Source organism: Paraburkholderia sp. BR14374 (genome assembly GCF_040948685.1).
Lineage (GTDB): Bacteria > Pseudomonadota > Gammaproteobacteria > Burkholderiales > Burkholderiaceae > Paraburkholderia > Paraburkholderia youngii.
This window is the reverse complement of the sequence record NZ_JBFPKF010000005.1, coordinates 57672-113874: the sequence shown is the minus strand read 5'-3', so window position 1 is coordinate 113874 and position 56203 is coordinate 57672. Positions and strand designations below refer to the sequence as shown.

At 65.5% G+C, this 56203-nt stretch carries 55 protein-coding genes and 1 pseudogene (1 of these 56 running past the window's edge); 20 read left to right on the top strand and 36 right to left on the bottom strand.

Features of this window, described 5'->3' with window-relative positions:
• Positions 1-421, top strand: partial view of a MurR/RpiR family transcriptional regulator gene (locus AB3X86_RS13640; RefSeq protein WP_176380899.1) — the final stretch only. 425 nt of this gene lie to the left of the window's left edge; only the last 421 of its 846 coding nucleotides appear in the window; its start codon lies off the left edge, out of view; the stop codon is at positions 419-421.
• Positions 422-533: 112 nt separating this feature from the next.
• Here AB3X86_RS13640 and AB3X86_RS13635 read toward each other — a convergent pair whose 3' ends face one another.
• From AB3X86_RS13635 to bamE, 9 genes are all read right to left on the bottom strand, one after another.
• Positions 534-950 carry a CopD family protein gene (locus AB3X86_RS13635; RefSeq protein WP_176121830.1) on the bottom strand — a complete coding sequence of 139 codons (417 nt, stop codon included), beginning with the start codon at positions 948-950 and terminating at the stop codon, positions 534-536.
• Between the two features lie 60 nt (positions 951-1010).
• Complete coding sequence (locus AB3X86_RS13630; protein ID WP_368596390.1) at positions 1011-2282, bottom strand: glutamate-5-semialdehyde dehydrogenase; 1272 nt, start codon at positions 2280-2282, stop codon at positions 1011-1013.
• A 248-nt stretch (positions 2283-2530) separates the two neighbouring features.
• A complete protein-coding gene (gene holA, locus AB3X86_RS13625; RefSeq protein WP_176121832.1) occupies positions 2531-3658 on the bottom strand; it encodes a DNA polymerase III subunit delta in 1128 nt (375 codons plus the stop codon).
• Positions 3659-3712: 54 nt separating this feature from the next.
• Positions 3713-4264: an LPS assembly lipoprotein LptE gene (gene lptE, locus AB3X86_RS13620; RefSeq protein WP_368596389.1), complete on the bottom strand. Its 552-nt coding sequence runs from the start codon at positions 4262-4264 to the stop codon at positions 3713-3715.
• 88 nt (positions 4265-4352) lie between these two features.
• Positions 4353-6944, bottom strand: a complete 2592-nt coding sequence (gene leuS, locus AB3X86_RS13615) for a leucine--tRNA ligase (RefSeq protein WP_368596388.1) — start codon at positions 6942-6944, stop codon at positions 4353-4355.
• 199 nt (positions 6945-7143) lie between these two features.
• On the bottom strand, positions 7144-7575 hold the full coding sequence (locus tag AB3X86_RS13610; protein ID WP_368596387.1) for an ExbD/TolR family protein: 432 nt from the start codon (positions 7573-7575) through the stop codon (positions 7144-7146).
• Positions 7576-7623: 48 nt separating this feature from the next.
• Positions 7624-8340: a MotA/TolQ/ExbB proton channel family protein gene (locus AB3X86_RS13605; protein WP_176121835.1), complete on the bottom strand. Its 717-nt coding sequence runs from the start codon at positions 8338-8340 to the stop codon at positions 7624-7626.
• Between the two features lie 78 nt (positions 8341-8418).
• Positions 8419-9216 carry a 4-hydroxy-tetrahydrodipicolinate reductase gene (gene dapB / locus AB3X86_RS13600; protein WP_176121836.1) on the bottom strand — a complete coding sequence of 266 codons (798 nt, stop codon included), beginning with the start codon at positions 9214-9216 and terminating at the stop codon, positions 8419-8421.
• Between the two features lie 368 nt (positions 9217-9584).
• Positions 9585-10418 carry an outer membrane protein assembly factor BamE gene (gene bamE / locus AB3X86_RS13595; RefSeq protein WP_176121837.1) on the bottom strand — a complete coding sequence of 278 codons (834 nt, stop codon included), beginning with the start codon at positions 10416-10418 and terminating at the stop codon, positions 9585-9587.
• A gap of 152 nt (positions 10419-10570) precedes the next feature.
• Between bamE and fur the strand changes: the two genes are divergently transcribed.
• On the top strand, positions 10571-10999 hold the full coding sequence (gene fur / locus AB3X86_RS13590) for a ferric iron uptake transcriptional regulator (RefSeq protein WP_027198845.1): 429 nt from the start codon (positions 10571-10573) through the stop codon (positions 10997-10999).
• A 103-nt stretch (positions 11000-11102) separates the two neighbouring features.
• Here the strand turns inward: fur and AB3X86_RS13585 are convergent, their stop codons facing one another.
• The 3 genes from AB3X86_RS13585 to AB3X86_RS13575 form a co-directional block, all read right to left on the bottom strand.
• On the bottom strand, positions 11103-11615 hold the full coding sequence (locus AB3X86_RS13585; protein ID WP_368596386.1) for an ureidoglycolate lyase: 513 nt from the start codon (positions 11613-11615) through the stop codon (positions 11103-11105).
• Positions 11616-11642: 27 nt separating this feature from the next.
• Positions 11643-12653: an allantoicase gene (gene alc, locus AB3X86_RS13580; RefSeq protein ID WP_368596385.1), complete on the bottom strand. Its 1011-nt coding sequence runs from the start codon at positions 12651-12653 to the stop codon at positions 11643-11645.
• A 123-nt stretch (positions 12654-12776) separates the two neighbouring features.
• Positions 12777-14105: a C4-dicarboxylate transporter DctA gene (locus tag AB3X86_RS13575; protein ID WP_368596384.1), complete on the bottom strand. Its 1329-nt coding sequence runs from the start codon at positions 14103-14105 to the stop codon at positions 12777-12779.
• Positions 14106-14338: 233 nt separating this feature from the next.
• On the opposite strand from AB3X86_RS13575, the gene AB3X86_RS13570 reads away from it, so the two are divergent.
• A complete protein-coding gene (locus AB3X86_RS13570; protein WP_368596383.1) occupies positions 14339-15025 on the top strand; it encodes a FadR/GntR family transcriptional regulator in 687 nt (228 codons plus the stop codon).
• Positions 15026-15095: 70 nt separating this feature from the next.
• Here AB3X86_RS13570 and gap read toward each other — a convergent pair whose 3' ends face one another.
• A complete protein-coding gene (gene gap, locus AB3X86_RS13565; protein WP_176121843.1) occupies positions 15096-16106 on the bottom strand; it encodes a type I glyceraldehyde-3-phosphate dehydrogenase in 1011 nt (336 codons plus the stop codon).
• A gap of 112 nt (positions 16107-16218) precedes the next feature.
• Positions 16219-18240: a transketolase gene (gene tkt / locus AB3X86_RS13560; protein ID WP_368596382.1), complete on the bottom strand. Its 2022-nt coding sequence runs from the start codon at positions 18238-18240 to the stop codon at positions 16219-16221.
• A gap of 324 nt (positions 18241-18564) precedes the next feature.
• Here tkt and AB3X86_RS13555 point away from each other — a divergent pair, with 324 nt between their 5' ends.
• From AB3X86_RS13555 to AB3X86_RS13545, 3 genes are all read left to right on the top strand, one after another.
• Positions 18565-18765: a hypothetical protein gene (locus AB3X86_RS13555; RefSeq protein WP_368596381.1), complete on the top strand. Its 201-nt coding sequence runs from the start codon at positions 18565-18567 to the stop codon at positions 18763-18765.
• 104 nt (positions 18766-18869) lie between these two features.
• Positions 18870-19283 (top strand): glyoxalase/bleomycin resistance/extradiol dioxygenase family protein, encoded by a 414-nt coding sequence (locus tag AB3X86_RS13550; protein ID WP_008923880.1) that lies wholly within the window; start codon positions 18870-18872, stop codon positions 19281-19283.
• Between the two features lie 19 nt (positions 19284-19302).
• Positions 19303-20043: a 16S rRNA (uracil(1498)-N(3))-methyltransferase gene (locus tag AB3X86_RS13545; RefSeq protein WP_368596380.1), complete on the top strand. Its 741-nt coding sequence runs from the start codon at positions 19303-19305 to the stop codon at positions 20041-20043.
• A gap of 134 nt (positions 20044-20177) precedes the next feature.
• Here AB3X86_RS13545 and AB3X86_RS13540 read toward each other — a convergent pair whose 3' ends face one another.
• The 3 genes from AB3X86_RS13540 to AB3X86_RS13530 form a co-directional block, all read right to left on the bottom strand.
• Entirely contained in the window at positions 20178-20738 is a 561-nt protein-coding gene (locus AB3X86_RS13540; protein ID WP_368596379.1) for a barstar family protein, read from the bottom strand.
• Positions 20739-20754: 16 nt separating this feature from the next.
• A complete protein-coding gene (locus tag AB3X86_RS13535) occupies positions 20755-21168 on the bottom strand; it encodes a ribonuclease (RefSeq protein WP_368596378.1) in 414 nt (137 codons plus the stop codon).
• A 421-nt stretch (positions 21169-21589) separates the two neighbouring features.
• On the bottom strand, positions 21590-23929 hold the full coding sequence (locus tag AB3X86_RS13530) for an NADP-dependent malic enzyme (RefSeq protein ID WP_368596377.1): 2340 nt from the start codon (positions 23927-23929) through the stop codon (positions 21590-21592).
• A 176-nt stretch (positions 23930-24105) separates the two neighbouring features.
• Between AB3X86_RS13530 and thiL the strand changes: the two are divergent.
• From thiL to AB3X86_RS13510, 4 genes and pseudogenes are all read left to right on the top strand, one after another.
• Positions 24106-25076, top strand: a pseudogene (gene thiL / locus AB3X86_RS13525) (thiamine-phosphate kinase).
• Positions 25066-25641: a phosphatidylglycerophosphatase A gene (locus AB3X86_RS13520; RefSeq protein ID WP_368596376.1), complete on the top strand. Its 576-nt coding sequence runs from the start codon at positions 25066-25068 to the stop codon at positions 25639-25641. Before thiL ends, AB3X86_RS13520 begins: the two are co-directional and overlap by 11 nt.
• A gap of 109 nt (positions 25642-25750) precedes the next feature.
• Positions 25751-26251, top strand: a complete 501-nt coding sequence (locus tag AB3X86_RS13515; RefSeq protein ID WP_013090547.1) for a CinA family protein — start codon at positions 25751-25753, stop codon at positions 26249-26251.
• Positions 26252-26283: 32 nt separating this feature from the next.
• Positions 26284-26814, top strand: a complete 531-nt coding sequence (locus AB3X86_RS13510; protein WP_368596375.1) for a cupin domain-containing protein — start codon at positions 26284-26286, stop codon at positions 26812-26814.
• Between the two features lie 16 nt (positions 26815-26830).
• Here the strand turns inward: AB3X86_RS13510 and pyrF are convergent, their stop codons facing one another.
• The 16 genes from pyrF to mpl all read right to left on the bottom strand — a co-directional run bounded on the left by pyrF (position 26831) and on the right by mpl (position 44700).
• Positions 26831-27646, bottom strand: a complete 816-nt coding sequence (gene pyrF, locus AB3X86_RS13505) for an orotidine-5'-phosphate decarboxylase (protein ID WP_368596374.1) — start codon at positions 27644-27646, stop codon at positions 26831-26833.
• Between the two features lie 154 nt (positions 27647-27800).
• Positions 27801-28862, bottom strand: coding sequence for an aldose 1-epimerase (locus tag AB3X86_RS13500; RefSeq protein ID WP_368596373.1), 1062 nt, complete (start codon positions 28860-28862; stop codon positions 27801-27803).
• Between the two features lie 220 nt (positions 28863-29082).
• Positions 29083-30024, bottom strand: a complete 942-nt coding sequence (locus tag AB3X86_RS13495) for an SMP-30/gluconolactonase/LRE family protein (RefSeq protein ID WP_368596372.1) — start codon at positions 30022-30024, stop codon at positions 29083-29085.
• Positions 30021-30821: an SDR family NAD(P)-dependent oxidoreductase gene (locus AB3X86_RS13490; RefSeq protein ID WP_176380919.1), complete on the bottom strand. Its 801-nt coding sequence runs from the start codon at positions 30819-30821 to the stop codon at positions 30021-30023. Before AB3X86_RS13490 ends, AB3X86_RS13495 begins: the two co-directional genes overlap by 4 nt.
• A gap of 41 nt (positions 30822-30862) precedes the next feature.
• Positions 30863-31879: an L-arabinose ABC transporter permease AraH gene (araH, locus tag AB3X86_RS13485; protein ID WP_176105037.1), complete on the bottom strand. Its 1017-nt coding sequence runs from the start codon at positions 31877-31879 to the stop codon at positions 30863-30865.
• 52 nt (positions 31880-31931) lie between these two features.
• Positions 31932-33494, bottom strand: a complete 1563-nt coding sequence (gene araG, locus AB3X86_RS13480; protein ID WP_368596371.1) for an L-arabinose ABC transporter ATP-binding protein AraG — start codon at positions 33492-33494, stop codon at positions 31932-31934.
• A 105-nt stretch (positions 33495-33599) separates the two neighbouring features.
• Positions 33600-34598 carry an arabinose ABC transporter substrate-binding protein gene (locus AB3X86_RS13475; RefSeq protein WP_368596370.1) on the bottom strand — a complete coding sequence of 333 codons (999 nt, stop codon included), beginning with the start codon at positions 34596-34598 and terminating at the stop codon, positions 33600-33602.
• Positions 34599-34719: 121 nt separating this feature from the next.
• Positions 34720-35502 carry an SDR family oxidoreductase gene (locus AB3X86_RS13470; protein ID WP_368596369.1) on the bottom strand — a complete coding sequence of 261 codons (783 nt, stop codon included), beginning with the start codon at positions 35500-35502 and terminating at the stop codon, positions 34720-34722.
• Entirely contained in the window at positions 35499-36179 is a 681-nt protein-coding gene (locus tag AB3X86_RS13465; RefSeq protein ID WP_368596368.1) for a 2-dehydro-3-deoxy-6-phosphogalactonate aldolase, read from the bottom strand. Before AB3X86_RS13465 ends, AB3X86_RS13470 begins: the two co-directional genes overlap by 4 nt.
• Positions 36180-36224: 45 nt before the next feature.
• A complete protein-coding gene (locus tag AB3X86_RS13460) occupies positions 36225-37340 on the bottom strand; it encodes a 2-dehydro-3-deoxygalactonokinase (protein WP_368596367.1) in 1116 nt (371 codons plus the stop codon).
• Positions 37337-38353 (bottom strand): IclR family transcriptional regulator, encoded by a 1017-nt coding sequence (locus tag AB3X86_RS13455; protein WP_176105030.1) that lies wholly within the window; start codon positions 38351-38353, stop codon positions 37337-37339. Before AB3X86_RS13455 ends, AB3X86_RS13460 begins: the two co-directional genes overlap by 4 nt.
• Before the next feature lie 361 nt (positions 38354-38714).
• Positions 38715-39449: a monofunctional biosynthetic peptidoglycan transglycosylase gene (mtgA, locus tag AB3X86_RS13450; protein WP_368596366.1), complete on the bottom strand. Its 735-nt coding sequence runs from the start codon at positions 39447-39449 to the stop codon at positions 38715-38717.
• 25 nt (positions 39450-39474) lie between these two features.
• Positions 39475-40338 carry a shikimate dehydrogenase gene (gene aroE / locus AB3X86_RS13445; RefSeq protein ID WP_368596365.1) on the bottom strand — a complete coding sequence of 288 codons (864 nt, stop codon included), beginning with the start codon at positions 40336-40338 and terminating at the stop codon, positions 39475-39477.
• Positions 40335-42479: a ribonuclease catalytic domain-containing protein gene (locus AB3X86_RS13440; RefSeq protein ID WP_368596364.1), complete on the bottom strand. Its 2145-nt coding sequence runs from the start codon at positions 42477-42479 to the stop codon at positions 40335-40337. Before AB3X86_RS13440 ends, aroE begins: the two co-directional genes overlap by 4 nt.
• Positions 42480-42694: 215 nt before the next feature.
• Complete coding sequence (locus AB3X86_RS13435) at positions 42695-43309, bottom strand: YqiA/YcfP family alpha/beta fold hydrolase (RefSeq protein WP_368596363.1); 615 nt, start codon at positions 43307-43309, stop codon at positions 42695-42697.
• Positions 43306-44700 carry a UDP-N-acetylmuramate:L-alanyl-gamma-D-glutamyl-meso-diaminopimelate ligase gene (gene mpl / locus AB3X86_RS13430; protein ID WP_176105023.1) on the bottom strand — a complete coding sequence of 465 codons (1395 nt, stop codon included), beginning with the start codon at positions 44698-44700 and terminating at the stop codon, positions 43306-43308. The genes AB3X86_RS13435 and mpl overlap by 4 nt, the downstream gene beginning before the upstream one ends.
• A gap of 187 nt (positions 44701-44887) precedes the next feature.
• Between mpl and AB3X86_RS13425 the strand changes: the two genes are divergently transcribed.
• The 10 genes from AB3X86_RS13425 (at position 44888) to AB3X86_RS13380 (ending at position 53265) form a co-directional block, all read left to right on the top strand.
• Positions 44888-45538 carry a UDP-N-acetylmuramate--alanine ligase gene (locus AB3X86_RS13425; RefSeq protein WP_368596362.1) on the top strand — a complete coding sequence of 217 codons (651 nt, stop codon included), beginning with the start codon at positions 44888-44890 and terminating at the stop codon, positions 45536-45538.
• A 19-nt stretch (positions 45539-45557) separates the two neighbouring features.
• A complete protein-coding gene (locus AB3X86_RS13420) occupies positions 45558-46118 on the top strand; it encodes a TlpA disulfide reductase family protein (protein ID WP_176105020.1) in 561 nt (186 codons plus the stop codon).
• A gap of 208 nt (positions 46119-46326) precedes the next feature.
• Positions 46327-46782, top strand: a complete 456-nt coding sequence (gene aroQ, locus AB3X86_RS13415) for a type II 3-dehydroquinate dehydratase (protein ID WP_176365578.1) — start codon at positions 46327-46329, stop codon at positions 46780-46782.
• A gap of 78 nt (positions 46783-46860) precedes the next feature.
• Positions 46861-47328: an acetyl-CoA carboxylase biotin carboxyl carrier protein gene (gene accB / locus AB3X86_RS13410; protein ID WP_176121879.1), complete on the top strand. Its 468-nt coding sequence runs from the start codon at positions 46861-46863 to the stop codon at positions 47326-47328.
• A gap of 116 nt (positions 47329-47444) precedes the next feature.
• On the top strand, positions 47445-48809 hold the full coding sequence (gene accC / locus AB3X86_RS13405) for an acetyl-CoA carboxylase biotin carboxylase subunit (RefSeq protein ID WP_013090569.1): 1365 nt from the start codon (positions 47445-47447) through the stop codon (positions 48807-48809).
• A 3-nt stretch (positions 48810-48812) separates the two neighbouring features.
• Positions 48813-49715 (top strand): 50S ribosomal protein L11 methyltransferase, encoded by a 903-nt coding sequence (gene prmA, locus AB3X86_RS13400; RefSeq protein WP_368592445.1) that lies wholly within the window; start codon positions 48813-48815, stop codon positions 49713-49715.
• 47 nt (positions 49716-49762) lie between these two features.
• A complete protein-coding gene (locus tag AB3X86_RS13395; protein WP_368596361.1) occupies positions 49763-51151 on the top strand; it encodes a zinc-ribbon and DUF3426 domain-containing protein in 1389 nt (462 codons plus the stop codon).
• Between the two features lie 72 nt (positions 51152-51223).
• A complete protein-coding gene (gene tpx / locus AB3X86_RS13390; RefSeq protein ID WP_368596360.1) occupies positions 51224-51724 on the top strand; it encodes a thiol peroxidase in 501 nt (166 codons plus the stop codon).
• Positions 51725-51824: 100 nt separating this feature from the next.
• Entirely contained in the window at positions 51825-52763 is a 939-nt protein-coding gene (locus AB3X86_RS13385; protein WP_368596359.1) for a carbohydrate kinase family protein, read from the top strand.
• Positions 52764-52788: 25 nt separating this feature from the next.
• On the top strand, positions 52789-53265 hold the full coding sequence (locus AB3X86_RS13380) for a glycine zipper 2TM domain-containing protein (protein ID WP_176105013.1): 477 nt from the start codon (positions 52789-52791) through the stop codon (positions 53263-53265).
• Positions 53266-53498: 233 nt separating this feature from the next.
• On the opposite strand, the gene AB3X86_RS13375 is transcribed toward AB3X86_RS13380, so the two are convergent.
• From AB3X86_RS13375 to AB3X86_RS13365, 3 genes are all read right to left on the bottom strand, one after another.
• The gene (locus tag AB3X86_RS13375; protein WP_368596670.1) at positions 53499-54113 is read right to left on the bottom strand and encodes a histone H1-like DNA-binding protein; all 615 of its coding nucleotides are present in this window, start codon (positions 54111-54113) and stop codon (positions 53499-53501) included.
• A gap of 29 nt (positions 54114-54142) precedes the next feature.
• The gene (locus tag AB3X86_RS13370) at positions 54143-54460 is read right to left on the bottom strand and encodes a hypothetical protein (RefSeq protein WP_176380933.1); all 318 of its coding nucleotides are present in this window, start codon (positions 54458-54460) and stop codon (positions 54143-54145) included.
• 87 nt (positions 54461-54547) lie between these two features.
• Positions 54548-55771 carry a ribonucleotide-diphosphate reductase subunit beta gene (locus AB3X86_RS13365; protein ID WP_176105010.1) on the bottom strand — a complete coding sequence of 408 codons (1224 nt, stop codon included), beginning with the start codon at positions 55769-55771 and terminating at the stop codon, positions 54548-54550.
• Positions 55772-56203 lie beyond the last annotated feature (432 nt).

The following is a 56203-nucleotide window of genomic DNA, read 5'->3' as shown; positions in this document are numbered from 1 at the left end:
GCTCGACGTGCAGCACAAGTTCTTCCGGCTCGGCATGCCGAGCGTCGCGTATTCGGACCCGCATACGTTTCTGATGTCGGCCGCGCTGCTCGGACCGGGGGACGTGGTCGTCGCGATTTCCAATACCGGCCGCACGCGCGACATCATCGACGCCGCGAGGTCCGCGCTGAACGCGGGCGCGAAGGTGATCGCGATCACGCACGGCAACTCGCCGCTCGCGCGGCTCGCAACCGTCGGCCTCTTCGCGAACGTCGACGAAGACACCGACATCTTTTCGCCGATGACCTCGCGCGTGTCGCATCTGGCGATCGGCGACATTCTGGCGGTCGGCGTCGCGTTGAGCCGCGGGCCCGAACTGGTGGAGAAGCTCGCGCAGACGAAGGAAGTGATACACCGGCGGCGGGTGGACTCACAGGGGTAATCCGCTCCGATAAGAGCGGAACGACGGGCATAACGAAAACGGGCGGTGTGCCATTCAACCGGCACACCGCCCTTTTGTCATTTCCAGCGCCCAGCTTAACGCCGTCAGCCGCTCAGAACGGCTTGATCACCACCAGCGCGACCGCCGCGAGCATACCGAGCACCGGCAGCTCGTTGAACATCCGATACCACTTGTCCGAGCGGCGATTCTGGCCGCGCTCGAACCTGCGCAGCAGCACGCCGCAATACGCGTGATAGATGACGAGCAGCACGACCACGCCGACCTTCGCGTGAATCCAGCCCTGCCCGCTGCCGATGCCGATTACGAGCCACAACCACAAGCCGCACGCGATCGCGGGCACCGCGATGAAGCTCATGAAGCGGAACAGCTTGCGCGCCATCAGCAGAAGACGCGCCGTCGCGGCGGGTTCCGTTTCCATCGCCAGATTGACGAAGATGCGCGGCAGGTAGAACAGGCCGGCAAACCAGGAGGCAATCAACACGATGTGAAACGTCTTTACCCAAAGCATCGGCGGGGGTCCTTGTGATTCTTGTTGTTGTGTTCGTTGTGGCGGTGCTTCGCTGCGCGCTTATTGGCGACCTTCGCCGTGCCCGAGCACGATGTACTTCAGCGAAGTCAGCCCTTCCAGTCCGACCGGGCCGCGCGCGTGCAGCTTGTCGTTCGAGATGCCGATCTCGGCGCCGAGACCGAACTCGAAGCCGTCCGCGAAACGCGTCGACGCGTTGACCATCACGCTCGCCGAATCGACTTCGCGCAGGAAGCGCATCGCGCGGTCGTGGTCTTCGGTAACGATCGCATCGGTGTGCTGCGAGCTATAAGTGTTGATGTGCTCGATCGCCGCGTCGATGCCGTCGACCACCTTGATCGCGAGCACCGGCGCCAGATATTCGGTGCGCCAGTCGTCCTCGGTCGCGTCGACGAGCGGGCCGACGCCCGCATCGGCCAGCACCGCGCGCGCCGCCGCATCGACGCGCAGCTCGACGTCCTTGCCTCGATACAATCGCCCAAGCGGCGGCAGCACTTCGGCCGCGATGCCGCGCGCGACCAGCAGCGTTTCCATCGTGTTGCAGGTGCCGTAGCGGTGCGTCTTCGCGTTGTCGCAGACGTTGAGCGCCTTCGCCAGGTCCGCGCGATCGTCGACATAGACGTGGCAGATGCCGTCGAGGTGCTTGATCATCGGCACGCGCGCTTCGTTCATCAGACGCTCGATCAAACTCTTGCCGCCGCGCGGCACGATCACGTCGACGTATTCGGTCATCGTGATCAGCTTACCGACCGCCGCGCGGTCCGACGTCGCGACCACCTGCACCGCGTCCTGCGGCAGACCGGCTGCCTGGAGTCCTTCACCGATCAGCCCGGCGAGCGCCGTATTGCATTCGAGCGCTTCCGAACCGCCGCGCAGAATGGTCGCGTTGCCGGACTTCAGGCACAGCGCGGCCGCGTCGATCGTCACGTTCGGGCGCGATTCGTAGATGATGCCGATCACGCCGAGCGGCACACGCATCTGGCCGACCTGGATGCCGCTCGGTCGATACTTCAGATTGCTGATTTCACCGATCGGATCGGCCAGCGCCGCGACCTGGCGCAGGCCTTCGACCATCGTCTTGAGCGCCTTGTCGGACAGCGTCAGACGGTCGATGAATGCGGCGTCGTGGCCCTTGCCGCGGGCGCGTTCGAGGTCGCGCGCGTTGGCGGCCTTCAGCAGATCGGCATCACGCTCGATCGCCTCGGCAACGGCTGCAAGCGCCGCATTCTTCGCGGCGGTCGACGCCCGCGCCATCGCGCGCGAAGCCTGGCGAGCGCGTTGGCCGAGGTCGGTCATGTACTGGTCGATATCCATGGTCATTCTCGTGATGCCCGCACGTTGGCGTGCGGTGGTCGGGCAAGATTAGCGAAAGATCAAACGATTGTAAGTCGGGTACCGGGGCTTTGCTCGCGAGGGGGCAGCGGGTGCGCTGTGCTGTCGCGGGGTTTGCCGTTGCGTTGTGTTGAGCCCGTGGCATGGCAAACACGGTGGTCTGCATTTGACGCGATTGACGGTTGCTGTGCGATTGCAATCGCCGCCGGAACTCGCCCGCGCCCGGCTGCTTAGATTGGCCGCCGCGCTGGCGCCGCAGTCGGCGCCCGAGGTCGCGGCGGCGGCACGGGCGACGCCGCCGACGGTTTTGGCGCGGCCACCGTCATTGCGAGTTCGAACAGGCCGTCCCACGGATCGGGCGGCGGATCGTTTCGATGATTGCCCGGCGTGCCGCCCGACAAGCCCTTGACCTGCCGGTCGAGCCGCGCCGCCAGCGCGAGCGCCTTCTCGAGCGCCGCTTCGCTGACACGCGACAGCGCCGGTCCGATCAGCCGTTCGCGCGGACCCCACACGCGGTTCTCGCGGGTGAGCATCGCGAGCGGCTTGCCGGCCGCGACGCCGCGCTTGATCCGCAACAGCGTGCGCACTTCCTCGACAACGGCCCACAGCACGAGCACCGCAGCCTCGCCTTCGCCGCGCAGGCCGTCGAGCATGCGCGCGAGACGGCCGACGTCGCCCGCGAGCATCGCCTCATTGAGCTTGAACACGTCGTAACGCGCGACGTTGAGCACCGCGTCCTGCACCTGATCGAAGCTCAGCGAGCCGCTCGGATACAGCAGCCCGAGCTTCTGGATTTCCTGATGCGCGGCGAGCAGATTGCCCTCGACGCGCTCGGCGATGAACGCGAGCGCGCGCCGCCCTTCCTCGCCGGCTGCAACGCGCTGACCCTGGGCCGCGAGCCGCTGTCCGACCCAGTTCGGCAGCTGCGCGCGCTCGACCGGATCGATCTTCAGCGCGACGCCCGCATCGGCGAGCGCGGTGAACCATGCCGACTTCTGCGTGGCCGCATCGAGACGCGGCAGCGTGATCATCGTTAGCACGTCGTCGTTGACGGTGGATGCCAGGGCCTTCAGCGCGTCGGCGCCTTCCTTGCCGGGCTTGCCGGATGGAATGCGCAATTCGACCAGTTGACGGTCGCCGAACAGCGACATCGACTGGCTCGCGCCGAGCAGCGAGCTCCAGTCGAAATAGCGCTCGGCCGTGAACACCGAGCGATCGGTGAAGCCTGCCGCGCGCGCCGCCGCGCGGATGCGGTCGCACGCTTCCTGCGCGAGCAGGTGCTCGTCGCCGTACACGACGTACAGTCCGGCGAGGCCTTTGGCGAGATGCGCTTCGAGCGCGTCAGGTCGCAGTTGCATGGCTGGCGGTTGACGGGATGGATGAGATTCGACGACTCACGAACGGCGCGATGCTCAGAGCGGCGGAGGCGGCAGCGGCGCGCGCGGCACGATGCCCGGCACGGCCTCGGCCGGCGTCGGATGCAGCGAGCGCACCACGCCGAGACGGCGGATCAGCTGATCGACCGCGTCGTTTTCCATGTCGGCGAACAGGATGTCGGACTCGGCGGCCTTCGCCTGCGAGAACTGGTCGCTATAGGTCATCGCGCGGTTCAGCGCGATCACGCTGCCCGGGATCAGCACGGTGCCGTCCTTGCCGGTCAGCGTGTAGCTCATCTGCAGATTCAGCTGATACTCGGCGACGACGCCCAGCGAATTCAGCGTCAGCGTGCTGAGGTTGCGGTTCTGCGTGATTTGCAGGATCGCGTCGGCATTGGCGACCGAGTTGACCACCACGGTGTCGCTGCCGCCCTGCACGATGCGCGTGAAGCGCGCGATGGCCGCGGGCGAGCCGCCCGACACATAGAGGCGCTTGAACGCGAAGTCCTGCTGGCCGCGCAACTGGAAGCCGCAGGCCGACAACATCATTACGCTGCAAGCGAGCGTCAAAAACGATCTGCGAGTCACATTCGCTCCCGGTTCGCAGTGGATTCGCAATGCCGAGGAACGCCGCCGGACGGGCGGCGCTCCATCTGCCGGATGAGGGCTCGGAACGTCAAACGACCACGTTCACGAGACGGCCCGGCACCACGATGATCTTCTTCGGCGCCTTGCCTTCGCTGAACTTCGCGACCATTTCGTGCGCGGCCGCTTGCTGCTCGATCGCGTCGCGCGATGCGTCCTTCGCGACCGTGATCGCGCCGCGTACCTTGCCGTTCACCTGCAGCACGAGTTCGATCTCGGCCTGTTCGAGCGCCTTCTCGTCGACCTTCGGCCACGGCGCGTCGAGCAGCGGGCCGAATTCGTCGGCATAGCCGAGCTCCTGCCACAGCTGGAACGTCAGGTGCGGCACGACCGGATACAGTACGCGCAGCATCACGCCGTAAGTTTCACGCAGCACGGCCGTCTGCGCGCCCTTCGCGCCATCGAGCGCGTTGAGCATCTTCATCGCGGCCGATACCACCGTGTTGTATTGCAGACGCTGATAGTCGAAATCGGCCTGCTTCAGCACGCTATAGAGCTCACGACGCAGCGCCTTGTCGGCGTCGTTGAATTGTGCGGCGTCCAACTGGCCACCCGTGCGCAGCGCGGCTTCGTTCGTGTAGCCGAAGTTCCACACGCGACGCAGAAAGCGGCTCGCGCCTTCGACGCCCGAACCCGACCACTCGAGTTGCTGCTCGGGCGGAGCCGCGAACATCACGAACAGACGCGCGGTGTCCGCGCCGTGCTGATCGATCAGCATCTGCGGGTCGACGCCGTTGTTCTTCGACTTCGACATTTTCTCGACGCCGCCAAGCACGACCGGCTCGCCGTCGGCGTTCAGCACCGCGCCGACCGGGCGGCCCTTGTCGTCGAACGAGACGGTGACGTCCGCCGGGTTGTACCAGGTCTTCTTGCCCGCTTCGGTTTCGCGGTAATAGGTTTCGTTGAGCACCATGCCCTGCGTGAGCAGGTTCTTCGCCGGTTCGCCGAACTTCACGAGGCCGAGGTCGCGCATCACCTTCGCCCAGAAACGCGAGTACAACAGGTGCAGGATCGCGTGTTCGATACCGCCGATGTACTGATCCATCGGCGCCCAGTAATCGGTGCGCTCGTCGACCATCGTCTTCGCATCCGGCGACGCATAGCGATAGAAGTACCACGACGAATCGACGAAGGTGTCCATCGTGTCGGTTTCGCGCTTCGCCGCGCCGCCGCAGCTCGGGCACGTGCAGTTCAGGAACGCTTCGGACTTCGCGAGCGGATTGCCGGTGCCGTCCGGCACGAGGTCTTCCGGCAGCACGACCGGCAGGTCTTGTTCCGGCACCGGCACGTCGCCGCACTTCGGGCAGTGGATGATCGGAATCGGCGTGCCCCAGTAACGCTGGCGCGACACGCCCCAGTCACGCAGACGCCACGTGATCTGCTTGTCGCCGAGGCCGAGTTCCTTAAGATCGGCGGCGATGCGGTCCACCGCTTCGTCGTACGCGAGGCCGTCGTACTTGCCGCTGTTCACCAGCGTGCCGGCCTTCTCGCCGTACCATTCCTGCCACGCTTCGGTCGAGAACTCCTTGCCTTCGACCGCCACCACCTGTTTGACCGGCAGACCGTACTTCTTCACGAACGCGAAGTCGCGCTCATCGTGCGCCGGCACGCCCATCACCGCACCTTCGCCGTAAGTCATCAGCACGTAGTTGCCGATCCACACCTCGACCTGCTCGTGCGTCAGCGGATGCGTGACGTAGAAGCCGGTGGCCATGCCCTTCTTTTCCATCGTCGCGACGTCGGCTTCGGCGACGCCGCCGCGCTTGCATTCGTCGATGAACGCCTGCAGTTCCGGCTTGTCTTGCGCGAGACGCGTGGCAAGCGGATGCTCGGCGGCGATCGCGCAGAACGTGACGCCCATGATCGTGTCGGCGCGCGTCGTGAACACGCGCAGCAGCTTCTGCTCACCGTCGATTTCATACGGGAAGCCGAAGTTCACGCCGAAGCTCTTGCCGATCCAGTTCTGCTGCATGATCTTCACGCGCTCGGGCCAGCCGAGGCCGTCGAGATCGTTCAGCAGTTCATCCGCGTACTGCGTGATGCGCATGTAGTACATCGGGATTTCGCGCTTTTCGACGAGCGCACCCGAGCGCCAGCCGCGCCCGTCGATCACCTGCTCGTTCGCGAGCACGGTCTGGTCGACCGGGTCCCAGTTCACGGTGCCGGTTTTCTTGTACGCGATGCCCTTTTCGAGCATCTTCAGAAACAGCCACTGGTTCCACTTGTAGTAGTCGGGGCTGCAGGTCGCGACTTCGCGCGACCAGTCGATCGCGAGACCCATCGACTGCATCTGCTTCTTCATGTAAGCGATGTTGTCGTAGGTCCACTTCGCGGGCGGCACGTTGTTGGCCATCGCGGCGTTTTCCGCCGGCATGCCGAACGCGTCCCAACCCATCGGCATCAGCACGTTGTAGCCGTTCATCCGCAGATAGCGGTACATCACGTCGTTGATCGTGTAGTTGCGCACGTGCCCCATGTGCAGCTTGCCCGACGGATACGGCAGCATCGAGACGCAGTAGAACTTGGGCTTGTCGGTGGTTTCCGTCGTCTTGTAGGCGTCGATGGCGCGCCATTGCCCTTGCGCGGCGGCTTCGACGTCGGAGGGAACGTATTTTTCGTGCATGGTGTGATGGGATCGCTAGGTTCGGTGCTTTCGCACCGGCCCGGTGCTCTGCAGAATGTCGTTGCGTCGTTTCCCCTTCGGCGGGGAAAGGGCTGATTATACCGTTCGCGGACGGGTGCGCCGCTACGCGCGGCACGGTGCGGGGCGGGGTGTGCCGGATTCGCCGACGCGGTGCGCGCCCGCCAGCGCCCGGTGATGCTCAGTGCTGCGCGGCGGGCGGCGGCGGGTCCGTCACGAAGCCGATCCGCTCGAGCCCCGCCTGCTGCGCGGCGCCCATCACCTGCGCGATCACTTCGTAACGCGTCGAACGCTCCGCGCGCAGCTGGATGTCCGGCTGGTCAGCCTGCTTGCCGGCCTCGGCGAACTGCATGCGCATCTGCGCGAGCGTGATCGGCTTGCCGTTCCAGTAGAGCTTGCCGCCGCCGTCGATCGACAGGGAGATGGTTTGCGGGGTCTGGTGCGCGGGCGCCGCCGCGACCTTCGGCAGATCGAGCCGGATCGCGTGCGAGAACAACGGCGCGGTAATGATGAAAATCACCAGCAGCACCAGCATCACGTCGATCAGCGGCGTCATGTTGATCTCGGCCATCGGCGCGGCCGTCTGCTTCTTCTGGAGTCCGCCGAATGCCATGTCGCCTCCTTGCGTCTGAGCTTGGCTCTGGCCGCCGCACGCCAAGCGTCAGCGGTGCGCCTCGTGCGCCGCCTGCTGCGCGCGGGGCGGCGTCGGCGCATGCTCGGGGGAGCACACGTACGCGTGCAAATCGTGCGCGAAACCGTCCAGCTCCTCGGTCAATTGCCGCACGAGGCGGCCCAGCACGTTGTAGCCGAGCACCGCCGGAATCGCGACCACCAGACCGAACGCGGTCATGATCAGCGCCTCGCCGACCGGTCCCGCGACGTTCTCGATCTGCGCCTGCCCGCTCGCCGCGATGCTGCCGAGCGCGTGATAGATGCCCCATACGGTGCCGAGCAGACCGACGAACGGCGCGGTGCTGCCCACCGACGCCAGCAGCACCTGGCCGAACTCGAGCCGCCGCTGCGACGCGGCGAGCGCCTGGCGCAGCGCGCGCAGCACCCGTTCGCTGCGCTCGACGCGCGCGAGCAGCGCGCCCGGAATGTCGACCTCGGCCGCACTGAGCGCCGCTTCGGCGAGCGGCGCGAACACGCGCTCACGGTCGGTGCGGCGCAGGATGGCGACGCCTTCGGCGAGCGTCGGCGCTTGCCAGAAGCGCGCGATCGCCCGCGAGGACTGGCGTTTCGCGCGCGCCAGAATCCAGCTCTTGACGATCAGAAAACACCAGCTCGCAATCGACATGGCCAGCAGCACGTAGGCGACGGCATGCGTGATTGCGTCGCTCGTTTGCAGGTAATGGATGATGCCGCTGCTGCCTGCCATCTGACCTCGCCTTAGGAAAGTGACTTCGGGAGGGCGCGCTCGGGATGCGCTGCCCCGCCTATGCGCAACGAACTTCGCTCAACGCAGGCCGAGCACGTCCTGCATGTCGAAGAAGCCGTTGTCGTGGCCTTCGAGGAAGCGTACAGCACGAAGCGCGCCTTGTGCATATGACAGGCGGCTCGCCGATTTGTGCGTGATCTCGATGCGCTCGCCGATGCCCGCGAACAGCACCGTATGATCGCCGACGATATCGCCGCCGCGAATCGCCGAGAAGCCGATCGTCGACGGATCGCGCTCGCCGGTCACGCCTTCGCGGCCGTAGACCGCGCAGTCGTCGAGATTGCGGCCGAGCGCGCCCGCGATCACTTCGCCCATCGTCAGCGCGGTGCCGGACGGCGCATCGACCTTGTGGCGATGATGCGCCTCGATGATCTCGATGTCGTAGCCGGTCGAGAAGTGCCGCGCCGCGTATTCGAGCAGTTTCAGCGTAACGTTCACGCCGACGCTCATGTTCGACGCGAACACGACGCCGATCTTCTGGGCCGCCGCGCGCAACTGCGCTTTTTGCGCGTTGTCGAAGCCGGTCGTGCCGATCACCATTTTCACGCCATGGCGCTGCGCGGCTTCGAGATGCGCGAGCGTCGCGTCCGGACGTGTGAAGTCGATCAGGTAGTCGGATTCGGCAAACACGCGCTCGATATCGTCGGACAGCAGCACGCCGGTCTCTTTGCCGAGGAACGCGCCGGCGTCCTGGCCAAGCTGCGCCGCGCCCGTGCGGCAGAGCGCGCCTGACAGCGTCGTGTCGGCGTCGTTGAGGACGGTTTCGATCAGCATGCGGCCCATACGGCCCGATGCGCCTGCAATGGCAATTTTCATGACGATGAGGATTCGAAAAGAGTCAACCGGGATGGAGCCCGGCAAACGCGGCCCGGCGAATGCACCGACCAGTGTGCCGGGGAATGCGCCCGGTCGATATAGGGACAAGCGGCGACAGGCGGCACGATCTTGCGACAAGGCCGGGCGGCTCGCTGCTGAAGCCAACGCCCGCGGCCAACCGGGACCGCTCGCTCAGGTGACTGACTGATACCGCCCGCTGCGGCGAGCCACTGCCGCGGCGCACTGCGGCAACAGGTTCATGCGGCCCAAGCGGTGCATTTCCGGCCTCGCCTGACGCCGGACGAACACACATCTGGCGGGCGCCGCGCATGCTACGCCCAGCCCGCCTCACAACACCGACAAGCGGATCAGTTGCTCGTTCCGGACGTTGACGGCGAAGCGTTCGGCGCCGAGCTGTCGCCGCTTTGCGAGCCCGTCGGGCCGACCGGGTTGCTCTCGTTTTCCGGCGCCGGCGGCGGCGGCCGTTTGAACTGGAACTGCGGCTGACCACCGGCCGTCGGGCCTTGCGTCGGGATTCCGCCAGCGCCTGCTCTCGGCACGGCCGAACGCACGGACGGCGCGCCGCTCGGCGTAGACACCGCGCTGGTCGCGCGATTGGCCGCCTGGGCAGCTTCCGCGTTGGCGTCCATGGACGGCGTGGCGGCTTGCTGGGCGCCTTCGACCGACGGCGAGCGCGTCGTATCCACTGTGACCGGCGCCGCGGCGGCAGCCCCGCTTGCGGCGGCTGCCGCGCTGGCGGCCTCGGCCGCGCTCGCCGCGCTCGGCGGCGTAGCGTTCGAGCGACGGCCACTGCGGTCGCCGTCGATTTCGGCCAGCAATTCGAGATTGGTCGGCAGATCCTCGCCACCCGTCCAGTGGGTCACGGTGTCGCCCGAGAAGAACACGACGAAGTCGCGTTGCTGAACGATCGAGGTGTTGCCACGCTTGAAATAGAACGTGTAATCCCAGCGATCCGCGTGGAACATGTCGGTCAACAGCGGCGTGCCGAGCACCTGACGCACCTGTGCGCGCGTCATGCCGACCTTCATCTGGCTGGCCATTTCCTGCGACACGAAGTTACCTTGCACGACCGTAATCCGATACGGCGTAATGCTTTGGGCAACGCGCTGGGTCAGGCTGTCGTACGTGGAACATCCGGCAAGAACCGCGACAGTCGCAACCGCGATCAAGGTACCCCGCATGCGGCTCCCCCGGTAGATCAATTGAGATTTAGAAATCATTTCACTCACCGTGCGGGCCCGCTTGCGGGCCGCGCTCATTCCATCGAAAATGACCAGAACGGCAAAACACATTACTATGAGAGCCCAGCATTGTACTCTAGGGATCCCTTGTCATGACCAATCCAACCGATCTCAAGAATATCGGGCTCAAGGCGACCCTTCCGCGCCTCAAAATCCTTGAGATTTTCCAACACAGCCCGGTACGTCATTTAACCGCCGAAGACGTATACCGCAACCTATTGCATGAGGAACTCGATATCGGTCTCGCCACCGTGTATCGCGTGCTGACGCAATTCGAGCAGGCCGGCCTGCTCTCGCGCAGCAATTTCGAGTCGGGCAAGGCGGTGTTCGAGTTGAACGAGGGGACGCACCACGATCACCTCGTGTGCCTCGATTGCGGGCTCGTGGAAGAGTTTTTCGACCCCGAAATCGAAAGTCGTCAGCAGTCCATCGCCAAGGCACGCGGCTTCAAGCTGCAGGAACATGCGCTGGCACTGTATGGGGCGTGCACGAAGGAAAATTGCCCGCATCGTAAGCACTGATGCATCGCTGGCCGCGTGCGAATACGCGGCCTGGCAAGCCAGAAGAAAGACCCGGCCGATGAGAATCGGTCGGGTTTTTTTGTTCAGGCGACGGCAAATACGGCTATCCGACCAGTTCCACGCTCGGCTCGAAGGCGAGCCGCCACGGCTCGGCCAACTGCAATTCGTCGCAATTCGGCGCGTCGCCGCCACGATCGACGACGATGAAGTCGCTGACCTGATCCAGCGCGAGCAGCGGATGGTGCCAAACCCCTTTCGCGTAATTGACGCCTTGCCACGCGTCGGTCCAGAACGCGCGCATCCGCGTGGCGTCGAACTCGCCGGCCGGCGCGACCACCACCAGATAGCGGCCCGCGCGTAACGGAATGAAAGCCTGGCTGCCGAGCGGATGCCGCTCCATCATCGTGATCTCGACGGGCAGCGCGCGCGGTTGCGCGCGAAACAGATTGACGAGCGGCCGGCCGCCCTGCTCCGCCACGTCGACGCGCGCGAGGTCGTGATAGCGCTCGGTGGTGCCGCCATTGATCGGAAAATGACGCGCGCCGTCAAGTTCGATCACGTCGCCGAACGGCGCGAAAGCCGCGCCCGTCAGGCGTTCCATCTGCAGGATCTTCATGCGTGCCGCTCCCTGATGTTGCGTGCGTTAAGCGATCTCGCCCCACAGACGCAGGCGCGACACGCCGCCGTCCGGGAAGATGTTGAAGCGCACGTGCGTGACCGGCCCGAGCGCGGCGAGGTCGTCCGTGAACGTGTGCACGTGGTCCATCTGCAGCTTCTGTTCGCCGAGCAGCACCGGCCAGAACATCGCCTGCGTGACGAGGGAATCGTCGGTGCCGCCCGTCACCGATGCCGCCTGCAGCGAGCAGCGGTCCGGGAAGTTGCCCTTGAAGTGCGCCGTATCCACTTCGATCTTGCGGATCACGCCGGGCCGCGCGAGCGCGACGATCGCCCAGTCGTTGCCCGGCTCGCGACGCCGCCGGGTTTCCCAGCCGTCGCCCATGTTCACGCCGCGGCCTGGCATCAGCATCTGCGAGGCCGGCCCGAAATGCTGGTTGTTCGCGGCGACGAGGTATGCGCCGTTTTCGATCGCGGCGAGATCGAGCAGCGTGCCGCGTTCGATGCGGCTCCAGTCCCGCTGCGGCTGGCCGTACACGCGCAGTCGGGCGAGCCCGCCGTCCGGATAGAGATTCACTCGCAGATGGGTGACCGGGCGCGCGTCTTTCACTTCAACGTAGTGATGCTGGTTGCCCTGTAGCGTCGTCGCCGGCACGAGCGGCTGCCAGTCGGCGTGCTCGGGCGTCACGTCAGCGTCGCTGTGACAGGCATCGATCGACGCCGCCGGCGGGAAATTGCCGGTGAAGTGGCTCGTATCGAGATCGACGCCATGCACGACGCCCGGCCGCGCGAGACGGATTATGCAATGGTCGTGGCCGTTCGTGCGCTTGCGGCGCGTCTCCCAGCCGTCCATCCACTTGCCGTGGTCGTCGTATTTGCCGGGGATGAACACCGCCGGCTGCGGCTCCAGCATGCGCTCTTTCGGTGCGAAGAATTCGTCGCTGGCGAACAGCGCCTTCGCGCCGAGGCGCGGATCGGCGAGGTTCATGTAGCGGCGCGTGAAGGCGGGAGTGTTCTGGTCGAGGAACGGGTTGGCCATGATGTCGGTCAGTATCGAAGAGGTCAGAAACGGCCGGCGGCGCCACGGCAGCCGCCGGTTTGTGAAAAAACTCTGTCTAAGGACGATGCCGGTTGGTCTGGTCAGACCAGAGCCGGCGCGCCGTCAGACTGCCGGCGCGTGTTCGCCTGCACCCGGGTCGGCGAGCGTGTCGTCGACAGCGGGCACATAGCGCAGCGCCGCGTCGCGATTCAGCACGCGGTGCGCGCGCGCCTTGTCGATATCGTTTTCCCACACGGCGACGACCACCGTCGCGACGCAGTTGCCGATCAGGTTGGTCAGCGCGCGGGCGATGCCGACGAACCAGTCGACCGGCAGAATCAGCACGAGGCCGAGCACCGGAATCGCGGGAATCGCGGACAGCGTCGCAGCGAGAATCACGATCGCCGAGCCGGGTATGCCGTGCGCGCCCTTCGACGTCACGAGCGACACCAGCACGACGACGATCAGGTCGTGAATAGACAGCGGGGTGTTGGTTGCCTGCGCGATGAACAGCACCGCAAGCGTCAGATAGATCGAGAAGCCGTCGAGGTTGAACGAGTAGCCGGTCGGAATCACGAGACCGACCGTCGAATCCTTGACGCCCATCCACTCGAGCTTGCGCATGATCTGCGGCAGGACGGCGTCGGACGACGCGGTGCCGAGCACGATCGACAGTTCTTCGCGCAGATAGCGGATCAGCTTGAAGATGCTGAAGCCGGCGAGCCGCATCACCGCGCCGAGCACGAGCACGACGAACACCACGCAGCTCGCGTAGAACACCAGCACGAGCATGCCGAGTTGCTTCAGCGACTCGACGCCGTAGGTGCCGGTCGTGAACGCGATCGCGCCGAGCACGCCGAGCGGCGCGAGCTTGATGATGAACCCCATCACGCGGAAGAACACCTGCGACAGCTCATCGATCAACCCGCTCACGCGTTGCGCGCGCTTGCCGAGCAGCGACAGCGCCGAGCCGAATAGCACCGAGAACACGAGGATCTGCAGGATGTCGCCGGTTGCGAACGCGTTGATCGCCGTGTCGGGGATGATCTTCAGCAGAAAGCCGGCGGTGTCCTTCAGGCTTTTCGCGTGCTCGGTATAGGTCGTGAGCGACGCCGCATCGAGCGAACTCAGGTTCACGTTCATGCCGGCGCCCGGACGCGTCGCGTAAGCGAGCACCGCGCCGATCACGAGCGCGATCGTCGTCATCACCTCGAAGTAGATCACCGACTTCAAGCCGACGCGGCCGACCTTGCGCAGATCGCCCGCATGCGCCATACCGCTCACCACCACGCAGAACACGATCGGTCCGATCACCATCTTGATCAGCTTCAGAAAACCGTCGCCAAGCGGCCGCAAGGACTGCGCGAAATGCGGAAACACGGCACCGAGCACGATGCCGACTACGAGCGCTATCACGACCCGGCCAAATAGCGAATTGAAGAATTTCAACACGGCTTCCTCCTGCGGATGGTTGTCTCGAACAGTTCTGTTCAGACTGGTCCGACCAGCACTGTTATGGCGAATAGTAGGAAGCCGATATAGTCCCGTCAAGGACTGATCGAACAGTGTTTACCCGTTGTTTTTTCGGCGATTTCGGGTCGATTCAGGATCTCGGACGTTATGCGGCGCGCCGTTTTCGACCGCGTATTAGAATTGCGGTCAGACCACGTCACCAGTGAGTTTTTATGAAAAACGCCCCGCACACCGTCACCGACGCGGCCATCGCGACCATCCGCGAACGCATCGAAGCGGGCGTCTATCCGGTGGGCAGCCTGCTGCCGGCGCAGCGCCAGCTATCCGATGAACTGTCGATCAGCCGCGCGTCACTGCGCGAAGCGCTCTCCACGCTTGAAGCGCTCGGCCTGCTGGTAATCCGGCCGGGCAAGGGCGTGTACGTGGAAAGCGCGCAGGCGAAAGCCGCTCAGGCGTGGCGTTTCGCCGAACAGTCGTCGCTGCCCGACACTTATCAGATGCGCTACGCGCTCGAAGGCTTCGTTGCGCGCATGGCGGTGCTCGCGGTCACCAACGACGACCTCGCGTGGCTCGAGGAAAACGTCACCGCGATGCAAAGCGCGCTCGCCTGCGAGGAGCTCGACGAAGCGGCGCGGCTCGACTACGCGTTCCATATGCGCATCGTCGGCATCGCGGGCAATGCCGCGATCGAGTCGATCCTGCGCAGCAGCGCCGAAATCATGAAGGAAAGCCAGCGCATGCCGTTCTACCGGCGCGAGCGGGTGCTATCGACCTACACCGAGCATCGCGCGATTCTCGACGCGCTGAAGGCCCGCGATTCGCTCGCGGCGGGCAAGGCGATCGAGACGCACATCGCGAACGCCGCGCAGCGCGCGGGCGTCTATTTCCCGACGCCATAGACGTAACAGCCACGGACGAAAAAAAGCCGCTCCGAGGAGCGGCTTTTTCATGCAGCGTGAAACCCGAAACTTACTTCGCGTTCGCGAGCGCCACAGCCGTGTCCAGCATGCGGTTCGAGAAGCCCCACTCGTTGTCGTACCAGCTCGACACCTTCACGAGACGGCCCGACACCTTGGTCAGCGTCGAGTCGAACGTCGACGAAGCCGGGTTGTGGTTGTAGTCGATCGACACGAGCGGTGCGTCGTTGTAACCGAGAACGCCCTTCAGTGCGCCTTCCGACGCTTCCTTCATGATCGCGTTGACTTCCTCGACCGTCGTGTCGCGCGCGGCGATGAACGACAGGTCGACGACCGACACGTTGATCGTCGGGACGCGGATTGCGTAGCCGTCCAGCTTGCCGTTCAGTTCCGGCAGCACGAGGCCGACCGCCGATGCCGCACCGGTCTTGGTCGGGATCTGGCTATGCGTGGCCGAACGCGCGCGGCGCAGGTCTTCGTGGTACACGTCGGTCAGAACCTGGTCGTTCGTGTACGCGTGGATCGTCGTCATCAGGCCGTTCACGAGACCGATCTTGTCGTTCAGCGGCTTGACCAGCGGCGCGAGGCAGTTGGTCGTGCACGATGCGTTCGAGATGACCGTGTCCGATGCCTTCAGTACGTTGTGGTTCACGCCGTAGACGACGGTCGCGTCGACATCCTTGCCACCCGGCGCCGAGATGATGACCTTCTTCGCTCCGCCCTTGATGTGCGCGCTGGCCTTTTCCTTGGTCGTGAAAAAGCCCGTGCACTCCATCACGACGTCGACGCCCAGCTCGCCCCACGGCAGTTCAGCCGGGTTGCGGTTCGCCAGCACGCGGATCTTGTCGCCGTTCACGACGAGGTAGTCGCCGTCCACCGACACCTGGCCCGGGAACTTGCCGTGCGCGGTGTCGTACTGCGTCAGGTGGGCGTTGGTCTTCGCATCGCCCAGATCGTTGATGGCGACGATTTCGATATCGTGCTTCTTGCCGTTTTCATAGAAGGCGCGCAGGGTATTGCGGCCGATCCGGCCGTAGCCGTTGATTGCGACGCGAATCGTCATGATGTATCTCCTGATGGCTAAAAAATCCGTTTATGTTCGCCTGGTCGGACATCCGGTTCGGTGCGTTGCCCCGCGCAACCACGCGGGGCGCGACGGCAACGCGACGCAACCATCAGCCGAGAGCGGCCTTGACCGTCGCCACCACGTGCTCGACGGTGAAACCGAAATGCTTGAACAGCACACCTGCCGGGGCCGATTCGCCGAACGTGTCGATGCCGACCACGCCGCCTTCCAGACCCACGTACTTGCGCCAGAAATCCGACACGCCCGCTTCGATCGCTACGCGGCGCACGCCGTGCGGCAGCACGCGTTCGCGGTACTCGGCGTCCTGCTTGTCGAACACGGTCGTCGACGGCATCGACACGACGCGTGCGGCAATGCCTTCGCGCGCGAGCGGCTCGACGGCCTTCATCGCCAGTTCGACTTCGGAGCCCGTCGCGATCAGGATGATCTTACGCGCGACGATCTCTTCGTCCCAGTCGCGCAGCACGTAGCCGCCCTTCTCGATGTTGGCGATCTGCGCGTCGGTGCGCTCGTTGAACTGCAGGTTCTGACGGCTGAAGATCAGGCACGACGGACCAACATGCTCGATCGCATGGGTCCAGGCCACCGCGGTTTCGACCGTATCGGCCGGACGCCACGTTTGCAGGTTCGGGATCAGGCGCAGGCTCGCGACGTGTTCGATCGACTGGTGGGTCGGGCCGTCTTCGCCGAGACCGATCGAGTCGTGCGTGAACACGAAGATCGACTGCGACTTCATCAGCGCGGCGACGCGCAGCGCGTTGCGGCTGTAGTCCGAGAACGTCAGGAACGTGCCGCCGAATGCCTTGTAGCCGCCATGCAGCGCGACGCCGTTGATCGCGGCGCTCATGCCGAATTCGCGCACGCCGTAGTTCACGTAGTTGCCGGCGGCACGGCCTTCGGCGTTCACGCGCACCGGCTTCGCGGCCTTCCAGTTGGTCAGGTTCGAGCCGGTCAGGTCGGCGGAGCCGCCGAGCAGTTCGGGCAGCACGGCCGACAGGCCTTCGATGGCTTGCTGCGACGCCTTACGCGTCGCGACGGTCTCGGCGCGTTCGTTCGCGCCGGCGATGATCGCCTTTGCCTTGTCCTTCCAGTCGGCCGGCAGCTGCTTCGCGCTGCGGCGCTTGAACTCGGCCGCTTCCTGGGGATACTTCGCCGCGTAGGCGGCGAACGCCTTGTCCCACTCGGATTCGAGGCGCGCGCCCGCATCCTTCGCATCCCATGCCGCGTACACTTCCTGCGGAATCACGAACGGCTCCCACTTCCAGCCAATCGCTTCGCGCGTTGCCGCGATTTCCTTGTCACCGAGCGGCGCGCCGTGCGAGTCGTGCGAGCCCGCCTTGGTCGGCGCGCCTTCACCGATCACGGTCTTGCAGCAGATCAGCGTCGGCTTGTCCGACTGCTTCGCCTGCCTGATCGCCGCGTCGACCGCGTCGACGTCATGGCCGACCACGTTCGGGATCACGTTCCAGCCGTACGCTTCGAAGCGCTTCGGCGTGTCGTCGTGGAACCAGTGCACCACTTCGCCGTCGATCGAGATGCCGTTGTCGTCGTAGAACGCGATCAGCTTGTTCAGCTTGAGCACGCCCGCGAGCGAGCAGGCTTCATGCGAGATGCCTTCCATCAGGCAGCCGTCGCCGACGAACACGTACGTGTGGTGGTCGACGATCTTCGCGTCGGGCTTGTTGAATTCGGTGGCTAGCAGCGACTCGGCGAGCGCCATGCCGACCGCATTCGCGAGACCCTGGCCGAGCGGGCCGGTGGTCGTCTCGACGCCCGGCGTGATGCCGTATTCCGGGTGACCCGGCGTCTTCGAATGGAGCTGGCGGAAGTTCTTCAGCTCTTCCATCGGCAGATCGTAGCCGGTCAGATGCAGCAGCGAGTACAGCAGCATCGAGCCGTGACCGTTCGACAGCACGAAGCGGTCGCGATCGGCCCAGTGCGGGTTCTTCGGGTTATGGCGCAGATGACGCGACCACAGGGCGACGCCGATTTCGGCCATGCCCATCGGCATGCCGGGGTGGCCGGAGTTCGCCTTTTGAACGGCGTCCATGGACAACGCGCGGATCGCGTTGGCCATCAGGGAAGTGGGTGCGGGAGACGGGGTCGTCATGTCGAGTCCGGAGACAGAGTCAGAAAGCGGGGCGCGCTTGAGGCCCGGAAGCTCGGCGGTCCGGTCGCTACGGCGCACGATGCGGCGCCAGGAGACGCGAAACGGGCAGAGCAAGCGGACAAGGCTGAAAGCGTCACATTCTAGCAGAAGGTTAACCCCTAGCCGGCCGGAAAGCCGCCCGGTCGCGCGGTTCAACGCCCTCCGCCCGGCGGCGGCATTCACGATTCGAGCAGCTGATTTGCCCACGCTGCCGATCGAGCCCGTCCGCCGTGAACGCCCCGCTATTGTTCCAGCCTTGTGCCGACGCCGTCTACGGATTTCCTCATGCACGCCTCGATCGGCTCGATGCGCGGATGCCTCTTGAGCTCCGCGACGACGCGCCCGATTCGCACGCTCGCCGAACGTCTCGCCGCGCGCGGCATCGATTCGCTGCGTCATGACGAACCGGCCCTGCACGCGGGGCTATTCTCGGCAGCGCGAACGGCGCGCGATAAACTGAGTCCGACGACGAAACCATCCATTTGAAGCGCGGACACCTGGAGCGAACCGGTTCGAGCGAAGCCGGCATGCCGCGCCGGAGCGAAACCCGCAACAGTGGCCACGCTGCCCCACGAGACCCGGAGAACTCCATGACCGCCCCCCGCCCCGCCGGTGTGCCCTGGCTGACCCCCTATCTGACGGTGCGCGACGCGCGCGCATCGACGGCGTTTTTTTCGGCGGCGTTCGGCTTCGACGTGCGCGACAGCGTGCAGGACGACGGCGTCGTCATGCACGTCGAGATGACTTACCAAGGCCAGTTGATAGTGATGTTCGCACCCGAAGGCGCGTTCGGCTCGACCGCGAAGACGCCGAAAAGCGCGGGCACGATTGCGCCGCAATCTTTCTATGTCTATGTCGAGGACGTCGATGCCGTGTATGCTCGCGCGCTCGCGGCTGGCGCGAAGTCGCTGAGCGAGCCGCAGGACCAGTTCTGGGGCGACCGCTTCGCGCAGGTCGAAGATATCGACGGCTATCGCTGGGCGCTCGCCCGCCACCTTTCCTGAATCCGAGAGTCTTTCGTCGATGCCCCGTTTTTTTGTTGATGCGCTGCTTTACCCCGACGACGTGATCGCATTGCCAGACGACGTCGTGCGCCACGTGGCCGTGCTGCGTTTGCAGCCTGGCGATTCGCTCGTGCTGTTCAACGGTCAGGGCGGCGAATACGGCGCTGAACTCGTCGAGGTCGAGCGCCGTTCGGCTCGCGTGAAAATCGGCGAATTTCGCGCGGTGGAGGTCGAGCCGCCGTATCGGCTGACGCTCGCCCAAGGCATCGCCGGCGGCGACAAGATGGACTGGCTGATCGAGAAGGCGGTCGAACTCGGCGCCTCAGGCTTCGTGCCGCTCGCGACCGCACGCAGCGTCGTGCGGCTGACCGGCGAGCGCGCGCAGCGGCGGCAGCAGCACTGGCAAGGTGTGGTGCGGGCGTCGTGCGAACAGTGCGGGCGTAATCGGCTGCCGGACGTCATGCCGGTGTGTGAGATTGGCGCTTGGCTCGATACCCTGTCGCGCGAACCGGCACCTGACGAGTTGCGCCTGCTGCTGTCGCCGCGCGCGAGCATCGGTTTCACTGCGCTGCCGGACGCGCCGCCGCCTGGGGGCGTGACGCTGCTGATCGGCCCCGAAGGCGGCCTTTCCGCCGACGAGGAAGCCGCCGCCGTTGAACAGGGCTTTGCCGCGGTGGGCTTGGGACCGCGTGTGCTGCGCACCGAGACCGCAGGGATCGCGGTGCTTGCTGCGCTTGCGGCGCGCTGGGGCGGTTGGTAAGCGGGAGCTAGCTTGCGCCAAACACCGCCACAAAGGCAAAGGCCCGCCAATTAGCGGGCCTTTATCGTCTGTAGCGCGACGTTCGCCGTCAGAGCCAATCAAGTACGCCTGAACAGGTGAACATCCTGCGAGCCTCAGGCGAACGAGTAAAACACCCGGAACGCGACCTTGCGCTCGGCCCAGAATTCGGCCGCTTCACGGAACACGTCGAGCAGCGTCTCGCGTCCTTCCTTGTCGAATTTCTGCGCGATCGGCAGGTGTTCGAGCACGATCACGAAGCCGGGCTGCGCGCCGGCCTTGTGCACGAGGTCGGTAAGGCAGTCGTAGAGCGCGTCGTAGTTCTTGCCGAAATGCTTGGGAAACAGGAACGACGTTGCGATCGTCTCGAGCACTTCCTGCTTCGACGCGGCATTCGCGCAGTATGCATACAGAAAGTGCTGGCCAAGGTGGTTGGCCTCGTCGGCGAGATCCTGCACGCGGAACGCGCGGATCGACTGCACGATGTTCGGCCGCACCGTCCTGAAAAGGCTGATGCGCTCTTCGTTCGATGAAACCACCGTGCCAGCCTCGCTTTGGTTGTCGCGACCCTGCTCGTCGGCGCGCATCTTCATGACGCGTTGGAACAAATTGCCGTCGCCGGCCGCGAAAAGATCCGTCGCGACTCCGGAATCGTGCGCGTAGATGTTGTCGCTCATGCCGTTCATCCCAATGTCATTCAACAATACGGTTAAAACTGGTGTAATGGTCGTCCGAGTAATAACAATTGTCGGTTCGCTGTAGCGGACCTCCGCAGACGATGCGGCGCGCCCCGCGATTACGCGCGTGAGGCGTGGGGACGGTGTATTCGTGGTAATAGCCGCGCCGATGAGCGGGCAGCACCCGTTCGTAGTTGCCGAATACGATGCCGTCCTTCTGATACGGGTAAGGCCCGCCGGTAGCAATGAGGTTCAACGTATCGACCGCCTCGCGCGGCAATTGCGCCAGCGCGATGGTGCCTACGTGCGCTTGCGCCGCAGTTGGCGCCGAGTAGTCTCGCGCCAGCGCCTCGGGCGCCGAACTTGACAACGCGCAGAGCGCGGCAGCACCGATCAGCACGCCTTTCATGCGCAACCAGTTGCGTGCCATGTATCAGGTTTCCCCGCTGTCAGACCACGAGTTTGACGACCATGAAAGTCGTAAGGGTATCGCTAATAGCCTTTGGAATCAACGTTCGACGGCCGGACGACACCCCGCCTCGCGGCGCGGAAAGCCGGCCATCGGGGCTTTGACGACTTTTGACAGAATCTTTAGCTCGATCAGGCTAAACTGAGCTCAACCGTGATGGAGCGCAACGCAAGCGATGCAAGCGACCGGTGGCCGGGGCGCTCGCTCGCGGTTGTCAAAGCCTGGAACCACTCAGCCGAAAGGCTGTGTCATTGCCATTTTTCGGGGTGGCGATCCCCAGCTTGCCCTGAGGGCGTGCCCATTGCGGGCACGCCTTTTTTTTCAGGGCGCGCCGGTTGGAGAACCGGCGCCGGGCCTGCCGCGGCCCGGTCACGATGCGCGCTTAGCGGGTCGCGCTGACGTCCGCAACCAGCAGCGCCGCCATGTTGACGATCCGGCGCACCGTCGCCGACGGCGTCAGCACGTGCACCGGCTTGGCCGCGCCGAGCAGGATCGGGCCAATCGCGATGTTGTTGCCGGCCGCCGTCTTCAGCAGGTTGTACGCGATATTGGCCGCATCGATGTTCGGCAGCACCAGCAGGTTCGCGTCGCCTTCGAGCGTCGAATCGGGCAGCACTTCGCGGCGCAGATTGGAGTCGAGCGCGACGTCGCCGTGCATTTCGCCGTCAATCTGCATCTCCGGTGCGCGTTCGCGCAGGATCTCGAGCGTATCGCGCATCTTCTGCGCGCTCGGCGCGTTGCTCGAACCGAAGTTCGAATGCGACACCAGCGCGACCTTCGGCTCGATACCGAAACGACGCACTTCCTCGGCCGCCATGATCGTGATCTCGGCCAGCTCGTCCGGCGTCGGATCGACATTCACGTGCGTATCGACGAGGAAAATCTGCCGATTCGGCAACACCAGCCCATTCATCGCCGCATACACCTTCGCGCCCGGCTTCTTGCCAATCACCTGGTCGATGAAATGGATATGGCGGTGCGTCGTGCTGACCGTGCCGCAGATCATGCCGTCCGCCTCGCCCTTCCTGACCATCATCGAGCCGATCAGCGTGGTGCGGCGGCGCATCTCGAGCTTGGCCATCTGCGTGGTGATGCCCTTGCGCGACATCATCTTCGCGTATTCCTGCCAGAACTCACGGTAACGTTCGTCATGATCCGTGTTGACGACCGTGTAATCCTGCCCCGCGACGAGCCGCAGGCCATAACGAGCGATCCGCTGTTCGATCACGGCCGGCCGCCCGATCAGGATCGGCTTGGCGAGCTTTTCGTCGACGACGATCTGGATTGCGCGAAGTACACGTTCCTCTTCGCCTTCCGCGAACACGATGCGCTTCTTCTCCGGCTCGACGCTGCGCGCGAGCTGGAAGATCGGCTTCATCGTCGTGCCGCTGTGGTAGACGAATTGCTGCAGATGCTGCGCGTACGCGTCCATATCCTCGATCGGACGCTCGGCGACGCCGCAGTCCATCGCGGCCTTCGCCACCGCGGGCGCGACCTTCACGATCAGACGCGGATCGAACGGCTTCGGAATCAGATACTCCGGTCCGAACGACAGATCCTGGATGCCGTACGCGGTCGCGACGATGTCGCTCTGCTCCTGGCGCGCCAGTTCGGCGATCGCGTTGACGGCGGCGATTTCCATTTCGCGCGTGACCGTCGTCGCGCCGGCGTCCAGCGCGCCGCGGAACAGGAACGGGAACACCAGCACGTTGTTGACCTGGTTCGGGTAGTCGGTGCGGCCCGTGCACAGCACCGCGTCCGGACGCACTTCGAGCGCGAGTTCCGGCAGGATTTCCGGCGTCGGGTTCGCGAGCGCGAGGATCAGCGGCTTGGCGGCCATCTTCTTGACCATGTCCTGCTTGAGCACGCCGCCAGCCGACAGGCCGAGGAACACGTCCGCGCCGTCGATCACCTCGGCGAGCGAGCGCGCGCTGGTTTCACGCGCGAAACGCTCCTTGTCCGGGTCCATCAGTTCGGTACGGCCCTTGTAGACGACGCCCGCGAGGTCGGTCACGGTGATGTTTTCGAGCGGCAGGCCGAGATCGACCAGCAGGTCCAGACAGGCGAGCGCCGCCGCGCCCGCGCCCGAGGAAACCAGCTTGACTTCCTTGATGTCCTTGCCAACGACCTTCAGACCGTTGGTGACTGCCGCCGCGACGACGATCGCGGTGCCGTGCTGGTCGTCATGGAAGACCGGAATCTTCATGCGCTTGCGGCATTCGCGTTCGACGATGAAGCAGTCCGGCGCCTTGATGTCTTCGAGGTTGATGCCGCCGAAGGTCGGTTCGAGTGCGGCGATCACGTCGACCAGCTTGTGCGGATCGGTCTCGTTGATCTCGATATCGAACACGTCGATGCCGGCGAACTTCTTGAACAGGACGGCCTTGCCTTCCATGACCGGCTTGGACGCGAGCGGGCCGATGTTGCCGAGACCCAGCACCGCGGTACCGTTCGTGACGACGCCGACGAGGTTGCTGCGCGCGGTGAAGCGCGCGGCGTTCAGCGGGCTCTCGACGATTTCCTCGCACGCAAATGCGACGCCAGGCGAATACGCCAGCGCGAGGTCGCGCTGGTTGATCATCTGCTTGGTCGGGGCGATCGCGATTTTGCCGGGAGTCGGAAACTCGTGGTAATCGAGGGCTGCTTCGCGGAGTTTGGTATTGACGGGATTCGACATAAGGCGGGCTTCGGAGTGCAGATTAGAATAGACGTTCGACGGCATTGTAGCCCCAATTGGCTACGCAATTCCTTCAGTACGGGTACAACTGCCGCGACTGAAACAGCGCGAAAGCGCGTTGCCCGTCGCACGGGGTGGTCCGGTGCTTGCGAAGGGCACTACGCTCAAACCTGGTCACCTACGCTATTTCTACGACCCTTCTCCGCTCATCGTCCGCCATCATGCTTTCCGAGTTTTCGCTGATCGACCGCTTCTTCGCCCGCCGCGCCGCCCACGCGCGGCCCTCTACTACCGAAGGCGGCACGCTCGGCATCGGCGACGACTGCGCGTTGCTGGCACCGCCTGCCGGCGAAATGCTCGCGATATCGACGGACATGCTGGTCGAAGGCCGTCACTTCTTCCCAGATATCGATCCCGAAGCGCTCGGTCACAAGGCGCTCGCGGTCAACCTGTCGGACCTCGCCGCGATGGGCGCGCAGCCGCAGGCGTTCACGCTCGCCTTCTCGCTGCCGCAGGCCGACGAAGCCTGGCTATCCGGATTCAGCGAAGGCCTGTTCGCGCTCGCCGAGCGCTACGGTTGCGAGCTGATCGGCGGCGATACGACGGGCGGGCCGCTCAACCTGTGCATCACGGTGTTCGGCAGCGTGCCGCCGCAAACGGCATTGCGCCGCGATGCCGCGCAACCCGGCGACGACATCTGGATTTCCGGCACGCTCGGCGACGCGCGCGCCGGCCTCGGCGTGCAGCGCGGCGAATGGGCCGCCGATCGGAACGCCCCGAGCCGCGAATCGCGCTCGGCCTCGCGCTGCGCGGCGTCGCACACGCGGCGCTCGACCTGTCGGACGGACTCGCCGGCGATCTGCTGCATATCCTCGAGCGCTCGTCGGTCAGTGCGAGCGTCGACGTCGACGCGGTGCCGCGTTCAGCCGCGCTGCGCCGCCTGCCGCCCGAGGTCCAGCAGCGCTGCACGCTCGCCGGCGGCGACGATTACGAGCTGTGCTTCACCGCGCCCGGCGCCGCGCGCGCCGCGGTCGAGGCCGCCGCGCATAAGGCCGCTGTGCCGGTCACTCGCATCGGTACAATAAGCGCACTGGAGGCGGCCACCGACCGCCCGGCCATCGCGTGGCGCAACGCCACCGGCGCGCCGCTCACCCTGACGTTGCAAGGTTTCGATCACTTTCATGCAGAATGACCCCCCGCTCGGCCCCGCCGACGACTTGCTCGGCAGCGAGCCGCCGCAAGCACCACGACCGCGCGCGCCGAAGCCCGCTAAACCACGCCGCGCGACCGCGCGCTTCATGCTGTCGCACCCAGTCCACATCCTGTCGCTCGGCTTCGGCAGCGGGCTGTCGCCCGTCGCGCCGGGCACGATCGGCACCCTGTTCGGTTGGGCGTCCTTCGTGGTACTGAGCCGCTATCTGACCGTTATCGAATGGGGCGTGCTGATCGGCGTCGGCTTTCTCGCCGGCATCGCGCTGTGTGGCTTTACGGCGAAGCGGCTTGGCGTCGAGGATCCGTCGGCGGTCGTGTGGGACGAAATCGTCGCGTTCTGGCTCGTGCTGCTGATGGTCATGCCTGCCACGCTCGCCGCTCAGATGTGGGCGTTCGTGATCTTCCGCTTCTTCGACATGGTGAAGCCGCCACCGATCGGCTACTTCGACCGCCGGCTGAAAGGCGGCTTTGGCATCATGTTCGATGACCTGATCGCCGCGTTCTTCACGTTGCTCGTGATTGCGCTGTGGCGGATGTCGGTTTGAGCGCTGCCCGACCGCTATCTGAGCACCGTTCGACTCTTTCGGTCGCCACCCGGCCCCTGCCGTTCGCCGCGCCTCACGGCCGGCTTCGTTTTCCGGATTGACTGACGCCATGCCTACCGATTCCGTCGTTCACCAGCTTGCGATCCGCGTGAGCAACCGTCTGCGCGACGAGCGCCTGATGCTCGTGACCGCCGAGTCCTGCACGGGCGGCATGGTCGCGACCGCGATCACCGATATCTCCGGCAGCAGTGGCTGGTTCGAACGCGGCTTCGTCACGTATTCGAACCAGGCGAAGAGTGAAATGATCGGCGTGCCGGCCGACCTGATCGAAAAGCACGGCGCGGTCAGCGAACCGGTCGCGCGAGCGATGGCCGAAGGCGCACTGCGCAACAGCCGCGCGCAAGTGTCGCTGTCGATAACCGGCGTGGCTGGGCCCGGTGGCGGCACCGAAACCAAGCCGGTCGGCATGGTGTCGTTCGGCTGGACCAACCGGCTGCATACGTCGGTGGAAACGAAGATTTTCAAGGGCGATCGCGAGCAGATCCGCGTGCAGGCGGCAGCGCACGCGCTGCGCGGTCTGCTGGCGCTACTCGACGAACGCGAGCATTGAGCGGCGCCTGACTATTCCTGGGGAGGCGGACAATGCCGGATTCGCGCGCGATCGCTGATGACCTGATCCATCGCTTCGACCTGAAGCCACATCCTGAAGGCGGCTTTTTCGCGGAGACTTATCGCTCGGCCGCGCGCGTGCTGCGCGCCGGCGAAGCGAGCGAGACTGAGAACACTCGTGCGGCATCGACCGCGATCTATTACATGCTGTGCGATCGCGCGCATTCGGCGTGGCATCGGATCCGATCCGACGAGGTCTGGCATTTCTACGCCGGCGAGCCGCTGCTGGTTCACATGCTCGATGAAAGCGATGCCGGCGGTGCGCTAGTCACGCACCGGCTCGGCAATCCGCTCACGCATCCCGACACGGTGTATCAGGCCGTCGTGCCGGCCGGCATGTGGTTCGCGGCTGAGTGCGCCGATCCGGCGTCGTTCGCGCTGGTCGGCTGCACGGTCGCGCCGGGTTTCGAATTCAGCGAGTTCGAACTCGCGGAGGTCGATGCGCTGAAGGCGCGGCATCCGCGCCATGCGGAGTTGATCGGGCGGCTCGGAGCGGCGCGCTGACGCGCCGCTCGTCGATTCAACGAAACGCGTTGATCCGGTCGCGGGTGTCCTTCGCGGCCTGCGCGGCCGCTTGCGCGAAGTCGTCGCCCTTGCCCGCGTAGATGATCGCGCGCGAAGAGTTGATCAGCATGCCGGTGCCGTTCGCGGTGCGTCCGGCGCTGACGGTGGCCTGCACGTCGCCGCCTTGCGCGCCGATGCCCGGAATCAGCAGCGGCATGTCGCCGACGATCCCGCGCACCACTTCGATTTCCTTCGGAAACGTCGCGCCGACCACGAGCCCGAGCTGGCCGCTCGCATTCCACTTCTGCGCGGCCAGTTGCGCGACGACCTGATACAGCGGCCGGCCGCCCGTCTCGAGAAACTGCAAGTCCGAGCCGCCCGCGTTCGACGTGCGGCACAACACGATCACGCCCTTGCCCGCGTGCTCGAGATACGGCTCGATCGAATCGAAACCCATGTACGGATTGACCGTCACCGCGTCCGCCTGGTAGCGCTCGAACGCCTCGCGCGCGTACTGCTCGGCGGTGCTGCCGATATCGCCGCGCTTGGCGTCGAGAATCACCGGCAGGCCCGGATGGTTCGCGTGAATGTGGGCGATCAGCTGCTCGAGCTGGTCTTCCGCACGATGCGCGGCGAAGTAGGCGATCTGCGGCTTGAACGACGACGCGTACTGCGCGGTTGCATCGACGATCGTGCGGCAGAACTCGAAGATCGCATCGGCGCGGCCCGCGAGCGCGCCCGGAAATTTGCTGGGCTCGGGATCGAGCCCAACGCACAGCAGCGAGTTCGTGCGCTGCCAGGCGTCGTTGAGTGTCTGGATGAAGTTGGACATGGTGAGTCTCGCGGCGAGCCGGTAATCGGGGGAGGCGCGTATTTTACCCGTCCCACGATCGCCATCCGTCGATGGCGGTCACCGCGCGGCCCGCACCTCATTGACGGTAGCAGCGCCAGCCGCCCTTCCGGCGGCCCGGCGGCTACGGCGGCAACTACTGCCTGCGCCGCGCGCCACGCCCGCCCGGCATCGAGCGCAGCCCAGTCCGCTCGACGGTGAAGCGGAAAGTGCGCGTCAACCGCTCGCCGCGCTTGAGCAGCGTCATGCCGTTTTCGCTCGCGCCGCCGGCCAGGTTCATCGCATTGATCGGATGATCGACCGGCTCGAAGCAGAAGAAGTCTTCGCCGGGCGGCGTGTACAGCACGTAGTAGTCGGTATCGGCGGCGATGTTCAGCGATAGCCGGCGCTTCGGCCACACTACCGCCGCCTGGCCGCTCCAGCCGGTGAACGCGTGATTGACGATCGTCTCCGGCAGCGGATACGCGACGCCGAACTGCCACGCGGGCGGCGCCGGCACGTGGCGCACCGGCAGCCAGTCGTCGCCCGACAGCCACAGGCCGCCAGCCGCCGCCGACAGCTCGGTGTCCGCGTCGCGCACAAAGAATGGATGCACGCCGAGCCCGAACGGCAGCGTCTCACGGCCGGCGTTTTCGATTTCGAGCGCGATGACGAGCGTCGGGCCGTCGAGCGTGTAGATTTGCGTCGCGCGGAACGCGTACGGCTTGCCTTCGCTGCGGTCGAGCGCGAGGCGCACGTGCTCGCGGCCCGCGTCGAGCACCTGCCATTGCGCGAGCCAGCCGTCGCCGTGAATCGGCAGGGGTTCCTCGGCGCGGTTGCGCGGCACCTCGACGCGCCGGCCGCCCACGCTGAAATGACCGCCGCCGATGCGGTTCGAGTATGGCAACAGCGGATAGCAGGCAAGCTGGTTCGGTTCCGTATCGACACCGACTTCACTGCAGCGCCGGAAGATCGGCGTCAGCGCGCCGTCGTCGCGCCAGTCGAAGCGGGTCACGCCACCGCCGAGCGTCGGCGCGACATCGAGTCGCAATTGCGAGTTGGCGAGCGTGATGCACGCGACATCGCCGGCGCTGCCTTCGCCGAGCGCCACCGCCGACGTGCTCGGGCCCGCCAGCACGGGATTGGCCGCCGCGGCAAGTCGCGAGCGTCGCGTTTGAGAGGTTGGGGATGAGGCTGAAACGAGATTCGCAACAGTCATATCTGGCTCCATCGAGAGGCGTGGGACGTTGCCGTCAGGGTTGACGGGAGTTGCGGGCGATTTTTTATGAGCAATTCGCCTCGAGTCCGAACTGCATGCTGCCGATTCGTTGCCGGCCGGTCGCGGGCGTATCGCTCGCGGACCGAAACTGCTACATCGACTTCTGCTTCACCTTCAGGATCGCGGCCCCGGCGCGCGGCCGGGGCTGCGTCATTCTGCGCTAGATGGGCGCGCCCTGGAACAGCGGTTCCGCAACACCACGCCGTGAAAGCGTCGCGACGAACAGGTCGCCCGCGAGCGTATCGGCCGCGCGCGCCGTTGCATCGAGCTCGGCGTAGGCGCTCGTGATGTACAGCGTGTCGAGCGCCGTCTCGCCCCGGGCGCTGCCCGGGGCCTCGCCGAGCGCGGCACCGCCGATCGCGACGCAGCTCGGCTGCGTGGTCGGCACGTCGATGCGCTCGGTTTCCACACCGTCGGGACCGTAGCGCACCACGCGCGCGCCGCCCCACTGCGCGTTCCACAGGCCGCCGTCGCTGTCGACGGTCGAGCCGTCGGGGATGCCGTTCGCATCGGTTAGACGCGTGAACAGGCGATCGTTCGCGATGCTGCCATCGGCGCGATAGTCGCACGCGCGGATTTCACGCGTCGGCGAATCGCAGTAGTACATCGTCGCGCCGTCGGGACTGAATGCGATGCTGTTCGAAATTGCCGGCGCTGGCAACGGTAAGCGTTCGAGCGATAGATCGTGATTCAACCGATAGAAGCCGGCGACCGTCTGCCGTCGCCCGCTTTCGTCCTTGGTGCCGAACACGAAGCGCCCTTGCCGATCGCAGCGGCCATCGTTCACGCGCGTGTTCATGCCGGGCTCGACGTCGACGATGTGCTGCGTGCTGCCCTTCTCCAGATCGAAAAACGCGAGATGCGATGCGAGCCCGAGCAGCACGTAGCGCGGGTTTTCGCACAGCGCGAAGGTGGCGAGCCGCTCGGGCATGTCGAACGATTCGCTGCGGCCGTCGGCCGGATCGTAGCGCCACAGCCGCGCGCCTTCGATGTCGGTCCAGTAGAAACGGCCGCTGCGGGCGCACCAGGTCGCGCCTTCGCCAAGTTCGCACTGCGCGTCGAGCAGCAGCGTGGCCCGCTGCACGTGCGGCTTGGCGCTCACGCCCAGCCTCCGTCGACGACGATGTCCTGCGCGGTGATCATGCGGCTGTCGTCGGCGGCGAGGAATAGCGCCATGCGCGCGAGGTCGGCCGGCATCAGCTCGGCGTCGATGCACTGGCCTTCCTTGATCTGCCGGCGGCCGTTGTCGTCGAGCCACAGGCGCAGCTGCTTCTCGGTCATCACCCAGCCCGGCACGAGCGTGTTGACGCGGATATTGAAGTGGCCGAGGTCGCGCGCGAGCCCGCGCGTGAGCCCCTGGACCGCCGACTTCGACATCACGTACACCGGATAGCCGCCGTTCTTCAGCATCCAGCTGATCGAGCCGAGGTTGATGATCGAGCCGCTGCGCGCGGCCTTCATGTCTTCCATCACGGCCTGCGCCGCGAAGAACTGGTGGCGGATGTTCACGGCGATGCCGGCGTCGAACGACTCGCGCGTCACGTCGGCGATCTGATGGCGCTTGTCGTTCGCCGCATTGTTGATCAGCACCTGGATCGGACCCAGCGCCGCCTTCACGTCGGCGATCGCTTTTTGCAGCGCGTCGACATCGGTCAGATCGCACGGGAGAAAGAGCGGCTTGTGCTTCGAATCGCCAAGCTGGTCGGCGAGGGCTTCGCCGGCGCTCGCATCGATATCGAAGAAAGCGACGCGCGCGCCCTGCGCCGCGAAGTGCTCGACGAACGATGCGCCGATGCCGGTCGCGCCGCCCGTGATCAGCACCGTACGGTCGACGAGGCTCGGATAGCGCGCGTACGCGGTGTCAGAGAGGCTGGCGTTTGCATTGGCCGGAGACGACATCGTTCGATTCCTTTATGAGCTTGGGATGAGGTGAAAGCGGCTCAGTCGCGCGAGCCGCGGTTCTTCAACTGGTCGAGCAACACGGCCGCGAGCAGGATCGCGCCGCGCACCAGGTACTGGTAGAACGCGTCGATGTTCAGGAGGTTCATCACGTTCTCGACCGTGCCCATGATCAGCACGCCGATCACGACACCGGAGATCGTCGCGCGGCCGCCCAGCAGCGACACGCCGCCGAGCACGCACGCGGAGATCACGTTCAGCTCGAAGCCTTCGGCGGCGTTCGGCTGACCCGACGTGATACGCGACGCGAGAATCACGCCGGCGAGCGCGGTCACGGCGCCCTGGATCAGAAAGATGTAGACGCGCGTGCGCTCCACGTTGATACCGGCCAGGCGCGACGCTTCCGGATTACCGCCGATCGCGAGCGTATTGCGGCCGTACACGGTCTGGTTCAGCATCACGCCGAACACGATGAAGCAGATCAGGGTGACCCAGATCGGCAGCGACACGCCGAAGAACGTCAGGCCGCCCAAGGCGATGAAGGTATCCGACGATACGCCGACCGCCTGACCATGCGACACGATGAAGCCGAGGCCGCGGACGATTTCCATCGTCGCGAGCGTGGTGATCAGCGCATTGATGCGCAGATAAGCGATCACCGCGCCGTTGACGAAGCCGATCACCGCGCCCGCCGCGACCGCCGCGATGATCGCGATGACCGTGCTGTCGGTCGCGTTGAGCACCATCGCGCACAGCACGCCGGCGAACGCGACGGTCGAGCCGACCGACAGGTCGAAGTCGCGCGACGCGAGACAGAACATCATCGTGCACGCGACCATGCCGATCTGCGAGATCGACAGCGCGAGGCCGAGCATGTTCTCGATCGAGAAGAAATGATCGACGGTCAGCGACATCGTGACGAACATCACGATGAAGATCACGATCAGGCTGTACTCGGTGATCTGCTGCCACCACTTGGCCTTGTCGGTAGGCTGCGGAATCAGCGCGTCGGCCGCGCTCTTGGCGGCCTGCTGCGCGAGGTTTTCTCTGGCTTGCATGTTCAATACTCCTCCCGTCCCCACGGGTTGCGGACTCTCGTCCGGATAAGGTTCAGGCCGCGCGCGAGCCGCTCTGGTTGGCTGCGTTCGCGTTCGTGTTCGACTCACCAGGTAGCGCGGTCGAGCTCTGCGGCAATGCGAGGCTCAGCACCGACTGCTCGGTCGCGTCCTTGCGCGCGAGCTCGCCGGAAATGCGGCCCTGGCGCATCACGACGATCCGGTCGGACACGCCGAGCACTTCCGGCAATTCCGACGAAATCATCACGATCGCGCAGCCGCGCTCGGCGAGCTGATAGATCACGTTATAGATCTCGTGCTTCGCGCCGACGTCGATGCCGCGCGTCGGTTCGTCGAGAATCACGACTTTCAGATCAGGCTCGGCGAGCCAGCGCGACAGAATCGCCTTCTGCTGGTTGCCGCCCGACAGGAAGCGGATCTTCTGCCGGCGATGCGGCGTCTTGATCTTCAGCAGCTTGATGAAACGGTCCGCCGTCTGCGCCTCTTTCTTGCGATCGAGAAACACGCCCGCGCGCAGATAGTGACGGCGGCAGCTGATGTTGATGTTCTCCGCGACGCTCGCCATCGCGACGATGCCCTCTTCCTTGCGATCCTCGGGGCACAGCACGATGCCGTGTTTGATCGCCTCGCCCGCGCTGCGCACCTTGATCGGCTTGCCGTCGAGCACGAGTTCGCCGCCCTTGCGATGCTCGGCGCCATACACCAGATGCATCAGCTCGCTGCGGCCCGCGCCCACGAGTCCGAAGAAGCCGACGATCTCGCCGCGCCGCACCTCGAAGCTGGCCGGCTGCGCGAGCGGATGACCTTCGATCGCCTTCGCCGCGAAACGCACTTCGCCGAGCGGCCGCGCCGTATAGCTATAGATGTCCGAAATTTCGCGCCCGACCATCTCACTGACGATCGTGTCGCGCGACACGCCTTCGAGCGTCGGATGCGACGCGACCTTGCGGCCGTCGCGGAAGATCGTGCACGCGTCGCACAGCTCGTAGATCTCGTCCATCCGATGCGAGATGTAGATCATCGCGCGGTTGTCGGCGCGCAGATCGCGCACCAGCTTGAACAGCACCTCTGTCTCGCGATGCGACAGCGAGCTGGTCGGCTCGTCGAGCGCGATCACACGCGCGTTGCGCATCAGCGCCTTGCAGATTTCGACCATCTGCCGCTGCGCGATCGACAGCTTGCGCAGTTTCGCGTTCGGATCGAGCGCGACGCCCATCGCCTCGAGCCGGTCGCGCACGAAGCGCTTCGCCTCGCGCTTGTTGACCCAGCCGAGAGAATTGGGCAGCTGGCCGAGCAGCAGGTTCTCCGCGACCGTGAGGTCGGGCACGTACTGAAGTTCCTGGTGAATCACCGCGATGCCGGCACCGATCGACGCGGCCGCGCTCGGAAAGCGCACCTCGTTGCCATCGATCATCATGCGGCCCGAATCGGGCTGATACTCACCGCCGAGAATTTTCAGTAGCGTCGATTTTCCTGCGCCGTTTTCGCCCATCAGGCCGTGCACCTGGCCGACGTTGACGTCGAAGGACACACCGTCGAGCGCACGCACGCCTGGAAAAACCTTGCCGATATTGTCAAAACGTAGCGTCGCTGACACTTCGCCTCCTCATCCCTCATGTAGACCGTACGCGCGCCGCCCTCCGCAACAGGCAGAGAAAGCGGCGCGCCGGCGGTGTACTTCATGTCACCGCAAGACCAGCGATTACTTCGACGCGAGGCCCATCTTCTCGCGCACTTCGCCGACGTTGTCGCGCGTCGCCAGCATGCCGGTCGTCAGCGTCAGCAGCGGCGGCTCCTTGCCTTGGGTGATCCACGAGTACATCAGTTCCGAGGTTTCCTCGCCGTGGCGCTTCGGGCTGATGATCACGGTGCCGAAGAAACCCGTCGGCTGCGGCTTCTTGAACTCGTTCAGCGCGGAGTCCGAGCCGCCGATGCCGATACCGATCATGTTGTCGGCCTTGAAGCCACGGCCTTCCGCCGCGCGCACCGCGCCGAGCACGCCTTCGTCGTTCAGCGCGTAAGCGACCCAGTGCTTGAACTGCGGGTTCTTCGTCAGCGCGATGTTGGCGGCGTTGAAAGCGTTTTCGGTGTCGGTCTTGGCTTGCGGCGCGGTGACGATGTTCGCTTTCGGGAAGCCCGCGGCGACGAGGGCGTCGGTCGCGCCGGTGGTGCGGTCATGCGCGGTCGGCAGCTGTTCGTAGGTCACGTCGATCGCGCCGACGTCCTTCATGTCCCAGCCGCGCTTCTTGATTTCAGCCGCGATGCCGTCGCCGACCTGCTTGCCGATGTTATACGCCGAGATGCCCATATGCGGCACCGCTTCGATCGGCTTGCCCGCGCCGTCGACGAGGCGGTCGTCGACCGTCATCATCTTCAGGCCGTCGGCCTTCGCCTTCGCGACGATACCCGGCCCGAGCTTGACGTCGGGCGTGCAGATCACGAAGCCCTGCGCCTTCTGCGCGGCGAGGTTATCGATTGCGCTCATCACCTTCTCGCCCGACGGCGCGCCGATTTTCACCAGCGTGAAGCCCTTGTCCTTGGCGGCGATCTCGGCGAACTTCCATTCGTCCTGGAACCACGGCTCTTCCGGCTGCTTCACGACGAAGCCGATCTTGACCGTATCGGCTGCCTGCACGACCGGCGCATTGAAGAGCACACCCGTCGCCGCCGCTGCCAGCGTGAGGAAAATTCTACGTTTCATGATGCGTGTCTCCTGACTAATTGATAACGAGAAGGTAATCGGCCGCGTCTTCTTATACCGGTCCTGACACACGCGGCCAGCGCGTCGTCCGGTGTTCTGTGCGTCTCTTCGCGATGCGAATTCAGTCGTGATACAGCGCCGAGCGGCCGCCATCGACGGTGACGCAGCTCGCGTTGATGAACGGCGCCTCGTCCGACGCGAGGAACACCGCGGTCATCGCCACCTCCTCCGGGCGGCCGATGCGCTTCATCGGTTGCAGATCGAGCGTCGCCTGCTGCGCGGCGGCCGGATCGGGCTGCTCGTTCCACCAGTCGTGCGTCAGCTGCGTCTCGATGTAGCCGGGCGCGATCGCGTTCACGCGCACGTTGCACGGCGCGTACTCGATGCCGAGCGCGCGCGTGAGGCCGATCACGCCATGCTTCGCGACCGGGTACGGAAAGCAGCCCGGAATGATCTTGAACGCGTGGGTCGACGCGATGTTCACGATGCTGCCCGCGCCGCGTTCGACCATCCCCGGCAGTACCGCGCGACAGCCATTCCACACGCCGTCGAGATCGACTGCGAAGCAGCGCCGCCAGTCGGCGTCGGTCATCGTCAGCGGATCGCAGAACACGTTGATGCCGGCGTTGTTGACGAGGATGTCGAGCGCGCCGAACGCGCGCTCGCCAACGCTCACCGCGTGACTCACCGACGCGGCTTGCGTCACGTCGGTCTGCACCGCGAGCACGCGCGCGCCGGCGCCGGCTTCCGCCTCGATCCGCGCGGCCGTGCGCTGCGCCGTGTCGAGATCGAGTTCCGCCAGCACGACCGCCGCGCCCTCGCGCGCGAACGCGAGCGCGATCGCCGCGCCGATGCCGCGCCCGGCGCCGGTCACGAGAGCGGCCTTGCCAGCGAGCCGGTTCATTTCTTCGCTCCTGCGCGAGCGATCCGCAGACCGTTGATGAACGCCTTCGCATGCGACGCGGTCACCGCCGCGCTCTGGCCCGGCTTGTACAGCGCCGAGCCGAGGCCGAAACCGTTGGCGCCGGCGCTCAGGAACGGCCCCATGTTGTCCGGGTTGATGCCGCCGACCGGCACGAGCGGCACCTGCGCGGCGATCACCGCGCGCCATGCCTTGACGACCTGGCAGCCGAGCTGTTCGGCGGGGAACATCTTCAGCACGTCGGCGCCGTTCTTAAGCGCGATGAACGCTTCGGTCGGCGTCGCGACGCCGGGCGCGCAGGCAAGGCCGCGCGCCTTCGCGGCAATCACGACTTCCGGGTCGCTGTGCGGCATCACGACGAGCTCGCCGCCCGCCGACTTCACTTCGTCGACGTAGAGCGGATGCAGCACGGTGCCCGCGCCGACGATCGCGTCGGCCGGCAGCACCTTGCGGATCGCGGAGATGCTGTCGAAAGGCTGCGGCGAATTGAGCGGTACTTCGACGATGCGGAAACCCGCTTCGTACAGCGCTTGACCGTGATCGGCCGCGTCGGCGGGCGTGATGCCGCGCATGATCGCGATCAGCGGACAGACTTCGAACGCGGCGATCAGACCCGCGTGCGGCATGTACGGTCCGGGCAGATTGATATGTGGTTGCATGTCGGTTCCTTGTTTCGTGAGCGTCGTAAAGGGCTCTGCCGCCGGTCAGCCAGCGCGCGCCGCCTGCGCGGACGGCTGCACGAGCCCCGCTGCTACGGCAACGCGCCACAGGCCGCGTTCGGTCGCGTGCCTGACCGGCTCCGCGCGCAGACAGCCGAATTGCGCGAGCGCGAGGCGGTAGCGCTCGCACAGCGCGTCGTTGCCGATCAGCCGCAGACTCTGCTGCGCGAGCGAGCTGCCTTGCTGCGCGAGTACCGCTTCGAGGCCGGCGAGTTCGTGTCCGATCAGCAGGCCCGACAGATAGTCGGGCTGTGCCTCGCTCGACAGCGCGCCGGTCAAGCCGAGCGTGCGCGTGCTGAACACGGTCGCGAGCACGCCCGCCTGACCTTTCTCGCGCGCGATGTTCACGCCGCGCAAAAATGCTTCGGTATTCGGCCGATCGGGCGTGACCATCGTGCGGCCGAGAATGGTGTGCTCGCGCAGCGCCGCGAATACCTCGCCGGTCATGAAGGTATGAAAACGCTCGATGCGCTCCGCCTGCACGACCGCCCATTTCGCGTGCGTGCCAGGCAGGCCGATCAGTGAACGGGCGTTGCTGTCGACGGCGCTCGCGTCTTGCGCGCCGTTCGCGTCCGCGCTGAGCGCGCCGAAAATCTGCGTCTCCTCACCGCGCATCACGTTCGGCAACTCGCCGCGCTGCAGCACGCCCGGCACGATGTGCAGCGTCGCGCCGCGCGCGGTCGGCACGCGGACGATGCCGGCCACCAGCGCATCGGCGTTGGCGGGCGTCTCGACATACGGCGCTTCCAGCCAGCCTTGCGCGCTGCCCACCATCCCCGCCGCGATCACCGGCACGCCGCGCGCGTGCTCTAGCCACGCGCCGCAGGCGTCGTCGAACGCCGCGTCGAAGCCGCTCTCGGCCGCGCTGCGCGGCAGATTCATGATGCCAGCCGTCGATGCGCGCGTCGCCAGCACGCGACCGTGCGCGTCGAACAGATAGGCGCGCAGCGACGTCGTGCCCCAGTCGAGCGCGATCAGCGCGGCATGCGTGAAATCGACGGCGGCGGTATTTGTGCCATCAGTCGCGTCCGGCTCCACGCCCGAGGTGGGCGCGGCGGGCGCCTGGTGGTTCGCCAGCGTGGCGGTGCCCGCTTGTTTCATCGCTTGATCCTGCGCGTGGCCGGTTGCGGTGCGCGCCAACCAAGTTCTTCCGAAATCGCGCGCGCCTCGCGCTGCACGACCGGAATCAGTTCGTCCATCCGTTCGAGCGGCATATACGGAATCGTGCTCGCCACCGACAGCGCCGCGACGATCGCGCCCGACGCATCGCGCACCGGCGCCGCGACGCAACGGATCGACGCTTCGTTCTCTTCGAGATCGAACGTGTAGCCGCCGGCCGCGTAGTTCGTCATGCGCTGCAGGAAGGTCGGCGCGTCGGGGCGGTTGTCGGGCTTGAAGCTGACCCCCGCGAGCGCGCGGCGCGACGCGTCGAACAGCGACTGCCATGCGTCCGGCGCGAGGTCGAGCATCATCGCCTTGCCGATGCCGGTCGACGCGAGCGGCATCCGATGGCCGACGCGCGAGCGCATTTCGAGGCCGCGCGTGCCAGGGATCTTGTCGATGTACAGCACGTCGTCGCCATCGCGCACGCCGAGGTGGATCGTGTCGAGCGTCTGCTCGGCCAGCGACTGCAGATGCGGACGCGCGACGGCCGTCAGCGGCATCTGTTCGAGCGCGATCGTGCCGAGCTCGATCAGCTTCGGCCCGAGCAGATAGCCGCCCTGCACCTGACGCAGATAGCGCGCCTGCACGAGGCTGCTGACGAGCCGATGCGTGGTGCTGCGGGTGGTGCCGAGCGCGGCGCCGAAGCTGCGCAGATCGCGCACGCCGGCCGCCGCCGCCTCGAGAATCGCGAGGCCGCGCAACAGTGTCTGTGTGCCGGCCTGCTGCGGCGTGATTTCCAGCAGCGTGACCGGCAGCCCAAGGCCGTCGACGGTTGCCGCGCGCTGCACCGGGCGCGACGCCCTCGCGGTAGCGGACGCACTGGCGGCGACATTGGCGGTGACGGCTGAAGCCTCGCGCGGCGCGGGATTCGCGGCACTGTCCGGCCCGCCGTTCGACCCCGGCGCCGCCTCGGCCGGGCTAGCCCCGTGAGTAGGCATCGCTTTGTTCATGGCGATTCGCTTTCCGATGGTTTCTGCGCTTAGCGCGCGGGGCCGGAGCACAGGGCGGGAATGCGTGCGGCGCCGCGCTCGCGCGGCTGCTGTGGTTGGCTGCCAGACATGTTGGCCTCGTCTCCGGTTTTTCTGTCGCGGTTCGCTGTTTCGGCGCGCTGGAGCGCCTACTTGCGATGCATGTTGGCTTGGATTGTAGGGCGACTTTTGAGAATCACCAATATGTGAATGTTGAGCCCAGATAATGAGATTTTAGTGGGCGATCAACTATTTACGGGACGCCGTGCCCCGGCGAAAAGATACAAAAAAACCCGCGCGAGGCGGGCTTCGGAACCGAAAACCAGGAGATCGACAGCGCTTTTCAATCCGGCAATTCGGCCGCGCCCATCCGCCGGGCGATGACTCGTGCGCGTTGCGTGAGATACGCCGAATTCCTGTGTTCATCGAAATATTTGGGGCGCGGCAGCATCACCGCGAGCCGTGCGGACTGTGCGGCCGTGAGTTTGCTCGCCGAGGTCTTGAAGTAGTACTGCGCGGCCGCCTCGGCGCCGTACACGCCGTTGCCCCATTCGACCGAGTTCAGATAGATCTCGAAGATGCGCTGCTTGTCCATCAGCGTTTCGAGCATCCACGTGATGATCAGCTCCTGGCCCTTGCGGATATAGCTTTTCTCGCGCGACAGGAACAAATTGCGCGCGAGTTGCTGCGAGATCGTCGAGCCGCCGCGCACGATCCGGCCTTGCGCCTTGTTGCGCTCCCATGCCTGCAACATCGCGTCGGTTTCGTAGCCCTTGTTGGTGACGAAGTTCGCGTCCTCGGACGCGATAATCGCGCGCTTCAGGTTGCGGGAAATCTGCTCGTACGGCACCCACGTGCGCTGCACCGACAGATCCGGCCGGTCCTGCGACAGACGCCACGCGTCCGAGCGCATGAACGCGGTCGAGCGCGGATTGACGACGTTCCAGATCGCGATCTGCGCGAAGTAGTACGCCTGCGTCGCGAGCCAGGCGATGGCCACGACCGCGATCAGCCAGGCGAACCAGCGCAGCGGGCCGGCCTGGCCGCGCGAACCGCTGGCGCGCCGCGTCGCTGTCATGGTGCGTGCTGTCCGCGCGCTGACGTTATGCGGGCGACGGCGCCGTCAGCAGCGCCCGCAATTCGGCGAGCACCGGCGCGCCGTCGGGGCGCACACCGCGCCACACATAGAACGATTCGGCCGCCTGCTCGACCAGCATGCCGAGACCGTCGGCGCCGCGCGCGCCGAGCTTCGCCGCGTGCTGCATGAAGACAGTTGGATGCGCGCTGTACATCATGTCGTAAGCGAGCGTGCCGTTGCCGAACGCGCGGTCGTCGCACTCGGGCAGCGACGCATCGAGGCTGCCCGCGGTCGCGTTGACGATCACGTCGTACTGGCCCGCTTCGATCGCGCGGGCGCTGCCGCCGTTCAGCCGGCAGCGTGCGTCGCCGGCTGCCTGCGCGAACTGATCGACCAGCGCCTCGGCTTTCTGCGCCGTGCGGTTGACGATCGTCAGCGTATGCGGCGCGCGGTCGAGCATCGGCAGCACGACACCGCGCGCGGCCCCGCCCGCGCCGAGCAGCAGGATGCGCGCGCCTTTCAGCGACACCCCGAGATTCACCTCGATGTCGCGCACGAGGCCGAAGCCATCCGTGTTGTCGCCGTAGATGCCGTCGGCGTCGACCCTCAGCGTGTTCACCGCGCCGGCCGCCGCCGCGCGCGGCGACAGCGTGTTCGCGAACGCATGCGCGTCGAGCTTGAACGGCACCGTCACGTTCAGGCCGCGCCCGCCCGCTTCGATGAACGCGCGCACGTGCGGCACGAACGCGTCGACCGGCGCGAGCAGATGACCGTACTCGATCGGCTCGCCGGTTTGCGCGGCGAAGCGGCCGTGGATGAACGGCGACTTGCTATGCCCGACCGGGTTGCCGATGACCGCGTAGCGATCGCGCGTTGGGTTGCCGTTCATCGTCCCGGCTCCGTGATGTGTTGGTCGTTGTCGGCGGTGTTCGATGCGTCGTTGCCGTTGCCGTTGCCGTTGCCGCTTGCCGCGGATTCGTCGGCGCCCGGGTTGTCGTTCGGATTACCGCCGTCGGCTTCCGCTTGCGCCTCCGCTTCGCTTTCGGCGCTGTCGTCCGCTGCGTCGAGCAACTCTTCGTCGCCCTCGTCCTCGCCTTCTTCCGCTTCGGCGCCGCTCGTCACGGTCGGCGCATCGAGCACGTGCAGCAGACGCACCGACGCTTCGATCGTCAGTTCGTCGATCGACATCACTTCCAGCTGCAAACGCGTGCCGCGCGCATGCACGCCGAGACCCGGCACGTGCAGCAGCAGCGGAATTTCCTCTAGACGCACGAGATCGCCCTTCACAACCGATGCGACTACCTGCTTGCGGTTTTCCTGCCTGAGCCAGCGCAGACACCAGAAGTACTCCATGCGGCGCTGGTGGTCGGCGTACGCGGTGTAGGTGTCGTCGAAGCCCTGCACGACCGCGAACAGATCGGCGTCCTTCGGCTTGAACGGCGCGGCGAGCTTGGCGGTCACGCCATGCTGCACGCACGCGATCAGCTGCCACTGGTTCACGAGGTCGACGTAGCGGCGCAGCGGCGACGTGCTCCACGCGTATTGCGAGACCCCGAGCCCTTCGTGCGGCGCGGCGTTGGTCTGCATGCGCGTGCGCTTCGGGCCGCTTGGCGCGCCGAACGCGCGCTGCGTGCGATAGATGCCCGGCACGCCGTGATCGTGCAGGAACGCACCCCACGACGAGTTTGCGAGAATCGCCAGTTCGGCGACGATCGTGTCGAGCGGCGAACCGCGCCGGCGCGGCGTGATCGTGACGTGCTCGCCGTCGACGTAGAAATTGAAATCGGTATTGCGCTGCACTTCGCGACGCAGGCCGTAGCCGGCGCGCGCGGTCTGGCGCTTTTCGAACAGCGCCTGCGCGAACGGCCAGAGCACGGCGATATCGTCCTTGTGCGGATACTCGCCGGTGCCCTCGGCGAGCGCCTCCTCGGTGACGACTTCGTCGAGCGTGTTGTGGCGCAGATTGTTCTTCACGAACACGCGCTCGGCGCGCGTTTCGCTCGCGACGATCTCCTGCGTCTCGCGATTGACGATCACATACAGCGACAGCGCCGGCCGATACCCGCCCTCGGCGAGCGTAAAGGTGTCGACGACGCTGTCGGGCAGCATCGTGATTTTGTCGCCGGGCATGTAGACCGTCGACAAACGCGCACGCGCGATCGCATCGACGTCGTCGCCGCGCTGGATGCCGAGCGCCGGCGCGGCGATGTGCACGCCGATCCGCACACGGCCGTCGGCCAGATGCTCGACCGAGAATGCGTCGTCGATTTCCGTCGTGGTGATGTCGTCGATCGAGAACGCTTCGACGTCGGCCTGCGGCAGATCGTCGGGCACGTTCGCGGCCGCAACGGACGGGAAGCCGGTGCCATGCGGGAAGTACTCGGACAGGAATTTCGCTTCGTGCAGCGCGCGCGGCGACGCGATCGCGCCGCATTCGAGCATCAGCCGCGCCTGCGAGATGCCGCGCGCGGCCGCGGCGTTTTCGAGCGCCTTGTACTCGATCGTGTTCTTGTCGGGCTTCGTCAGGAGCGCGAGGCCCTTGCCGCCCGCGAACGCTTCCGGTAGACGGCCTGCCTTCAGCTCTTCTTCGTACTGCGCCTGCACGAGCGCCTGCTGGCGCTTGCGCTCGAGACCCGCGAGCGCCATCTTCAGCTGCTCTTGCGGCGCGCGCTGGTACATGCCGCGGCCCTTGCGCCGGAAGTACACCGGCGAGCCATGCATGCGCAGCACCAGCGCCGCGCGCTCGACCGCGCCGAAGCTCGCGCCGAAGTACTCGGCGCCCAGCGTCGCGAACGGGAATTCATCGTCCGGCGCGCATTCCCACAGGAAGTCCAGATCGATCTCCTGCGCCAACGTGTCGGCCTGCTGCATCAGTTCGGCCGCAGTGGGTTTCTCGAACTCGATCAGCACATCCTTCGCGCGCACCTTCGCGCGCCGGCCGCCCGGCAACTCGACCTGAAACGCGTCACCCTGACGCGACAGCACGCTGCCGGCCTTGAAACTGCCCGATTCCTCGAAGAAAACGTTCACTCAATACTCTCGTTCTGACTTGCAACTGCCGGCGCGCCCGACGCCCTGTGGCGATCGATCACTGCATGCGCGGCACGGCAACCTGTTCGTGATAGTGAATCCGCGGCGCGCACTGCGCGTGCCAGCGGGTTGAATCTTGCGACCGGCGGTGGCGGTCGGTGTGTCTTTCCGGCTGATGTCCTTGCAGGGATCGGTGCCGCCGCCCTGGCACGCCATCAGGCCGCCGCGCGCGGCGCCGGCGGCTCGACGTCTTCGCCGTCGCAGAAGGCCAGCACGTCGTCGAGGTACTGCGCGAACTCGCTGATCGCATGGTCACTGCCCTCGATCAGCGTGGTGCGCGCGCCCGGATAGCGCGCGAGCATTTCGCGGTAGTCGAGCACTTCGTCGCCGGTGGCTGCCATCAAATAATAGCGTTCGGGCCGCGTGATCGACGCGACGCCGAGCGCGCGCAATTCGTCCAGATGATGCGGCTCGACGACGATGCTGCCGCCGCCATGCCACAACGGCTGCTCGCCGAGATACGCGCTCAGGTCGCGCTGCGGCACGACCGCCGGGTTCAGCAGCACGGCCGGCCAGCCGTGCTTCTCGGCCAGGTGCGTGGCGAAGTAGCCGCCCAGCGAACTGCCGATCACGGTCACCTGTCGTGCATCGCCCTTCGCGCGTGCGTCGGCGACCAGCGATTCGGCGAGCACCACGGTTTCGAACGGCGACACCGGCAGCATCGGGCAGCACCACTCGTCGGCGCGGCCCAGTTCGGCGAGACGCGCCGCGAGCAGACGCGCCTTGAACGAATTCGGCGACGAACGGAAACCGTGCAGATAGAGAATCACGACGCGCCTCGCGTCGAAAGACCGTCGAGCAGCTTCTGATGCACGCCGCCGAAGCCGCCATTGCTCATCACCAGAATCTGATCGCCGGGGCGCGCCGCGTGGACCACCGCCTTCACGAGCGCGTCGAGGTTGTCGAACGCCTGGGCCTTGCCGTCGAGCGGCGCGAGCGCTTCGCCGAGGTTCCAGCCGAGCGCGTCGCGCCCGCTCGGCGCACCGTAGCCGAACACGAGGTCGGCGTCGGCGAGGCTTGCCGGCAGTTGCGCTTTCATCACGCCGAGCTTCATCGTGTTCGAGCGCGGTTCGAGCACTGCGAGAATTCGCGTGTTGTCGCGGCCGACGCGCGCACGCAGCCCGGCCACCGTCGTCTCGATCGCGGTGGGGTGATGCGCGAAGTCGTCGTATACGGTCACGCCGTCGACGCTGCCGCGCACTTCCATGCGGCGCTTCACGTTGCGGAAGCTCGACAGCGATTTCGCGGCCTGTGCGGGCGGCACGCCGACGTGGCGGGCGGCGGCAATAGCGGCGAGCGCGTTCATGCGGTTATGTTCGCCCTGCACCTGCCAGTCGACCACGCCGACGCGCTCGCCGTTGTGATAGACGGCAAAGCGTTCGTCAACGGGCACGCCCTGCTCCGCCGGCTGGATCTCCCAGCCACCCTGTACGCCAAAGCGCTCGACCTCGCTCCAGCAGCCGCGCGTCAACACGCGCTCGAGCGCGTCCTCGCGGCCGTTCGTGACGACCCGGCCCAAGCGCGGCACCGTGCGGATCAGATGATGGAACTGGGTTTCGATCGCGGCGAGATCGGGGAAGATGTCGGCGTGATCGAATTCGAGGTTGTTCAGCACCGCCGTTTTCGGGCGGTAATGGACGAACTTCGAGCGTTTATCGAAGAATGCGGTGTCGTATTCGTCGGCTTCGATCACGAAGAAGCTCGAATCGGTGAGCCGCGCCGACACGCCGAAATTCAGCGGCACACCGCCGATCAGAAAGCCCGGATTCAGCCCTGCGTCTTCGAGCAGCCAGGTCAGCATCGAGCTCGTGGTGGTCTTGCCGTGCGTGCCGGCCACGGCCAGCACCCATTTGCCGTTCAGCACGTGCTCGCCGAGCCACTGCGGACCGGACACGTACGGCAGGCCGCGGTCCAGAATCGCTTCCATCAGCGGGTTGCCGCGCGTGACCACGTTGCCGATCACGAATAAATCAGCGTTCAGGCCGTTCAGCTGTTCCGCGTCGTAACCCTCGATCAGGCGGATGCCTTGCGCCTCGAGCTGCGTGCTCATCGGCGGGTAGACGCCGGCGTCGCAGCCGGTCACCGTGTGGCCCGCATTGCGCGCGAGCACCGCGAGTCCGCCCATGAAAGTGCCGCAGATGCCGAGGATGTGGATATGCATAAGCCTGTCTTGCCGTGGGGGCGTTTTTTGCGAGGGATGGGAGGCCGCAGGACGGCCGGAACGACCGTCTGCAAAGGACGCCTATTGTAACCGACACGGCGCGCGCCGCCCCTGCGGGCCACGCCCGGCGCCGCCCCGTCCGGGCCGCCCGACCGCGTCGCCAGGCCCGATCTAGTATGATGCAGGGATGGTCCGCAAATTACATTTCGATCCGCAACGCGTGCGCGAGGAAATCGCGATCGCGGCTGCGCGCCTGATTGCCGAAGACGGTCTGGACTACGCCAGCGCGAAGCGCAAGGCGGCCCGGCAGGTCGTCGGCGAGACCCGTGTCGCCGGCGAATGGCTGCCGGACAACGACCAGATCGAAGAAGAAATCCGCGAATATCAATTGCTGTTCCAGGGCGACAGCCAGCCGGCGCTTTTGCGGCGGCTGCGTGTGATCGCGGTCGAATGGATGGAGCGGCTCGCGCCGTTCAATCCGTATCTGACGGGCGCGGTGCTCGGCGGCACGGCCGGCGAGCATTCGGACGTCCATCTGCAGGTGTTTTGCGACAACCCGAAGGAAGTCGCGATCTACATGCTGAACGCGAACATCCAGTACGACGTGTCGGAAACGCGCCATTTCGCAGGACGCGGCTATGTGGAGACGCTGAGCTTTCTGTGGCGCCCGGCAGACCATCGCAACGCCGAGCCGGTCGGCATCCACGTCGCGCTGTATGAAACCGACGACCTGCGCGGCGCGGTGCGCGCCGACGCGCGCGGCCGCACGGCGCGGGCGAATTTGCCGGCGGTGCAGGCGCTGCTCGACGGCGACCAGGTGCCGTCCTTCACCAATTGACCAGACAGAACGGAGCACAATGAACACAAGACGTATGCTGGCGGGCGCGGCCGTCGCGCTGGTCGCCGCGGGCGGCGGCGTGCTGGCCAATCACTGGCTCAATCGCGGTACCGACGTCGCGTACGCGGCGCAGGGCGGGTCACAGCCTGACACCCATGCGAGCCCCGTCCAGCAGCTGTGGAGCGCGCCGGTCACGAATGTCGACGGCAAGCCGCAGTCGCTGAGCATGCTCAAGGGCCACCCGATCGTCGTCAACTTCTGGGCGTCGTGGTGTGGCCCGTGCGTCCAGGAAATGCCTGAGCTGTCGCAGATCCAGCGCGAATACGCGAAGAAAGGCATCCAGTTCGTCGGTCTCGGCGTCGACTCGGAAAAGAATATCCAAACCTTCCTGCAGAAGGTCAAGGTCGCGTACCCGATCTACGTGACCGGCTTCGGCGGCGCCGACCTCGCGCGTGCGTTCGGCAACAATGCGGGAGGTTTGCCGTTTACCGTCGTGATCGACGCAAAAGGCAACATCCGCTCGACAAAATTGGGCCAGATCGACCCCACGGCCCTGCGCCAGACGCTCGACACGCTGTAAATTTCCCCGATTTCTGACGCCGCGCTTTTGGCACCCGCTTGCGTGCAGAACGAGCGAAAATGCGCGGATAATCCCCGAATTTGAGTGAAGTTCGGCTCACGGCTGTGCAGCGGCCCGCCCCAGCCGTCGCCGCGTACGCGCGCGAAACTAGACAAGTTTCTCTAATCAGCGCTAAAGTGCGCGCAATTCCACGGAAAAAGAAGCGACCATGACGCGCCTGCTGGTACTGCACGGACCCAACCTCAACCTTCTCGGTACTCGGGAACCCGAGGTCTACGGTCGCGTGACCCTGCCGCAGATCGATCAGGCGCTAGCGGACCGTGCAGCCGATGCGGGCGTCGAGCTTGCGTCGTTCCAGAGCAATCACGAAGGCGCGCTGGTCGACCGCATTCAGGCGGCCCGCACCGAGCAAACCGATTTCATCCTGATCAATCCCGCCGCGTACACGCACACCAGCGTGGCCATCCGGGACGCACTAGCGGGGGTTGGCATCCCGTTCGTCGAGATTCATTTGTCGAACGTGCATCGCCGGGAACCGTTCAGGCATCACTCGTATTTCTCCGACCAGGCAGAGGGCGTAATTTGCGGCCTCGGCTGGAAGGGGTATCTGTACGCGCTCGAATTCGCGCTCGACCGGCTCGCCGCCGGCACGTCGCGCGGCTGAATCCAAACACGTCCAATTTGAGCCGGCTACTGCACGTTTGCACGCGCCGGCACACTACGCATTGAAAGGGGCACCCTGATGGATCTACGTAAACTCAAAACTCTGATCGACCTCGTCTCGGAGTCCGGTATTTCCGAACTCGAAGTGACCGAGGGCGAAGGCAAGGTCCGCATCGTCAAGAATGCGCCGCCGGTTTACGTCCAACCGTCCGCCTCGTACGCTGCACCGCAATTCCCGCAAGCCGCGCCGGCAGCGGTCGAAGCGCCGGCCGCCGCGAACGCTCCCGCTACGCCGGCGGCCGCCGCGCCGCAGGGTCACGTCGTCACTTCGCCGATGGTCGGCACCTTCTACCGCGCGCCGTCGCCGGGTGCGGATCCGTTCGTGCAGGTCGGCGACACGGTCAAGGAAGGCCAGACCATCTGCATCATCGAAGCGATGAAGCTGCTCAACGAGATCGAGGCGGACAAGTCGGGCGTGGTCAAGGAAATCCTCGTCGAAAACGGCCAGGCGGTCGAGTACGGCCAACCGCTGTTCGTGGTCGGCTAACGCGGCACGCACCATTCGCCGCCCGCGCGCCGCTCATCCCGAGGCGCGCGACCGGTCCTCTGCGGCAGCCGGCGTCTTGACCGACCCGGCGCCCATTGATGAGTCGAAAACCCGCTATGTTTGAAAAAATCCTCATTGCCAATCGCGGCGAGATCGCGCTTCGTATCCAGCGCGCCTGCCGTGAACTCGGCGTCAAGACGGTCGTCGTCTACTCGGAAGCCGACAAGGAAGCCAAGTACGTGAAGCTCGCCGACGAGGCGGTCTGCATCGGCCCGGCCCCGTCGAATCTGAGCTATCTGAACATGCCCGCGCTGATCAGCGCGGCCGAAGTCACCGACGCGGAAGCGATCCACCCCGGCTACGGCTTCCTGTCGGAGAACGCTGACTTCGCCGAGCGCGTCGAGCAGTCCGGCTTCACCTTCATCGGCCCGCGTCCGGAAACGATCCGCATGATGGGCGACAAGGTCACCGCCAAACAGACCATGATCAAGACCGGCGTGCCTTGCGTGCCTGGTTCGGAAGGCGCGCTGCCGGACGATCCGAAGGAGATCGTGAAGATTGCCCGCCAGATCGGCTACCCGGTCATCATCAAGGCGGCGGGCGGCGGCGGCGGCCGCGGCATGCGCGTGGTCCACACGGAAGCGGCGCTCGTCAACGCGGTCAACATGACCCGCGAGGAAGCCGGCCGCGCGTTCGGCAACCCGCAGGTCTACATGGAGAAATTCCTCGAGAACCCGCGGCACATCGAAATCCAGGTGCTGGCCGACTCGTTCAAGAACGCCGTGTGGCTCGGCGAGCGCGACTGCTCGATGCAACGCCGTCACCAGAAGGTGATCGAGGAAGCGCCGGCGCCGGGCATCGCGCGCCGTCTGATCGACCGCATCGGCGATCGTTGCGCGGATGCGTGCAAGAAAATGGGCTATCTCGGCGCGGGCACCTTCGAGTTCCTGTACGAAAACGGCGAGTTCTACTTCATCGAGATGAATACGCGCGTGCAGGTCGAGCATCCGGTGACCGAACTGATCACAGGTGTCGACATCGTGCAGGAACAGATCCGCATCGCGGCCGGCGAGAAGCTCGCGTTCCGTCAGCGCGACATCCAGTTCCGCGGCCATGCGATCGAATGCCGGATCAACGCCGAAGATCCGTTCAAGTTCACGCCGTCGCCGGGACGCCTGACGTCGTGGCATATGCCGGGCGGTCCCGGCATCCGCGTCGATTCGCACGCCTACAATGGTTATTTCGTGCCGCCGAACTATGATTCGATGATCGGCAAACTGATCGCTTACGGCGCCACGCGCGAACAGGCGATCAGCCGGATGCGCATCGCGTTGTCGGAAATGGTGGTCGAAGGCATTCAGACCAACATCCCGCTGCACCGCGAGCTGATGCTCGACGCGAAGTTCGTCGAAGGCGGCACTAGCATCCACTACCTCGAAAACCGGCTGGCCGCGCGTCAGCAGGTCGCGGAAGAAGCGTAAGTCATGAGCTATCGGGAACTGGTCGCCGAACTGGCGCGCGAGCACGCGGAGGAGTTGTCCGACGCGCTGCTCGAGCTGGGCGCGCTGTCCGTGTCGGTTGAAGATGCCGACGCCGACACGCCCGACGAGCAGCCGCTGTTCGGCGAGCCCGGTCTCACGCCGGATCGCACGGCGTGGCAGCATTCGCGCGTGATTGCGCTGCTCGCGCCGGAGCACGATCCGGCCGTGCTGCTGACCGCCGCGGCCAACGAAATCGGACTCGATTCCGCGCCGGCCTATACCGTGCGCGAGGTCGAGGAGCAGGACTGGGTGCGGCTCACGCAGTCGCAGTTCGATCCGATCCAGATCGGCGAGCGCATCTGGGTCGTGCCGTCGTGGCACGATGCGCCGGACCCCGACGCGCTCGTGCTCGAACTCGATCCTGGCCTCGCGTTCGGCACCGGCAGCCACCCCACCACGCGTCTGTGCATGGAGTGGATCGAGCAGTCGATCAAGCCCGGCCAGTCCGTGCTCGACTACGGCTGCGGCTCCGGCATTCTTGCGATTCTCGCGAAGAAGTGCGGCGCCGATCCGGTGATCGGCATCGACATCGATCCGCAGGCGGTCGAATCGGCGCGTCACAATAGCGAGCGCAATCACGCCGAAGTCACCTATGGCCTGCCCGATGCCTGCCCGGCCGGCGAATTCGACGTGGTGGTCGCGAACATTCTGTCGAATCCGCTGAAGCTGATGGCGTCGATGCTGTCGTCGAAAGTGAAGCCGGGCGGTCGCATCGCGCTGTCGGGCATCCTTGCGCGCCAGGCCGACGAAGTCGCGCAGGTCTACGCTCGCTGGATCGATATCAGCGTGTGGCGCGAACATGAAGGTTGGGTGTGCCTCGCCGGAACGCGCCGCGAAAGCAATTAGAATAAGGCGTATTGTCAACCTAACGGCCTCTGGCTCAACGGCTCGATATGCACCTGGCGACGCGTTGCCCCTTCTGCGAAACTGTTTTCCGTCTGCAACCGGCGCAGCTTGCTCAGCGCCGCGGCCTCGTGCGGTGCGGGCATTGTCAGGAAGTCTTCGACGCGTCGAGCAGTCTGTTCGACGTCTCGGAAGGCGGCGATTTTTCCACGGCCAAACCGGTTGCCGCCGCGGCGGCGATCGAAGCGCTGTCGGGAGTGCGGCAACCAGGTCCGGACTTTGGTCGTGACGCATGGGCCCCGGGAGCATCGGCTCCGGAACGGGACTCCACCAGCATTTCACGCAGCACGCTCGACTCCCGTTTGCGCGACCACGCGAGCAGCGTGCCGCTCGCGCCGCTGCCGCTTGGCGGCACCGAGCACGCAACCGTCAAGTCGGGCACGCCGCGCCAGGCCACCGAACCTGAACTGCGCGCTGGCGCTTTCTCGGCGCCGCTACCCGCGGACGATGAGCCGACGCTGGCCGACGCGCCGCTCGAACCGTTCGCCTATCCCGCCGACGACACGGTCGATGAACCGCCTGTCGCCCCGCCCACTGCACCTGCTGCCCCACCGCGAGTCGAAGACGAAGCGCCGCGCGTCTGGCGCAAGGTCGAACGCCCCGAACCGTCCACGCTCGACGAACCCGCGCGGCGCGAGCCAGCAGGCCTGCATGACATGCGCGACAACGAACCGCATTTCGGTGCGGCCGGCTTAGGTGCGGCCGGCTTCGGCGCGGCCGGCTTCGGCGCGAGCGCGGCCGCAGGCGCTTCTGGCGCCGGCGGCCCCGGCGGCCCGCGCCCGCCGGGAGGTCCGGCGCCCACCCCATCGAGCGGCGAGCCGTTCTCGGTCAATCCGCCGATCAGCGCTGGCGACGATCCGTTCCCGGTCATGCGCGAAACCCGCCCGGTGGACGCCGGGCGCGTCGGCTGGATCGTCGCCGGCGTGGTGCTCGCCGCGCTGCTCGTCATTGCGCTGCTCGCGCAACTCGCGTGGTGGCAGCGCGAGACCATCATGGTCAACGTGCCGCGCTCGCAGATCCTGTATGCGCAGGCCTGCGCGCATCTCGGCTGTCAGCTGACGCCGCCGCACGACATCGAAGGCTTGCTGGTCGAGCCCTCCGATCTGCGGCAGATCGACGGCCCGCACAAGCTCGAGCTGAAGATGCCGCTGCACAACCGCCTGAACATCGCGCTCGCCTATCCCGCGATCGAACTCACGCTGCTCGACGATCAGAACAACGTCGCCGTGCGACGCGTGCTATGGCCGCAGGATTACGTGCCACCCGGCACCGTGATCGCGGCCGGCCTGCCCGCGCATGCGACGCAGACGATGATCGTGCACCTCGACACCGGCACCGCGATCGCCTCCAATTTTCGCGTACAGATTTTTTATCCGTAACGCACCCTCGCGCGCCCGCTCCCGAGCGGGCGCATCATTGTCGTCACTGACGCCCTTTTCGGAGCACAACACATGAGTCAAGTCACGCTGGGTGGCAACCCGATCGAAGTAAGCGGCACGTTCCCGTCGGTCGGCCAGCAGGCCGCCCCGTTCTCGCTGGTCGGCCGCGACCTGAAGCCGCTGACGCTCGCCGACTTCGCCGGCAAGCGCAAGGTGCTCAACATCGTCCCGAGTCTCGACACGCCGACCTGCGCGACGTCGACGCGCAAATTCAACGAAGCCGCCGCGAAGCTCAGCAACACGGCCGTGATCGTGGTGTCGGGCGACCTGCCGTTCGCGGCGTCGCGCTTCTGCACGACCGAGGGCATCGAGAACGTGGTGACCGCGTCGACGTTCCGCGGCCACGAGTTCGCGCAGGCGTACGGCGTCGACGTGACGAGCGGTCCGCTGACCGGCCTGACCGCGCGCGCGGTCGTCGTGCTCGACGAGAACGACAAGGTTCTGCACGCCGAGCTGGTCGGCGAGATCAAGAACGAGCCGAACTACGACGCAGCGCTCGCCGCGCTGAAGTAAGCCCTCTCGCGCGCGAACGACGGCGCCGCGCCTCGCGCGGCGCCGTCGGCGCGGCGCGTCTGTCTTCCCATCCCACCGTTTTCATACAGGAACGCTCGCCTTGGCTACGCTCATCTGCGGCTCGCTCGCGTACGACAACATCATGACCTTCGAAGGCCGCTTTCGGGAGCACATCCTGCCGGAGCAGGTCCACATCCTGAATGTAAGCTTTCTCGTGCCGACCATGCGTCGCGAGTTCGGCGGCTGCGCGGGCAACATTGCGTATGCGCTGAATCTGCTCGGCGGCGACGCGCGCATCATGGGCGCGATCGGCGCCGTCGACGCGCAGCTCTATCTCGACCGGCTCGCAGAGCTCGGCCTGTCGACGGAAAACGTGCTCGTCGTACCCGACACCTACTCGGCGCAGGCGATGATCACGACCGACCTCGAGAACAACCAGATCACCGCGTTCCATCCGGGCGCGATGATGCAGTCGCATCAGAACCGCGCCGACGAGGTGAAGGGCCTGACGCTCGGCATCGTTGCGCCGGACGGCTATGACGGCATGGTTCAACACTCCGAGCAGCTGGCCGCCGCAGGCGTGCCGTTCATCTTCGATCCGGGCCAAGGCTTGCCGCTGTTCGACAGCGAGACGCTGCGGCGCGTCATTGAACTTGCTACCTATGTCGCGGTCAACGATTACGAAGCCGCGCTGGTGAGCAACAAGACCGGCTGGTCGATCGAGCAGATCGCCAGCAAGGTCGATGCGCTGATCATCACGCTCGGCGAGAAGGGTGCTCAGATCCATCACGGCGGCGGTATCGAGGAGATTCCGGCGGTCACGGCCAGGCAGGTGCTCGATCCCACCGGTTGCGGCGACGCGTTTCGCGGCGGCTTGCTCTACGGTATCGAGAAGGGCCTCGGTTGGGCCACCACCGGCCGTCTCGCCAGCCTGATGGGCGCACTGAAGATCGAGCATCAAGGCCCGCAAAACTACGCGCCCAGCCGGGCGGAAATCAACGAGCGGTTCAAGCAGGCCTTCGGATACGACCTGCACTGATATCGCGTGCTATGGGAGTTTGGGAATGAGAACCTCGAGTCGCCTGATCGTCGCCACCGTGATCGCCGGTTCGCTGGCCATGTCGGGATGTGCGGTCAACAGCAGCTCTCCCGACGTTTTCACCGCTTCGCAGGCGCAGCGCGAACAGACGGTTCGCATGGCCACGGTGGAGAGCGTACGCGCGGTGCGCATCAGCACGAACGAAGGTCAGCCGATCGGCATCGGCGCACTCGGCGGCGCTGCGCTCGGCGCGCTCGCTGGCACTGCGTTCGGCGGCGGACGTGGCCAGGTCGCGACGGGTATCGTCGGCGGCATCGGCGGTGCGGTCGCGGGCAATGCGATCGAAAACCGTGTGGCGATGCGCGACGGCATTGAAATCACCGTGCGGCTCGACAACGGCGACATGCGCGCCATCACCCAAACTGCCACCGGCGAAATCTTCCGCGCCGGCGATCGCGTGAGGCTGCTGTCGAGCGGCGGCGTCACGCGCGTCACGCACTAAGCGCAGTTCCCCCTCCCGCGCGGCCGCGCGTAGTTCAGCGTCGCGACGACGACATCACACGCATGAGCCCTCACGGGTCCATGCGTGTTTTTCTTTCGGGTGACGGCAAAAAAAAACCCGCCACCGGCACACCGGTAACGGGACATTGACCGGGTGGCGCTCGCAACAGCTCGAGCACGACCCGGTCATCCGACACATCGTGCGATGTGTCGACGTACTGCTACAGCTACCGCTTACGGACGGCTGCCCGTCGGGAACGGCCATGCCGCTGCCGGGTTCAGCGCGGTCTTCACCGTCGCCGCCGGTGCGCTCGAGACAGCAGGCGCAGCAGCGGGAGCAGGCGCGGCCTTCTTGGCGACAGCCTTCTTCGCAGGTGCAGCCTTCTTCGCAGGCGCAGCGGCCTTCTTCGCGGCAGCCTTCTTGGCAGGTGCAGCTTTCTTGGCTGCAGCCTTTTTCGCAGGCGCGGCCTTCTTGGCAGCGGTCTTCTTCGCCGCGGCCTTCTTCGCCGGTGCTGCCTTCTTCGCTGCGGCCTTCTTCGCCGGTGCCGCCTTCTTCGCTGCGACCTTCTTTGCTGCGACCTTCTTCACCGCGGCTTTCTTCGCCGGTGCTGCCTTCTTCGCCGCGACCTTCTTGGCTGCGACCTTCTTCGCCGCGACCTTCTTCACTGCGGCTTTCTTCGCCGGTGCTGCCTTCTTTGCCGCGACCTTCTTCGCTGCGACCTTCTTCACTGCGACCTTCTTCGCGGCGACCTTCTTGGCCGGAGCAGCCTTCTTAGCCGGAGCAGCCTTCTTGGCTGCGGTCTTCTTTGCTGCGGTCTTCTTGGCCGCGGCTTTCTTTGCAGTTGCCATCATTTTCTCCTTCAGGTTTTCAGATGAGGTCAGTTCAAACTACACCCTTCGTCAAAACCCGCTTCCCGCGGACGCTTCTCAGGGCGCGCGCTACGAAGCGGGCTATTCATCGGCGTACGCAGGTGCAACGCGCTTACGCTAATGAATGCGGTAAGGCGCGCCGTGCCCCAAGGCACCGCGCGCCAAATCTGGTCGGCGTCGCGAGGCGACGCCGGCAATTGCTTGATCGGGCCGCCGGCAACGACGCCAGCGGCTTTTTCCGGGGGGAAGTTTGCCCATCCCACTGAAGGGTCCGCAAAGTGCCTGTCATGTTTGTGGGCCGTCAAGGCACCGGGCACGCTTTGCATCAGGCCGTTCTGCTCCTAACCCGGGGCGCCGCGGCCACAGGCGGCGGCATCCCCATCAATGAAACCATCCGCGACGCGAATCCCGGCTCACTCCCAGGAAAGCGCACCGCCAGTCTGATATTCGATCACTCGCGTCTCGAAGAAATTGCGTTCTTTCTTCAGGTCGATCATCTCGCTCATCCACGGGAACGGGTTTTCCTCGTTCGGGTACAGCGGATCGAGACCGATCTGCTGGCAACGGCGGTTGCAGATGAAGCGCAGATAGCTCTTGAACATCGACGCGTTGAGGCCGAGCACGCCGCGCGGCATCGTGTCTTCGGCGTAGCGGTATTCGAGCTCGACCGCCTGCTGGAAGATCGCGCGAATTTCGGCGCGGAACTCAGCCGTCCACAGGTGCGGGTTTTCGAGTTTGATCTGGTTGATCAGGTCGATGCCGAAGTTGCAGTGCATCGACTCATCGCGCAGGATGTACTGGTACTGCTCCGCCGCGCCGGTCATCTTGTTCTGGCGGCCGAGCGCCAGGATTTGCGTAAAGCCGACGTAGAAGAACAGGCCTTCCATCACACAGGCGAACACGATCAGCGAGCGCAGCAGCGTCTGGTCTGCTTCGAGCGTACCGGTCTTGAAGGCCGGGTCGGTCAGCACGTGGATGTACGGAATCAGGAATTCGTCTTTCGCGCGGATCGACGGGACCTCGTGATACGCGTTGAAAATTTCGCCCTCGTCGAGACCGAGCGACTCGACGATGTACTGGTAAGCGTGCGTGTGGATCGCCTCTTCGAACGCCTGGCGCAGCAGGAACTGGCGGCATTCGGGCGCCGTGATGTGGCGGTAGGTGCCCAGCACGATGTTGTTGGCGGCGAGCGAGTCGGCCGTCACGAAGAAGCCCAGGTTGCGCTTGACGATGCGGCGCTCGTCTTCGGTCAGCCCGTTCGGGTCTTTCCACAGGGCGATGTCGCGCGACATGTTCACTTCCTGCGGCATCCAGTGGTTGGCGCAACCCGCCAGATACTTTTCCCAGGCCCACTTGTACTTGAACGGCACCAGCTGGTTGACGTCAGTCTGGCCGTTGATGATGCGCTTGTCGGCGACATTGACGCGGGCTTCGGAAGCGGCCGCCGCGTTGGCAGCATGAGCGACGGGAGCGACAGCGATGTCGTTCGCGAAGACTTCTTGAGCGGAGGGAGCATGAGGAGCGGAACGCGTTCCGATTTGCGAACCCACAACCGACCCCGCAGCGTTGCGCAACACGTTCGGTTGCGTCGCGCTCGAGGGAGTTACGGCAGTGATCTCGTCATCCCAGTTGAGCATAAATGTCACCATCAATTTAGAACGGTTTGTACCATCTTTTCACGAGCGATAAAAGAGCTCACTCGCGAAAATTCCTGTTTTCGATTCGCGTTGCTACGTTCATACAACACTTTGTTCGACATGCTGCGTGTGACTCATGCAGTCACGCATCGAGTGACGCGTGATGATCGCGTGTTGAACATGTGTTGCCGAGGTCCTTCGCGAGCTCGAAGAGCAACGTTTCGACACGACGTTTCGTTGCTCTATCTATATGTATTGCGCAGCGCGTTCGCGGCATCCGCCGACTGATCGATGGACCGGTCGATGCCGCGCGAATCGCTCATCGCGAGAGTCGGCGGTGAGCCGCGTCGAGCGTGTTGCGTCAGCGTTGGCGGTTGAGGTGCGATGCCATGTCGAGCGATCGTCTGGTGTTGCCAACTGCTGTGTTGCTTC

Excerpts from the sequence above, each read along its gene's own strand:
- tkt (WP_368596382.1), bottom strand. The coding sequence starts at position 18,240 with ATGACGACCCCGTCTCCCGCACCCACTTCCCTGATGGCCAACGCGATC.
- AB3X86_RS13425 (WP_368596362.1), top strand. The coding sequence starts at position 44,888 with ATGGTCCGCAAATTACATTTCGATCCGCAACGCGTGCGCGAGGAAATC.
- fur (WP_027198845.1), top strand. The coding sequence starts at position 10,571 with ATGACCAATCCAACCGATCTCAAGAATATCGGGCTCAAGGCGACCCTT.
- holA (WP_176121832.1), bottom strand. The coding sequence starts at position 3,658 with ATGCAACTGCGACCTGACGCGCTCGAAGCGCATCTCGCCAAAGGCCTC.
- pyrF (WP_368596374.1), bottom strand. The coding sequence starts at position 27,646 with ATGTCCAACTTCATCCAGACACTCAACGACGCCTGGCAGCGCACGAAC.
- gap (WP_176121843.1), bottom strand. The coding sequence starts at position 16,106 with ATGACGATTCGCGTCGCAATCAACGGCTACGGCCGGATCGGCCGCAAT.
- leuS (WP_368596388.1), bottom strand. The coding sequence starts at position 6,944 with ATGCACGAAAAATACGTTCCCTCCGACGTCGAAGCCGCCGCGCAAGGG.
- mtgA (WP_368596366.1), bottom strand. The coding sequence starts at position 39,449 with ATGACAGCGACGCGGCGCGCCAGCGGTTCGCGCGGCCAGGCCGGCCCG.
- AB3X86_RS13515 (WP_013090547.1), top strand. The coding sequence starts at position 25,751 with ATGCCTACCGATTCCGTCGTTCACCAGCTTGCGATCCGCGTGAGCAAC.
- AB3X86_RS13475 (WP_368596370.1), bottom strand. The coding sequence starts at position 34,598 with ATGAAACGTAGAATTTTCCTCACGCTGGCAGCGGCGGCGACGGGTGTG.
- AB3X86_RS13470 (WP_368596369.1), bottom strand. The coding sequence starts at position 35,502 with ATGAACCGGCTCGCTGGCAAGGCCGCTCTCGTGACCGGCGCCGGGCGC.
- AB3X86_RS13545 (WP_368596380.1), top strand. The coding sequence starts at position 19,303 with ATGCCCCGTTTTTTTGTTGATGCGCTGCTTTACCCCGACGACGTGATC.
- AB3X86_RS13455 (WP_176105030.1), bottom strand. The coding sequence starts at position 38,353 with ATGAACAAAGCGATGCCTACTCACGGGGCTAGCCCGGCCGAGGCGGCG.
- alc (WP_368596385.1), bottom strand. The coding sequence starts at position 12,653 with ATGGCCAACCCGTTCCTCGACCAGAACACTCCCGCCTTCACGCGCCGC.
- tpx (WP_368596360.1), top strand. The coding sequence starts at position 51,224 with ATGAGTCAAGTCACGCTGGGTGGCAACCCGATCGAAGTAAGCGGCACG.
- araH (WP_176105037.1), bottom strand. The coding sequence starts at position 31,879 with ATGCAAGCCAGAGAAAACCTCGCGCAGCAGGCCGCCAAGAGCGCGGCC.
- accC (WP_013090569.1), top strand. The coding sequence starts at position 47,445 with ATGTTTGAAAAAATCCTCATTGCCAATCGCGGCGAGATCGCGCTTCGT.
- accB (WP_176121879.1), top strand. The coding sequence starts at position 46,861 with ATGGATCTACGTAAACTCAAAACTCTGATCGACCTCGTCTCGGAGTCC.
- AB3X86_RS13535 (WP_368596378.1), bottom strand. The coding sequence starts at position 21,168 with ATGGCACGCAACTGGTTGCGCATGAAAGGCGTGCTGATCGGTGCTGCC.
- dapB (WP_176121836.1), bottom strand. The coding sequence starts at position 9,216 with ATGAAAATTGCCATTGCAGGCGCATCGGGCCGTATGGGCCGCATGCTG.
- AB3X86_RS13630 (WP_368596390.1), bottom strand. The coding sequence starts at position 2,282 with ATGGATATCGACCAGTACATGACCGACCTCGGCCAACGCGCTCGCCAG.
- AB3X86_RS13420 (WP_176105020.1), top strand. The coding sequence starts at position 45,558 with ATGAACACAAGACGTATGCTGGCGGGCGCGGCCGTCGCGCTGGTCGCC.
- AB3X86_RS13380 (WP_176105013.1), top strand. The coding sequence starts at position 52,789 with ATGAGAACCTCGAGTCGCCTGATCGTCGCCACCGTGATCGCCGGTTCG.
- AB3X86_RS13610 (WP_368596387.1), bottom strand. The coding sequence starts at position 7,575 with ATGGCATTCGGCGGACTCCAGAAGAAGCAGACGGCCGCGCCGATGGCC.
- AB3X86_RS13520 (WP_368596376.1), top strand. The coding sequence starts at position 25,066 with ATGCAGAATGACCCCCCGCTCGGCCCCGCCGACGACTTGCTCGGCAGC.
- prmA (WP_368592445.1), top strand. The coding sequence starts at position 48,813 with ATGAGCTATCGGGAACTGGTCGCCGAACTGGCGCGCGAGCACGCGGAG.
- AB3X86_RS13550 (WP_008923880.1), top strand. The coding sequence starts at position 18,870 with ATGACCGCCCCCCGCCCCGCCGGTGTGCCCTGGCTGACCCCCTATCTG.
- AB3X86_RS13605 (WP_176121835.1), bottom strand. The coding sequence starts at position 8,340 with ATGGCAGGCAGCAGCGGCATCATCCATTACCTGCAAACGAGCGACGCA.
- AB3X86_RS13375 (WP_368596670.1), bottom strand. The coding sequence starts at position 54,113 with ATGGCAACTGCAAAGAAAGCCGCGGCCAAGAAGACCGCAGCAAAGAAG.
- AB3X86_RS13530 (WP_368596377.1), bottom strand. The coding sequence starts at position 23,929 with ATGCCGTCGAACGTCTATTCTAATCTGCACTCCGAAGCCCGCCTTATG.
- AB3X86_RS13555 (WP_368596381.1), top strand. The coding sequence starts at position 18,565 with ATGCACGCCTCGATCGGCTCGATGCGCGGATGCCTCTTGAGCTCCGCG.
- AB3X86_RS13460 (WP_368596367.1), bottom strand. The coding sequence starts at position 37,340 with ATGAAACAAGCGGGCACCGCCACGCTGGCGAACCACCAGGCGCCCGCC.
- AB3X86_RS13365 (WP_176105010.1), bottom strand. The coding sequence starts at position 55,771 with ATGCTCAACTGGGATGACGAGATCACTGCCGTAACTCCCTCGAGCGCG.
- AB3X86_RS13635 (WP_176121830.1), bottom strand. The coding sequence starts at position 950 with ATGCTTTGGGTAAAGACGTTTCACATCGTGTTGATTGCCTCCTGGTTT.
- AB3X86_RS13540 (WP_368596379.1), bottom strand. The coding sequence starts at position 20,738 with ATGAGCGACAACATCTACGCGCACGATTCCGGAGTCGCGACGGATCTT.
- AB3X86_RS13370 (WP_176380933.1), bottom strand. The coding sequence starts at position 54,460 with ATGCAAAGCGTGCCCGGTGCCTTGACGGCCCACAAACATGACAGGCAC.
- AB3X86_RS13395 (WP_368596361.1), top strand. The coding sequence starts at position 49,763 with ATGCACCTGGCGACGCGTTGCCCCTTCTGCGAAACTGTTTTCCGTCTG.
- mpl (WP_176105023.1), bottom strand. The coding sequence starts at position 44,700 with ATGCATATCCACATCCTCGGCATCTGCGGCACTTTCATGGGCGGACTC.
- AB3X86_RS13465 (WP_368596368.1), bottom strand. The coding sequence starts at position 36,179 with ATGCAACCACATATCAATCTGCCCGGACCGTACATGCCGCACGCGGGT.
- aroQ (WP_176365578.1), top strand. The coding sequence starts at position 46,327 with ATGACGCGCCTGCTGGTACTGCACGGACCCAACCTCAACCTTCTCGGT.
- AB3X86_RS13490 (WP_176380919.1), bottom strand. The coding sequence starts at position 30,821 with ATGTCGTCTCCGGCCAATGCAAACGCCAGCCTCTCTGACACCGCGTAC.
- aroE (WP_368596365.1), bottom strand. The coding sequence starts at position 40,338 with ATGAACGGCAACCCAACGCGCGATCGCTACGCGGTCATCGGCAACCCG.
- AB3X86_RS13570 (WP_368596383.1), top strand. The coding sequence starts at position 14,339 with ATGAAAAACGCCCCGCACACCGTCACCGACGCGGCCATCGCGACCATC.
- AB3X86_RS13585 (WP_368596386.1), bottom strand. The coding sequence starts at position 11,615 with ATGAAGATCCTGCAGATGGAACGCCTGACGGGCGCGGCTTTCGCGCCG.
- bamE (WP_176121837.1), bottom strand. The coding sequence starts at position 10,418 with ATGCGGGGTACCTTGATCGCGGTTGCGACTGTCGCGGTTCTTGCCGGA.
- AB3X86_RS13510 (WP_368596375.1), top strand. The coding sequence starts at position 26,284 with ATGCCGGATTCGCGCGCGATCGCTGATGACCTGATCCATCGCTTCGAC.
- AB3X86_RS13500 (WP_368596373.1), bottom strand. The coding sequence starts at position 28,862 with ATGACTGTTGCGAATCTCGTTTCAGCCTCATCCCCAACCTCTCAAACG.